51 protein-coding genes, 1 tRNA gene, 1 pseudogene and 1 riboswitch (1 of these 54 running past the window's edge) are annotated in these 57671 nt (G+C 50.9%); of the genes and pseudogenes, 41 read left to right on the top strand and 12 right to left on the bottom strand.

Annotated elements, in window-relative coordinates; genetic code table 11:
- Positions 1-1024, bottom strand: the 5' portion of a protein-coding gene (locus FPZ45_RS08290) for a virulence factor (RefSeq protein WP_144700185.1). The gene continues 119 nt to the left of window position 1, outside the view; 1024 of the gene's 1143 nt are visible here — the first part of the coding sequence; it begins with the start codon at positions 1022-1024; its stop codon lies off the left edge, out of view.
- Between the two features lie 199 nt (positions 1025-1223).
- Between FPZ45_RS08290 and FPZ45_RS08285 the strand changes: the two genes are divergently transcribed.
- The 4 genes from FPZ45_RS08285 to FPZ45_RS08270 all read left to right on the top strand — a co-directional run bounded on the left by FPZ45_RS08285 (position 1224) and on the right by FPZ45_RS08270 (position 6413).
- Positions 1224-2192, top strand: a complete 969-nt coding sequence (locus FPZ45_RS08285) for an MBL fold metallo-hydrolase (protein ID WP_144700182.1) — start codon at positions 1224-1226, stop codon at positions 2190-2192.
- Positions 2189-3820, top strand: a complete 1632-nt coding sequence (locus FPZ45_RS08280) for an ABC-F family ATP-binding cassette domain-containing protein (RefSeq protein WP_144700180.1) — start codon at positions 2189-2191, stop codon at positions 3818-3820. Before FPZ45_RS08285 ends, FPZ45_RS08280 begins: the two co-directional genes overlap by 4 nt.
- A gap of 340 nt (positions 3821-4160) precedes the next feature.
- On the top strand, positions 4161-5141 hold the full coding sequence (locus FPZ45_RS25260) for a hypothetical protein (protein ID WP_186438287.1): 981 nt from the start codon (positions 4161-4163) through the stop codon (positions 5139-5141).
- A 252-nt stretch (positions 5142-5393) separates the two neighbouring features.
- Positions 5394-6413 (top strand): C40 family peptidase, encoded by a 1020-nt coding sequence (locus FPZ45_RS08270; RefSeq protein WP_246120375.1) that lies wholly within the window; start codon positions 5394-5396, stop codon positions 6411-6413.
- Positions 6414-6503: 90 nt separating this feature from the next.
- Here FPZ45_RS08270 and FPZ45_RS08265 read toward each other — a convergent pair whose 3' ends face one another.
- Positions 6504-7619: an MGDG synthase family glycosyltransferase gene (locus FPZ45_RS08265; protein ID WP_144700178.1), complete on the bottom strand. Its 1116-nt coding sequence runs from the start codon at positions 7617-7619 to the stop codon at positions 6504-6506.
- Between the two features lie 103 nt (positions 7620-7722).
- On the opposite strand from FPZ45_RS08265, the gene kapB reads away from it, so the two are divergent.
- The gene (gene kapB, locus FPZ45_RS08260; protein WP_144700176.1) at positions 7723-8103 is read left to right on the top strand and encodes a sporulation phosphorelay system protein KapB; all 381 of its coding nucleotides are present in this window, start codon (positions 7723-7725) and stop codon (positions 8101-8103) included.
- 125 nt (positions 8104-8228) lie between these two features.
- A complete protein-coding gene (locus tag FPZ45_RS08255) occupies positions 8229-10493 on the top strand; it encodes an Ig-like domain-containing protein (protein ID WP_144700174.1) in 2265 nt (754 codons plus the stop codon).
- Between the two features lie 496 nt (positions 10494-10989).
- Here the strand turns inward: FPZ45_RS08255 and FPZ45_RS08250 are convergent, their stop codons facing one another.
- A complete protein-coding gene (locus tag FPZ45_RS08250; RefSeq protein ID WP_186438286.1) occupies positions 10990-12273 on the bottom strand; it encodes an SGNH/GDSL hydrolase family protein in 1284 nt (427 codons plus the stop codon).
- Between the two features lie 103 nt (positions 12274-12376).
- On the opposite strand from FPZ45_RS08250, the gene gltB reads away from it, so the two are divergent.
- Together gltB and FPZ45_RS25890 are read left to right on the top strand one after the other, a co-directional pair.
- Complete coding sequence (gene gltB, locus FPZ45_RS08245; RefSeq protein ID WP_144700170.1) at positions 12377-16981, top strand: glutamate synthase large subunit; 4605 nt, start codon at positions 12377-12379, stop codon at positions 16979-16981.
- Positions 16982-17228: 247 nt separating this feature from the next.
- A complete protein-coding gene (locus FPZ45_RS25890) occupies positions 17229-17360 on the top strand; it encodes a hypothetical protein (protein ID WP_281284889.1) in 132 nt (43 codons plus the stop codon).
- 84 nt (positions 17361-17444) lie between these two features.
- Here the strand turns inward: FPZ45_RS25890 and FPZ45_RS08240 are convergent, their stop codons facing one another.
- Positions 17445-17816: a helix-turn-helix domain-containing protein gene (locus tag FPZ45_RS08240; RefSeq protein WP_144700168.1), complete on the bottom strand. Its 372-nt coding sequence runs from the start codon at positions 17814-17816 to the stop codon at positions 17445-17447.
- A 241-nt stretch (positions 17817-18057) separates the two neighbouring features.
- Between FPZ45_RS08240 and FPZ45_RS08235 the strand changes: the two genes are divergently transcribed.
- From FPZ45_RS08235 to FPZ45_RS08130, 22 genes are all read left to right on the top strand, one after another.
- Positions 18058-18516, top strand: a complete 459-nt coding sequence (locus FPZ45_RS08235) for a PilZ domain-containing protein (protein WP_144700166.1) — start codon at positions 18058-18060, stop codon at positions 18514-18516.
- A 21-nt stretch (positions 18517-18537) separates the two neighbouring features.
- Positions 18538-19602 carry an LCP family glycopolymer transferase gene (locus tag FPZ45_RS08230; protein ID WP_144700164.1) on the top strand — a complete coding sequence of 355 codons (1065 nt, stop codon included), beginning with the start codon at positions 18538-18540 and terminating at the stop codon, positions 19600-19602.
- A gap of 299 nt (positions 19603-19901) precedes the next feature.
- Complete coding sequence (locus FPZ45_RS08225) at positions 19902-20825, top strand: ABC transporter ATP-binding protein (RefSeq protein WP_144700162.1); 924 nt, start codon at positions 19902-19904, stop codon at positions 20823-20825.
- Entirely contained in the window at positions 20818-21603 is a 786-nt protein-coding gene (locus tag FPZ45_RS08220; RefSeq protein ID WP_144700160.1) for an ABC transporter permease, read from the top strand. The genes FPZ45_RS08225 and FPZ45_RS08220 overlap by 8 nt, the downstream gene beginning before the upstream one ends.
- Before the next feature lie 602 nt (positions 21604-22205).
- On the top strand, positions 22206-22832 hold the full coding sequence (locus tag FPZ45_RS08215; RefSeq protein WP_246120374.1) for a CpsD/CapB family tyrosine-protein kinase: 627 nt from the start codon (positions 22206-22208) through the stop codon (positions 22830-22832).
- Positions 22833-22860: 28 nt separating this feature from the next.
- Positions 22861-23622 carry a YveK family protein gene (locus FPZ45_RS08210; RefSeq protein WP_144700156.1) on the top strand — a complete coding sequence of 254 codons (762 nt, stop codon included), beginning with the start codon at positions 22861-22863 and terminating at the stop codon, positions 23620-23622.
- Between the two features lie 22 nt (positions 23623-23644).
- A complete protein-coding gene (galU, locus tag FPZ45_RS08205) occupies positions 23645-24529 on the top strand; it encodes a UTP--glucose-1-phosphate uridylyltransferase GalU (protein ID WP_144700154.1) in 885 nt (294 codons plus the stop codon).
- A gap of 18 nt (positions 24530-24547) precedes the next feature.
- The gene (locus tag FPZ45_RS08200; protein ID WP_144700152.1) at positions 24548-25237 is read left to right on the top strand and encodes a sugar transferase; all 690 of its coding nucleotides are present in this window, start codon (positions 24548-24550) and stop codon (positions 25235-25237) included.
- Positions 25238-25267: 30 nt separating this feature from the next.
- Complete coding sequence (locus tag FPZ45_RS08195; RefSeq protein ID WP_144700150.1) at positions 25268-26527, top strand: hypothetical protein; 1260 nt, start codon at positions 25268-25270, stop codon at positions 26525-26527.
- Positions 26502-27620: a glycosyltransferase family 4 protein gene (locus FPZ45_RS08190; protein ID WP_144700148.1), complete on the top strand. Its 1119-nt coding sequence runs from the start codon at positions 26502-26504 to the stop codon at positions 27618-27620. The genes FPZ45_RS08195 and FPZ45_RS08190 overlap by 26 nt, the downstream gene beginning before the upstream one ends.
- Positions 27590-28735: a glycosyltransferase family 4 protein gene (locus FPZ45_RS08185; RefSeq protein WP_186438285.1), complete on the top strand. Its 1146-nt coding sequence runs from the start codon at positions 27590-27592 to the stop codon at positions 28733-28735. Before FPZ45_RS08190 ends, FPZ45_RS08185 begins: the two co-directional genes overlap by 31 nt.
- A 12-nt stretch (positions 28736-28747) precedes the next feature.
- Positions 28748-29743, top strand: a complete 996-nt coding sequence (gmd, locus tag FPZ45_RS08180; RefSeq protein ID WP_144700143.1) for a GDP-mannose 4,6-dehydratase — start codon at positions 28748-28750, stop codon at positions 29741-29743.
- Between the two features lie 27 nt (positions 29744-29770).
- Positions 29771-30706, top strand: a complete 936-nt coding sequence (locus tag FPZ45_RS08175) for a GDP-mannose 4,6-dehydratase (RefSeq protein WP_144700141.1) — start codon at positions 29771-29773, stop codon at positions 30704-30706.
- On the top strand, positions 30703-32163 hold the full coding sequence (locus tag FPZ45_RS08170) for an MOP flippase family protein (RefSeq protein WP_144700138.1): 1461 nt from the start codon (positions 30703-30705) through the stop codon (positions 32161-32163). Before FPZ45_RS08175 ends, FPZ45_RS08170 begins: the two co-directional genes overlap by 4 nt.
- 36 nt (positions 32164-32199) lie before the next feature.
- Entirely contained in the window at positions 32200-33552 is a 1353-nt protein-coding gene (locus FPZ45_RS08165) for a sugar phosphate nucleotidyltransferase (protein ID WP_144700136.1), read from the top strand.
- A 20-nt stretch (positions 33553-33572) separates the two neighbouring features.
- Positions 33573-34496: a glycosyltransferase family 8 protein gene (locus FPZ45_RS08160; RefSeq protein ID WP_144700134.1), complete on the top strand. Its 924-nt coding sequence runs from the start codon at positions 33573-33575 to the stop codon at positions 34494-34496.
- A 46-nt stretch (positions 34497-34542) separates the two neighbouring features.
- Positions 34543-35802 (top strand): glycosyltransferase, encoded by a 1260-nt coding sequence (locus FPZ45_RS08155; RefSeq protein WP_144700132.1) that lies wholly within the window; start codon positions 34543-34545, stop codon positions 35800-35802.
- Between the two features lie 83 nt (positions 35803-35885).
- Complete coding sequence (rffA, locus tag FPZ45_RS08150) at positions 35886-37019, top strand: dTDP-4-amino-4,6-dideoxygalactose transaminase (protein ID WP_144700130.1); 1134 nt, start codon at positions 35886-35888, stop codon at positions 37017-37019.
- Positions 37020-37045: 26 nt separating this feature from the next.
- Positions 37046-37963 carry a glucose-1-phosphate thymidylyltransferase RfbA gene (gene rfbA / locus FPZ45_RS08145; protein ID WP_144700128.1) on the top strand — a complete coding sequence of 306 codons (918 nt, stop codon included), beginning with the start codon at positions 37046-37048 and terminating at the stop codon, positions 37961-37963.
- Positions 37960-39249, top strand: a complete 1290-nt coding sequence (lhgO, locus tag FPZ45_RS08140; protein WP_144700126.1) for an L-2-hydroxyglutarate oxidase — start codon at positions 37960-37962, stop codon at positions 39247-39249. The genes rfbA and lhgO overlap by 4 nt, the downstream gene beginning before the upstream one ends.
- Positions 39249-40268 (top strand): NAD-dependent epimerase/dehydratase family protein, encoded by a 1020-nt coding sequence (locus FPZ45_RS08135; RefSeq protein WP_144700124.1) that lies wholly within the window; start codon positions 39249-39251, stop codon positions 40266-40268. The genes lhgO and FPZ45_RS08135 overlap by 1 nt, the downstream gene beginning before the upstream one ends.
- Positions 40269-40284: 16 nt before the next feature.
- Entirely contained in the window at positions 40285-41361 is a 1077-nt protein-coding gene (locus FPZ45_RS08130; RefSeq protein WP_144700122.1) for an acyltransferase family protein, read from the top strand.
- A gap of 20 nt (positions 41362-41381) precedes the next feature.
- On the opposite strand, the gene FPZ45_RS08125 is transcribed toward FPZ45_RS08130, so the two are convergent.
- The 3 genes from FPZ45_RS08125 to FPZ45_RS08115 form a co-directional block, all read right to left on the bottom strand.
- Complete coding sequence (locus tag FPZ45_RS08125) at positions 41382-42974, bottom strand: glycosyl hydrolase family 28-related protein (protein ID WP_144700120.1); 1593 nt, start codon at positions 42972-42974, stop codon at positions 41382-41384.
- A 230-nt stretch (positions 42975-43204) separates the two neighbouring features.
- Positions 43205-43672, bottom strand: coding sequence for a bactofilin family protein (locus tag FPZ45_RS08120; protein WP_144700119.1), 468 nt, complete (start codon positions 43670-43672; stop codon positions 43205-43207).
- Between the two features lie 5 nt (positions 43673-43677).
- Positions 43678-44664, bottom strand: coding sequence for a M23 family metallopeptidase (locus FPZ45_RS08115; RefSeq protein WP_144700118.1), 987 nt, complete (start codon positions 44662-44664; stop codon positions 43678-43680).
- A gap of 115 nt (positions 44665-44779) precedes the next feature.
- On the opposite strand from FPZ45_RS08115, the gene cls reads away from it, so the two are divergent.
- On the top strand, positions 44780-46213 hold the full coding sequence (cls, locus tag FPZ45_RS08110) for a cardiolipin synthase (RefSeq protein ID WP_144700117.1): 1434 nt from the start codon (positions 44780-44782) through the stop codon (positions 46211-46213).
- Here the strand turns inward: cls and ligD are convergent.
- The 3 genes from ligD to ku are packed head-to-tail and all read right to left on the bottom strand — an operon-like array spanning position 46210 to position 48974.
- Positions 46210-47100: a non-homologous end-joining DNA ligase gene (gene ligD, locus FPZ45_RS08105; protein WP_144700116.1), complete on the bottom strand. Its 891-nt coding sequence runs from the start codon at positions 47098-47100 to the stop codon at positions 46210-46212. The genes cls and ligD overlap by 4 nt on opposite strands.
- A 23-nt stretch (positions 47101-47123) precedes the next feature.
- The gene (locus FPZ45_RS08100; protein ID WP_144700115.1) at positions 47124-48080 is read right to left on the bottom strand and encodes an ATP-dependent DNA ligase; all 957 of its coding nucleotides are present in this window, start codon (positions 48078-48080) and stop codon (positions 47124-47126) included.
- 33 nt (positions 48081-48113) lie between these two features.
- Entirely contained in the window at positions 48114-48974 is an 861-nt protein-coding gene (gene ku / locus FPZ45_RS08095; protein WP_144700114.1) for a non-homologous end joining protein Ku, read from the bottom strand.
- A gap of 116 nt (positions 48975-49090) precedes the next feature.
- On the opposite strand from ku, the gene FPZ45_RS25255 reads away from it, so the two are divergent.
- The 3 genes from FPZ45_RS25255 (at position 49091) to FPZ45_RS08085 (ending at position 50112) form a co-directional block, all read left to right on the top strand.
- Complete coding sequence (locus tag FPZ45_RS25255; RefSeq protein WP_186438284.1) at positions 49091-49267, top strand: hypothetical protein; 177 nt, start codon at positions 49091-49093, stop codon at positions 49265-49267.
- Complete coding sequence (locus tag FPZ45_RS08090; RefSeq protein WP_144700113.1) at positions 49264-49452, top strand: H-type small acid-soluble spore protein; 189 nt, start codon at positions 49264-49266, stop codon at positions 49450-49452. Before FPZ45_RS25255 ends, FPZ45_RS08090 begins: the two co-directional genes overlap by 4 nt.
- 96 nt (positions 49453-49548) lie before the next feature.
- Positions 49549-50112, top strand: coding sequence for an FAD-dependent oxidoreductase (locus FPZ45_RS08085; RefSeq protein WP_144700112.1), 564 nt, complete (start codon positions 49549-49551; stop codon positions 50110-50112).
- 74 nt (positions 50113-50186) lie between these two features.
- Here FPZ45_RS08085 and FPZ45_RS08080 read toward each other — a convergent pair whose 3' ends face one another.
- Positions 50187-51008, bottom strand: a complete 822-nt coding sequence (locus tag FPZ45_RS08080) for a CAP domain-containing protein (RefSeq protein ID WP_144700111.1) — start codon at positions 51006-51008, stop codon at positions 50187-50189.
- Between the two features lie 6 nt (positions 51009-51014).
- Positions 51015-51146, bottom strand: a riboswitch (cyclic di-AMP (ydaO/yuaA leader).
- Between the two features lie 255 nt (positions 51147-51401).
- On the opposite strand from FPZ45_RS08080, the gene thiL reads away from it, so the two are divergent.
- The 7 genes from thiL (at position 51402) to gluQRS (ending at position 56718) form a co-directional block, all read left to right on the top strand.
- Entirely contained in the window at positions 51402-52448 is a 1047-nt protein-coding gene (gene thiL, locus FPZ45_RS08075; RefSeq protein ID WP_144700110.1) for a thiamine-phosphate kinase, read from the top strand.
- Positions 52449-52973 carry a tRNA (adenosine(37)-N6)-threonylcarbamoyltransferase complex ATPase subunit type 1 TsaE gene (tsaE, locus tag FPZ45_RS08070; protein WP_144700109.1) on the top strand — a complete coding sequence of 175 codons (525 nt, stop codon included), beginning with the start codon at positions 52449-52451 and terminating at the stop codon, positions 52971-52973.
- A complete protein-coding gene (gene tsaB, locus FPZ45_RS08065) occupies positions 52970-53767 on the top strand; it encodes a tRNA (adenosine(37)-N6)-threonylcarbamoyltransferase complex dimerization subunit type 1 TsaB (RefSeq protein WP_144700108.1) in 798 nt (265 codons plus the stop codon). The genes tsaE and tsaB overlap by 4 nt, the downstream gene beginning before the upstream one ends.
- Before the next feature lie 4 nt (positions 53768-53771).
- On the top strand, positions 53772-54266 hold the full coding sequence (gene rimI, locus FPZ45_RS08060) for a ribosomal protein S18-alanine N-acetyltransferase (protein WP_144700107.1): 495 nt from the start codon (positions 53772-53774) through the stop codon (positions 54264-54266).
- Positions 54263-55318 carry a tRNA (adenosine(37)-N6)-threonylcarbamoyltransferase complex transferase subunit TsaD gene (gene tsaD, locus FPZ45_RS08055; protein ID WP_186438283.1) on the top strand — a complete coding sequence of 352 codons (1056 nt, stop codon included), beginning with the start codon at positions 54263-54265 and terminating at the stop codon, positions 55316-55318. The genes rimI and tsaD overlap by 4 nt, the downstream gene beginning before the upstream one ends.
- Before the next feature lie 277 nt (positions 55319-55595).
- Positions 55596-55672: transfer RNA gene (locus FPZ45_RS08050), tRNA-Asp, on the top strand.
- An 80-nt stretch (positions 55673-55752) separates the two neighbouring features.
- The gene (gene gluQRS, locus FPZ45_RS08045; protein WP_144700106.1) at positions 55753-56718 is read left to right on the top strand and encodes a tRNA glutamyl-Q(34) synthetase GluQRS; all 966 of its coding nucleotides are present in this window, start codon (positions 55753-55755) and stop codon (positions 56716-56718) included.
- 755 nt (positions 56719-57473) lie between these two features.
- On the opposite strand, the pseudogene FPZ45_RS25520 reads toward gluQRS, so the two are convergent.
- Positions 57474-57671 (bottom strand): annotated as a pseudogene (locus FPZ45_RS25520) (IS4 family transposase); the annotation flags it as partial.

Here is a 57671-nt window from a genome sequence, read left to right as displayed (position 1 = left end):
ATTCCGTCTCGCTCGTAGTCGTTCGGCGCAGCGCCTCCAAAGCCGTCTCATCCCCGGCTTCATACAGGAACCGGGCAGCGCGCCAACGCACGAGCTTGTTGGAATCCTCCAACGCTTCGATCATCGGCGCGATCGCGATTGGATCTCCGATGTCCGACAGCGTGTCCCCCGCCGTACGGCGAACGGAGCCCGACGAATCCTTAAGCGCCTCGAACAAATAAGGGAAAGATTCCGCCGTCCTCAGGTCACCCAGATACACAACCGCCAGTCGCCGAACCGACATCTGGCTGTCCTTAATCGCACGGGCGACGACAGGCAAATCCTCCGGCGTCGGCTTCAGCCGCTCGAGCGCCGCGTAGCGCTCCCGCCAATCCTGCGACTCCAGCGCCTTCATTACTGTCGCGCCGTCTAACGGCGCTGGCGGTGCCGGAGGAGCCGCTTCGGGACCGGCCGCTTTGGCTTGCTCGATCAAATCGCGTATCCTCGCATCGGAATAAGCCGCGTCAAGCTCCCGGCTAATCTCGTCTAATACTTCTTGCGGATCGCCATAGCGTACGCCCAGATCCTCGAGCATGCGCTCGCGGATCATCGTCGCGCCCGCCGCCTCGGTGACGGCTTGTGAGAACCTTTCGGGCATTGCCGCTCTGAACTCCTGTCCGCCGCTGCGCACCCGAATCTGAATCGGAATTCCGCGATACATTTGCACGCGGACATGGGCTTCGCCGAAGCCCGCCGCATCAGACATGGAGGCGGATAGCGAGCCTTCGGCGGCGATCCCGAACACTTCCTTGATCCCGTCGAGGATCGCGGCCCAATCGGCATTGCCTCTACGGTCAAGCGCAAGAAAATCCGCTGTATGGAAAATGCCTTTAACCCCAGGAACTTCAAGCAGCTTCGCGATCAGAGAAGGCGCCGACTTCGAATCTTTGTCATAATTCAACTGAACGCCGGGATCGAGCCGTTCGTCCACGTTAAGCTTCATCGTATTCGGACTCGGGGTCGGCTCTATGGATAACAATTTCATGGAACAGCCCTCGCTTTCTTTTTCCTATCACCACAATACCGCAATCGCGTTCAAAATGCCAAAGATCCTGCTGTGTCTCGCTCAGAATCAAAGGGCTCATGCGGTTATTCGAACCCTGAGGGCTTTTTTTACGCCCAACCTTGGTACATTTCGATGTTTCCTGATATAGTATACATGAGCACATCATCGGAGGGATTTCATGCCTAGAAGACGCTTCGGCAACTTGGATTCCGTGGGTGCTGGCAAAGCATCCAAGGTTCAATTCGACCGTTGGCGTGAGAATCGGTTTCGTAAGCTGCGCAACAAGGGATATGAGGAGTGCGTTCCGAGCGTGTTGCCGGACTTGAAGTTTCTGCAGCACAACCGCAGCGAACCGTCCGTGACTTGGATCGGCCATTCCACTTTCCTCATTCAGATGGCGGGTTTGAATATCGTGACGGATCCCGTATGGGCAAGGCGTATGGCCTTCCAGAAAAGATTGGTCCCACCCGGCATCGAATTATCGGACATGCCGTCGGTCGACGTCGTTCTGGTCTCGCATGCGCATTACGATCATTTGCATCTAGCTTCGCTGCGTAGATTAAGAGGTCCGAAGAAGATGGTCGTACCGGCCGGGCTCAGCAGGAAACTGTTCCTGCGCGGTTTCCGTCAAACCCAGGAGCTTCACTGGTGGGAGCATACGGAATTGCATGGCGTAAAGTTCACATTCGTTCCCGCCCAGCACTGGACCCGGCGCAATCCCTGGGATATGAACAAGTCCCATTGGGGCGGATGGGTGCTGGAGATCGATCGCGGACCGACGATTTATTTTGCTGGGGACAGCGGATATTTCCGAGGCTTCAGCGAGATTGGGCGCAGGTTCGACATCGACGTCGCGCTTCTTCCGATCGGGGCGTACGATCCCGAATGGTTCATGTCATCTCAGCACGTGAGTCCTGAAGAAGCCTTGCAGGCTTATCTGGACGTCAAGGCGAAGTATTTCGTACCAATGCATTACGGAGCGTTCAAGCTTTCCGACGATACCCCGGCGGAAGCGTTGAGACGGCTCGAGGCGGAGCGGGTTCGCCTGGGGATTCCGCAGGAGAAGCTTCTTCTGCTGCAGCATGGCGAGACGATGCGCTTCGAGAACGTAAATAATATAGAAACAAAGGATGGATCAGACTCATGATTACCGTATCCGGCGTAAGCCTGCGTTTCGGCAAACGCCCCCTATTCGAAGACGTTAATATCAAATTTACGCCCGGCAACTGTTATGGTTTGATCGGTGCGAACGGAGCGGGTAAATCCACGTTCCTGAAAATTCTATCCGGCGAAGTAGAGTCTTCTACCGGAGAGGTTCACATCACTCCCGGCGAACGTCTTGCCGTCCTGAAGCAGAACCATTTCGAGTACGATGAATTCAATGTGTTGGAAACGGTCATTATGGGCCACGAGCGCTTGTATAAGGTCATGAAAGAGAAAGACGCGATTTATATGAAAGAAGATTTCTCCGACGAAGACGGTATGCGCGCCGGAGAACTCGAAGCCGAATTCGCGGAGATGAACGGTTGGGAAGCGGAGAGCGAAGCCGCCGGCATGCTGAATGGACTGGGCATCACGACCGACTTGCACGATAAGAAAATGGCGGAGCTTAGTGGTAACGAGAAAGTACGCGTGTTGCTCGCGCAAGCGTTGTTTGGCAATCCGAACATTCTGCTGCTCGACGAACCTACCAACCACTTGGACCTGGAGTCGATCAACTGGCTGGAAGAGTTCCTGTCCCGTTACGAGGGCACCGTTATCGTCGTATCCCATGACCGTCACTTCCTGAACCAGGTTTGTACGCATATCGCGGATATCGATTTCGGCAAAATCCAAATGTACGTCGGTAACTACGATTTCTGGTACGAGTCGAGTCAGTTGGCTCTGAAGCTCGTACGCGATCAGAACAAGAAGAAGGAAGACAAGATCAAGGAGCTGCAGGAGTTCATCCAGCGCTTCTCGGCGAACAAGTCCAAGGCGAAGCAAGCGACGAGCCGCCGCAAGCTACTCGACAAAATTTCACTGGATGACATTCGTCCGTCGAACCGCAAATATCCGTTCATCAACTTCAAGCCGGAGCGCGAAGTCGGCAAGCAGGTCGTCACGGTCGAGAACGTATCGGCGTCCATTGATGGAGAAAAGGTGTTGAACGGCGTCAATATCGTCGTCAACAAAGGCGACAAGATCGCGCTTGTCGGTCCTTACGGACATGCGAAGACGTTGCTGTTCCAGATTCTCGTAGGAGAGAAGGAGCCGGACGAAGGTGCTGTCACTTGGGGCGTTACGGCGACGAAAGCGTATTTCCCTAAGGAAAACTCGGATTACTTCGAAGGCGTAGATCTGAACTTGGTCGACTGGCTGCGGCAGTATACGAAGGATCCGGACGAATCGTTCATCCGCGGTTTCTTGGGCCGTATGCTGTTCTCGGGCGACGAAGCATTGAAAAAAGCATCGGTATTATCCGGGGGCGAAAAGGTGCGTTGCATGCTGTCCCGCATGATGCTGACGAACGGCAACGTGCTGCTGCTCGACGAGCCGACGAACCACTTGGACCTCGAATCCATTACGGCGCTGAACAACGGTTTGATCGACTTCGATGGCCCGATCATCTTTACTTCGCATGACCATCAGTTCATGCAGACGATCGCCAACCGGATCATCGAGATTACGCCGAATGGCGTCATCGACCGGTTGATGACTTTCGACGAGTACCTCGAGCACCCGGAAGTGCAGGAGCTTCGCGCGAAGCTGATTCCGGAAGAGGATCGTAAATAATAAGCTATGAGGCTGTCCCTTGGGGCAGCCTTTCGTTTTTGCGCCATTGTCGCAAAAAGCGGCAATGGCGCGTCTCAAATCGAGCCGCTCTCTCCCATTGTCGCAAATAGCAGCAATAGTGCGTCTCAAACCGAGCCGCCCCTTCCTATTGTCGCAAAAAGCGGCAATGGTGCGTCTCAAATCGAGCCGCTCTCTCCCATTGTCGCAAATAGCAGCAATAGTGCGTCTCAAACCGAGCCGCCTTCTCCCATTGTCGCAAAAAGCAGCAATGGTGCGTCTCAAATCGAGCTGCCCCTTCCCATTGTCGCAAAAAGCGGCAATGGCGGGACGTAAGGCGAGCATGCGTCGCTCTAACGGTCTGCGGGACCGTTACAGGCGGCAGATGAGCGGAATGGGGTGTTCTTACGGTCTGCGGGACCGTTACAGGCATTGGATGAGCAGAATGTGGTGCTCTATCGTTCTGCGGGACCGTTACAGGCGGCGGATGAGCGGAATGCGGTGCTCTAACGGTCTGCAAGACCGTTACAGGCGGCGAATGAGCAGAATGCGGTGCTCTAACGGTCTGCGGGACCGTTACAGGCGGCGAATGAGCGGAATGAGGCGTTCTAACGTTCTGCGGGACCGTTACAGGCGGCGAATGAGCGGGATGAGGTGTTCTAACGTTCTGCGGGACCGTTACAGGTGGCGGATGAGCGGAATGCGGTGCTCTAACGGTCTGCGGGACCGTTACAGGCGTTGGATGAGCGGAATGAGGTGCTCTAACGTTCTGCGGGACCGTTACAGGCAGCGGATGAGCAGGATAGGGTGTTCTTACGTTCTGCGGGACTGTTACAGGTGGCGAATGAGCGGGATGAGGTGTTCTTACGTTCTGCGGGACCGTTACAGGTGGCGAATGAGCAGGATAGGGTGTTCTTACGGTCTGCGGGACCGTTACAGGCGGCGAATGAACGGGATGAGGTGTTCTAACGTTCTGCGGGACCGTTACAGGCGTTGTATGAGCGGAATGAGGTGTTCTTACGGTCTGCGGGACCGTTACAGGTGGCGGATGAGCGGAATGCGGTGCTCTAACGGTCTGCGGGACCGTTACAGGCATTGGATGAGCGGAATGTGGTGCTCTAACGTTCTGCGGGACCGTTACAGGCGGCGGATGAGCGGAATGCGGTGCTCTAACGGTCTGCGGGACCGTTACAGGTGGCGGATGAGCGGAATGCGGTGCTCTAACGGTCTGCGGGACCGTTACAGGCAGCGGATGAGCGGAATGGGGTGTTCTTACGGTCTGCGGGACCGTTACAGGCAGCCACTGAGTGGTAGCGGCAAGTAAAGGAAGGATATGGTGGTGTTTTTACGCGGTCCGGTCCGATTGCGATTGGTAAGTTTGGGAAAATGGGTTCATTTTGATCTGCGTGTGGAGTGGGTTCTGATTATAAAGACCTATATATATCGGTTCTTTAATCCTATTACGGACTGAGGGCGGTGGGTTCCTGGTCCGATGGAAGGCTTACAGCGCGCCTCTATAATGGAGCAGGTGAGGGCAGGACGCTCTTAACGCCGAATCCAGAGGAGGACTGCGCAAGTGAAACGAACGTTGATGTGTCTTTTGGCTGCGGCAACCGTATGGGGAGCGTATCCGCACTCGCAAGCAAACGCGGCCCAAGTGTCGGGATCGATTCAATACGGGGTTAACTTCCGAATGGCTCCAAACACATCGTCAACAATTATCCGCATGATCGGCAAAGGCGAGGAAGTGGTTGTTCTCGACTCTTCCAATCGCAACTGGCTGCAAGTTCGGGATAGCAAAGGAAAAGTCGGATATATTTCATCGGATAGCCAATATATACAGATTAATGAATCCTCGTCTGGCTCCAACAATTCGCCAGCATTGAAAACGAACGCAACCATTGCGGCTAGCGTCTCCTTCCGAACCGGGCCGTCGACAGACGCCGCTCGCATTCGGTATATGCAGAAAGACGAGAAGGTGACGATTACCGGAAAGCCTAACTCATATTGGTATGCGGTAACCGATGCGAACGGCACTGCAGGTTACGTAAGCACGGACACCAAATATATAACGGTTACCGGACAGGTCGCGACTCCGCCGGCTACGGAGGAGAAACCCGCAGTGCCTGAAGCGAAACCGGAATCCGGAGCCGCATCTAAACAAGTAGAAGCGATTATCGCCGCCGGGATGAAGTATTTGGGCACACCGTACGAATACGGATCCAAACGTGACGATACGAGCACTTTCGACTGTTCGGATCTGATCCGTCAAATGTTCAAGGACGCGATCGGGGTGACGCTGCCGGCGGATTCCCGCGGGCAGGGAAATTACGTGCGGAGCAAAAACGCGGCCGTGACGGATTGGCATAAGCTCAAGCGCGGAGATCTCATGTTTTTCATGGATTACAAAGGGACAAGCGCATCGCTCTACTCGGGCAAAATACCGTTTAGCACGAAGATTAGCCACGCGGCGATTTACTTAGGAGACGGTAAAGTCCTTCACACGTATTCGAAAGCGTCTGGCGGCGTCCGGACTGACAGCATTGAAGGTAAGCATTGGGAATATCGTTTCCTCTACGGAGGCAGCGCATTGTAACTAATGAAGCGAAAACAAAGAAGCGTCGTCTCCACGTATGAGTGGTCGAAGGCGCTTCTTTGCGTTGTCGGAGTCTTCTCCGTATATGGGCTATTCCATTAATGCAAGCACGGCTTCGGAGCATTTTGCCGGGTGATACTCCGCATTGCGCAATGCAAGCAGTGTGTCACGATGCTGATAAGCCGCATACGGTTCTTGGATTAGCCGAAACCACCGGTCGATCGTCTCGTTGCTTGTCATGAGCTCTCCAAACCCGTGGGTGACGAAGTATTCCGCATTTTCCTCTTCCTGGCCCGGAATCGGCTCGTAGAACAGCATCGGAATACCTTTCGCCATGCCTTCGGTGCAGGTCATGCCTCCGGGTTTGGTGACGAGCAGGTCGGAGACGTCCATCAGTTTGCTGATTTCTCTCGTGAATCCGATGACGTGGACGTTCGGGTGCCGGAACCGGGGATCTTCGAGCAGCTTCTCCCTGGCTTTCTCGTTGTTGCCCATGCAGAGAATGATTTGCACCTTCTCGGCGTAGGTCGCCATGTATTCGACAAGCTCTTCTCCGTACAGAAGTCCCCATCCTCCGCCCATAATGAGGACAGTCGGCATATCTTTAAGCTGAAATTGATTCAGGATTTCCGCTCGATCGTGAGGGTACCAGAAATTCGGATGGACGGGGATGCCCGTCACTTCGATCGAAGCGAATGGCACTCCTCGCGCGATCAATTTGTCCCGTACGGCCGGCGTGCTGACCAAATAAGTATTGACCTCGGGATTAGTCCACGTCGCATGGGCGTCGTAGTCGGTAATGAGCGTATACAAAGGGACATCCAGTCCCAGCCTTTTCAGCCGACTCACGACGGCGTTGGGAATTGGATGCGTACAGACGATGGAATCCGGCTTCAGTTGCCGGACGACGTCCGATACTTGATTATAGAACAACCGGTGCAGCGCAAACTGCGTCATTCGGTTCAACGATTTATGATAGCCGCTGCGATACATCTTGCCGACCAGCTTAGGCTGTTTGCTTACAGTTTTGCGGTAAGCGGACAAGATTAACGGGCCAATGACCGGATTCAGGAATGTGCCAAGCTCGATGACCCGCGTTTGGATCCGCGGAGACAGCTGGCGCAATCCGACGGCGAGCGCATAGGCGGCTTGCGTATGACCGGTACCGAAACCTTCGGAAAGCAGCAGAACACGTTTTTTGCGCATAAGAAATAATCCTCCACTTTTCCTACTTCCATATTACGCTGAAGCGGGACTCGTAACAAGTGGTACAATAATAAGAAACAGGTTTTAAAGGGAGCTGATAACGATGAATGAAGCGGAAACAAAAAATGAAATCGTGAAAATCGTCAATAAAACGGGAAGTTACATAGGAAAAGCGATCGAACAGGACGAACGCCGCGTACTGGTGGAGGTTCTTGCCGTGCTGCAGCATCCTACCCAGGGCGATCTCCACAGTTCCTACGATCCGGACGCCGCGATGTTCCACGAAAGAAGAGCGCTTGCGTATCACGAGAAGGTATGGGCGCCGATTCAGTCCGTCCAGCGTTATACGGGAGCCGTGCCGGAGTACCGGGAGTCTCTTAAGACGGCTCTTGAGCTTGAAGCGGCACGAATGGATCGAATGAAGAGATGGGCGGAACGGTGCCTGGACAATCTGGAGACGCTGCGAAAGGATTACGGCATGTAATGTCGTTCTTTAGTCCTAATCACCAGGGAATTCTCATTTCCATCTTCAGGAATCAGTTTGCAATGCCGTTATACAAGTAGAGTGTTCAAAAAAAAGACTTCTGCTTATGGAGGATCCGCTTAAAAATGAAAATGTGGAGATCAGCAGCGAAACATCGGCAACCGTCGTTACGTCCCGGAACCATTTATAATCGTATTCTCTCGGCTTTTATGGCGATCGCCCTGATCGGCAGCTTGTTCGGCGGAGTGGCCAATGCGGCGGATGACGTCGTCAACAACGTTTATATTTCTACTAGCGCCAAAGAGCCCGGAAAATTGTATGTCGACGATAACTCGATTATTTTGAACGCATATGCAACCATGTCTATTACCGGCGATAAGCTCATCACGGATGACGCGACGTGGTCTTCGACTTCCAATTCGGTCAAAGTGTCCAAAGGCGTCGTGACCGCGACCGGCGTTGTGTCGTCGGCGACGATCACGGCCAGATACAAGGATAGGTCGGCATCGTTTCTCGTGACCGCCGAGCATTATTTCGACGAGCTTAAGCTGAAGATCAATTTGGCGAATGCACCCGAGAAGAAAGAAGTCGAACTGGGACAAGACTTGAATCTTTCTGTTTTCGGTACTCGCAGCAGCGGCGGCACGGAGGAGGAAATGACGACTACGGCGCAATGGACGACGTCCGATTCGAACGTCGCCACTGTCGAGAAGGGCAAAGTAAAGTTCCTCTCCGCCGGCGAAGTCAAAATTACCGCGAAGAGTAAAGGGAAGTCCGCTACGATCGAGTTGAAGGTGACTTCTCCTTATAAAGATATTAAGTTCCAAATCGTTGCGGGTAAGCCGATCGACGGCCCCGTCGAGATGGCTATCGGCGGATCGGATCAACAGCTAATCGCGATTGCTACGCTGCAATCGGGCGGCGCGCCGGATACGATTACGGAGAAGGCGACCTGGACGAGCAGCAACGAAACCGTCGTCAAAGTAGATGAGAAGGGCAAGCTGAAGGCCATAGGCAAAGGAACGGCGGTCATTACAGCAAAACATAACGGCCAATCGGGTAGCCTGACGATCATCGTGAAAACGACGTACGAAGCGCTTAAAGTGACGCCTCAAGACGCGATTTACATGACGCTGTACGGCTCTAGCGTACAATTGAAAGCCGAGGCCAATAACGGCAAGCTTGGAACGGAAAATGTCACAAGTCTGGCCGAATGGAAAATATCCGACAGCGACCAAGCCGTGGCGTTCATCGACAAAACCGGTGGTCCGGTATTGGTGCGGCCTAACGGAGTAGGCACTGCGACGATCAACGTTTCTTATTTGGGGTTGTCGAAGTCCATTAACGTAACGGTATTCCCGACGATCGAGTCCATCGACGTAGGGAAGGACGAGAAGGACGTATTCATAGAAGACACGGGCGCGCTTCCGAACGTTATGGGTAAAACATTTGACGGAGAGTCCAAAGACGTCAGCAAACTAGCGAATTGGACTTCGAATAACGAAGCCGTCGTGACGATCGAAGACGGTAAGTGGAAAGCGGTAAGCGATGGAACGGCAACGTTGACCGCAATCGTTGAAACCGCAGTGGGAAAACCGCATATCGAAGCATCCTTTAAGATCAACGTTCATAAAAAAATTCTGGCGTTGATCCCTTCCGAAGAATCGATCAGCGTCGTAATCGGCAAGGAAGTGGCTCTGCCGACCGTACAATTGATTTACGAAGACGGCAAAGAGATGCCGATCTCGGACAAGATCGTTTGGAAATCCTCAACCCCGAATCTTCTCGTGATGCAGTCCTCGGCGAAAGGGCTACTGGCTGCCAACGCGACGCTGACGGGGACATACTTGAACAAAACGGTGAAGATTAAAGTTGTTGTCGAAGAGGAATTCACTTCCTTCTCGATTACGCCGACGAAAGTCAGCCTCACGCTGAACAAGTCGCAATCGATCAAGGTCATCGGCACGACGAAGAGCGGCAAGAACGTCACGATCAGCTCCCGACTCGATTGGAAGCCTTCGAGCGAAGGACACGTCGCGGTGAAAGGCGCTTCCGTCAAAGGATTAACGGAAGGCAGCGGCAAACTGACGGCGACGATCCAAGGAAAAACACTGGAAGTTCCTTATGTCGTAACGGCAAAGCTGACCAAGCTGACGGCATCGGAGACATCCTTCAAGTCCGTAGTGGGTAATCAATTAAGCGTTCAGGTTACGGCGTTGTACGAGAACGGCAAAACCGAGAACGTGACGTCCCAAGCCGTATGGTCCACTTCCAAAGCTTCCGTGGCTACGGTAGCGGACGGCAAGATCTCGGTAAAGGGCAAAGGAAGCGCGACAATCAAAGGCGTGTTCGGCGGCAAGACGGTCTCGGTCCGCGTGACGGTGAAGTAAAAATGAAAAAGGTGGCGTTAGGGATACTATCCCTGCGCCACCATTTTTGTGTTAAATAATCGAACAACTCACATCGCACTAAGCCGAACTCTGGGAATAGCTCGATAATATCGAACTACGCGTGCCGCGCCGGGCCAAACTTTGGGAATAACTCGAAATAATCGAACTGCTCGAGCCCCGTCGCACCAACCCGGAGGAATAACTCGAAATTATCGAACAACTCACATCGCACTAAGCCGAACTCTGGGAATAGCTCGATAATATCCAACTACGCGTGCCGCGCCGGGCCAAACTTTGGGAATAACTCGAAATAATCGAACTGCTCGAGCCCCGTCGCACCAACCCGGAGGAATAACTCGAAATTTTCGAACAACTCACATCGATCCTATAAGCGTATTCGAATACGCAGCGTCAAGAAAAGAAGGGGCAGCCCCAAAGTCATTTATCACTTTGGGCTGCCCCTTTTGCTTGGAATGGGTATGCTATAAAAACAAGATTAGGAATTGATAAAGACGGTCAGCAGCTTCTTGCGGAACACGACTTGATAATCCAAGCCTTCGCTGATGACGGCTAACGGGACATAAGTTTTTTGGATTTGGCCGACTTGCTGGAAGTATGCCGGCGTGTTAAGCGGCTGGGTTTTACCGTTTACGATGACGGATTTGGCTCCGATCGTAATGACGACTTCCCGATCGTTCTTCTTAAATATCGCAGTTTTCGTTTTTTGATTCCACTTCAGGTCGGCTCCTACCGCGTCCGCAACATCCCGCAAGGCGAGGAAAGTCGTATTGTCGACGATAACCGGCTTGCTCGGCGGCTCCTTGCCGTTAATGACGACGGACAGCGGAACGTCGGCCGCTCTTGGAGCCGGCTTCAGGTACTTCTGCCAGATCACTTCGGCGAAGACTTGGGCCATCGCCTCGTAACCGTCTTGCTTGGGGTGGGTGTCGAACCCGTCAAAAGCATTAAAGTATGTATACGAGCTTTCCTTCCCCGCGAACTTCTCGGATACGTGGGCGATTTTCAGCGGAATGCCCTTCCCGTTAGCTTGTTCGGCGAATTTGTCCAAAGCGTCCGCAAGCTGTTTAACGGCTTTCTGCAAATCCTCGTACAACTCGTGGCTCTTGAATAACGGCAAATATTGATCGGCCAGGACGATCTGTGCACCCGGGGCCAATTCATGCAAACGAGTCATCATTTTATCCAAATCTTCTGTGTAATCCTTCATTGTTTTGTCGAAGCTGTCCTGTATAATTTTTCGTGCGGAGGCTGTAGGCTGACTCACAGCCGTTTTTATGAACGGGCCGAAATCATTCCCTCCGATCGTTAAGACGACTAGATCGGCTTTGGCCAGATCGTCGGCGAGCCCGGGCGTTTTCTTGGCGATCCCGTCGGCTTGAAGGGCGACTCTCGGATCGTAAGAGGAGAAATCCTGCAAGTCCGCCACGGAGAGCGGCTTCCGGTCTGCGGCGCCTTGAAGCAGGTTCGTAAGCCCAGGAACGGTCAGTCCCATGATCGCATAATTGGCAAGCTCCGAACGCTGGCGAAACAAGGACTGTTCGTAGACCCGGTCCACATATCCATATGGAGAGGCCGTTCCATCCATGATTTCTTTCGTAGGTTCAAAGCCGGCGCTTACGGAGTCGCCCAGGGCGACAATCCGATACAGACGATCGGACGCGGAGCTTGCATCAGCGGCCGATAGCGATGGAGGCGTAGACGACAGGACGACGGCAAGAGCGAGCATCATTCCAAACGATTTTCTCACAATATTTTTCATAGTTAGATCCATCCTTTCGATATCTATATTCTAGGGTAATTGGAACAGGATTTGAAGCCATTTCGCATCATTTCCTAGACTGCGCAGAGAAAGGTTGATATACATGGTAGAGATGCGTAGAGGTCTTCCCGTCAAACAGGGGATGTACGACCCGCAGTTCGAGAAAGACGCATGCGGAATGGGGTTCGTTGCCCATATCAAGGGTAAGAAATCCCATGAGATCGTCGAGCAGGCACTGACGCTGCTGTTCAATATGGAGCATCGCGGCGGCCAGGGGAGCGAGCCCAGCAGCGGAGACGGGGCGGGGATTCTGCTTCAGATTCCGCACCGGTACTTGTCTGCCGAGACGACGAAGCTTGGCTTCTCGCTGCCGGAAGAAGGGCGCTATGCGGTCGCAATGACGTTCTTGCCGCAAGAGGAAGCGGTTCGCCGTAAGCATGAGGAGATTTTCGCGGCGATCATCGCCGAAGAAGGGTTATCCCTGCTCGGTTGGCGAACCGTCCCGACGAACGACGAGTCGCTGGGCGAATCCTCGAGGAAGGTCAAGCCGTTCGTTCGCCAAGCGTTCATCGAACGCTCGGAAGCGCTGGCTGACGACATGGCGTTCGAGCGCAAGTTATACGTGATCCGCAAACGGGCGGAAAAAGCGATCCGCTATGCGGATATCGAAGGCGCGGACATGTTCTACTTCCCGAGCTTGTCGAGCAAGAAGATCGTATATAAAGGGATGCTGACGACCGAGCAAGTAGGGCTGTTCTATCCCGAGCTGCACGACCCCGAGCTGGAAACGGCCATGGCGCTCGTTCACTCCCGGTTCAGCACGAATACGTTCCCGAGCTGGGAACGGGCGCATCCGTTCAACTACTTGATTCACAACGGCGAGATTAACACGCTGCGCGGCAACATTAACTGGATGCATGCCCGCCAGACGCTGTTCGCCTCTGAAGCGTTCGGGGACGATCTTGAGAAAATCAAGCCGGTCATCGCTCCGGACGGCTCCGATACGGCTATGTTCGATAATACGTTCGAATTCATGTATTTGGCCGGCCGTTCGATGGCGCATGCCGCGATGATGATGGTTCCCGAGCCGTGGCAGAACGACGAGCATATGGACGAGGAAAAAAGAGCTTTCTACGAGTATCATGCCTGCCTGATGGAACCTTGGGACGGACCGGCTGCCGTCGGATTCACGGACGGCGTGCAGATCGGCGCGATTCTCGACCGCAATGGCTTGCGGCCCGCGCGTTACTGCGTAACGAAGGACGATCTGATCGTGCTGGCGTCCGAAGCCGGCGTCATTGATATTCCGCAAGAAGATATCGTGCTGAAGGATCGTCTGCGTCCCGGCCGTATTCTGCTCGTCGATACGAAAGAAGGGCGCATCATCTCGGACGAAGAAGTGAAACGCGCCATCGTAACGGAGCATCCTTATCGCCAGTGGCTGAACGATCACCTGGTCGACCTGATCGATCTGCCGGACGCGCCGGAATTGCCCGAGCCCGATCACAGTACGGTGCAACTGCGCCAGCAAGCGTTTGGTTACTCGTTCGAGGACGTCCGCAAGATCATCGAACCGATGGCGCTAACCGGCGTCGAACCGCTCGCTTCGATGGGTTATGATGCTCCTCTGGCCGTGCTGTCGGAGAAGCCGCAGCGCTTGTTCAACTATTTCAAGCAATTGTTCGCGCAAGTGACGAACCCGCCGATCGACGCGATCCGCGAGGAGATTGTGACTTCGACGTATACGACTGTTGGTCCCGAGCGGAATCTGCTCAACCCGGAACCGGAGAGCTGCCGCCATATCCGGTTATACACGCCGATTCTATCGAATGAGGAATTTGCCAAGCTGAGGCACGTGCATCGCCCGGGTTTCAAATCGAGCACGCTGCCGATCTTCTTCATCGCCCAAGACGGAGAGCAAGGCTTGCGCGACGCGCTGAAGCTGCTGTGCGAGGCAGCCGACCGCCTAATATCCAGAGGGCACAATATCCTGATCCTGTCTGACAAAGGCATCGACGCCGAGAACGCGGCGATTCCTTCGCTGCTTGCGGTAGGAGCATTGCATCACCATCTTATCCGCCAAGGCACGCGAACGAAGGTGAGCATTCTGCTCGAATCGGCGGAGCCGCGTGAAGTGCATCATTTCGCTCTGCTCGTCGGCTATGGCGTCAGCGCGGTTAACCCTTATCTGGCGTTCGAGACGCTTGACGACTTGATCCGCCAAGGGATGCTGAGCAATCTATCGCATGAGAAAGCGGTCAAGAATTTCATTAAAGCCGCAACCAAAGGCGTCGTTAAAGTACTGTCCAAGATGGGCATCTCCACGATCCAATCTTATCGCGGCGCGCAAATCTTCGAAGCGGTCGGACTGAATGCGGAAGTGGTCGAACGGTTTTTCAGCGGAACGGCGTCGCGCATCGAAGGGATCGGGCTGGACGTGATCACACGAGAAACGCTGGCCGCCCATACCCGCGCTTATTCCGAACAAGGAGGAGCAGAGAGCGAGCTGGACTCCGGCGGGGATTACCAATGGCGCAAAGGCGGGGAAGACCATCTCTTTAATCCGCAGACGATCCATACGCTGCAGATGGCAACCCGTACGGGAAATTACGAGACGTACAAAAAATACTCGGCGCTGGTCCAAGGGGAGTATGAGCAGGTTCGCATGCTGCGTTCGCTGCTGCAATTCAAATACGATCAGCCTCCTGTTCCGATCGAGGAGGTCGAGCCGGTCGAATCGATCTTCAAGCGCTTCAAGTCGGGCGCGATGTCGTTCGGATCGATCAGCAAGGAAGCGCATGAATCGCTTGCGATCGCGATGAACCGGATCGGAGGCAAGTCGAACTCCGGCGAGGGCGGTGAAGATCCGGCGCGTTACATTCCAGACGCGAACGGAGATTCCAGGCGCAGTGCGATCAAGCAAGTCGCATCCGGTCGCTTCGGGGTGACGAGCTATTATCTGTCCAACGCGGAAGAGATTCAGATCAAAATGGCGCAAGGCGCGAAGCCGGGCGAAGGCGGACAGCTCATGGGCCGCAAGGTGTATCCTTGGGTCGCGGAAGTTCGCGGAACGACACCGGGCGTAGGCCTTATCTCGCCGCCTCCGCATCACGATATTTATTCGATCGAGGATCTGGCCGAGCTGATTCACGACTTGAAGAACGCCAACCCGCGCGCGCGGATTAACGTGAAGCTCGTCTCCGAGGTGGGCGTAGGCACGATCGCCGCAGGCGTCGCCAAAGGACGCGCCGACGTGATCCTCGTTAGCGGATACGACGGAGGCACCGGGGCTTCCCCGATCGGCTCGATCCGGCATGCGGGCTTGCCGTGGGAGCTCGGTCTTGCCGAGACGCATCAGACGCTTATCCTGAACAACCTGCGCGATCGTGTCGTCGTTGAGACCGACGGCAAAATGATGACAGGGCGCGACATCGCGATCGCCGCGCTGCTCGGCGCGGAAGAATTCGGCTTCTCGACCGCTCCTCTCGTCGTGCTCGGCTGCATCATGATGCGCGTCTGCCAGCTCGATACGTGCCCGGTCGGCGTCGCAACGCAAAATCCGGAGCTTCGCAAGAAGTTCATGGGCGATCCCGAGCATGCCGTCAACTTCATGAAGTTCGTGGCTCAGGAATTGCGGGAAATCATGGCGGAGCTCGGCTTCCGTACCGTCGAAGAGATGGTGGGCCGCGTGGATCTGCTGGATACGAAAGGCGCGATTAAGCACTACAAAACGCAGGGCGTCGATCTTTCGCCGTTGCTTCATATGCCGGAATTGCCGGAAGGCTCCTATCGCCATAACGCGAAGGGGCAAAACCATCAGCTCGAGGAATCGTTGGATATGCGGACGCTGCTCTCCGCGGCTTCGCCTGCCCTTGAGCACGGACGGAGCGTGACCGGCACATTCCCGATCAAGAACACGAACCGCGTCGTCGGGACGATCGTAGGCGCGGAAGTAACGAATCGTTACGGAAAAGACGGGCTGCCGGAAGATACGATCAAGTTCCACTTTGTCGGCACGGCGGGGCAAAGCTTCGGGGCGTTCATCCCGCAAGGCATGACGCTGACGATCGAAGGTGACTCGAATGACTACGTGGGCAAAGGGTTATCGGGAGGAAAGCTTGCGGTATACCCATCGCCTAAAGCAACGTTCAAAGCCGAAGACAACGTCATTATCGGCAACACGGCGTTGTACGGCGCGACGAGCGGAGAAGCCTATATTCGTGGTGTTGCGGGCGAACGGTTCGCGGTGCGCAACAGCGGCGCGCACGTCGTTGTCGAAGGCGTCGGAGATCACGGCTGCGAATACATGACCGGAGGGCGCGTCGTTGTGCTCGGCAAGACCGGCCGCAACTTCGCCGCCGGCATGTCGGGCGGAATCGCCTACGTCGTCGATTGGGACGGCAAGTTCGTCGAGCGTTGCAATTTCGAGATGGTCGGGCTAGAGAGTCTGGAGGATGAAGACGAGATCGCGGAAGTGCGCGAGATGATCGGCAAGCACGTCCGGTACACGTCCAGCGAGATGGGCCGTCAAGTTCTCGAGGATTGGGACGGAATCGTACGCCGGATCGTGAAGGTGATTCCGAAGGATTATAAACGGATGATGGAGCAGATCGCCAAGGTCAAAGCCGAAGGGCTCAGCGGGGAGCAAGCGATGCTTGCCGCGTTCGAGGCCAACATGCGGGATCTATCCCGGGTCGGAGGCAACTAACACAAATGGAAACGTCTATGGAAGCGCGGCTAGTTAAAAGCGTGCTTTCATAGACGTTTTAGTATGTGGGAAGTGATTACATAAAATCCATTATCAGATCATTTCGCTAGTAAAATGGGGGTTTCGACAAAAGTTCCGAATAAAAAAAGCGGGAAGCGCTCCATCGCTCGACACCCTCCGCAATACCTATGTCCTATACTAGCGTTAGTGTTTCAAAACCGGAGCTGGAGAGGGTTTGGGGGCGGAGATGGAGAAGGAAATGCCGATCGGAAACCATGAAAATCAGCAGCCTTTGGAAGTTGACATCCGCAAGATTCTGGAGCAATTGGGCATTCATCGGGACAAGTGGCCGGAAGAGTACAAAGATCCGGTTCGTTGATCGAACTCGTATTTTACATAAGCAACGGCAAAACCTCGGTATCGAAGGATGCGTGACGCATTCCTCTTACCGAGGTTTTGTTTTTCATATTTTCATATCCCGCTCTGCGCGAACGAAAGCAATGAATCGGCGAGCTTCTTCGGGCGTCAGCTTACGCCCGTCAACTGTCAAGGTGAAATGCTCAAGCACCTGATCGTCGGAGAGCTCCAACCGATCGGCGAATTGACGCACCTCTGGATCCAGAACCGTGTTGGACTGTTCGGTTCTCCCTACCAAATAATCTATGGATACCTGGAAAAGGTCGGCAACCTTTCCTAATGTCTCGGTATCGGGCTCTCTGCGATTTTTCTCGTAGTGGGATAAAGCTGCGCGTGAGATGCCTAGGGAAGCAGCAAGTTCTTCTTGAGTCAAACCGCGTTGGTCTCTTAGAAAAGCGAGACGACTGCCGATATTCATCAAATCCCTCCCAGGATGGACGTTATTTTCATCATAATCGGTAACCTGAGCATTTGCATCAACTGCGACAAAATGTCGCAATCATCGCTATTTTATTTTAGTACGAGCCCATTTGAAATGCAAGCAACTTGCTAGATGAATAACAGATAAATAGTTTTCTCTTGACTTGATACAATATGTATCGTAAATTAAACTCGACTATATAGATACGATTTGTATCTAAAATGGAGTTTGATGAACGATGAATGAGGAGAACGGCGTCAATCGGCGCACGCATGTCCGCTTTCGATTCCAGACGCCATTCTTGGCGGAGCTATCCCTTTGGCGCGTTCGGGACAGAGGCCTTAGAAGCCGCGCTCAGAAAGTCATCGTTCGGGATATCAGCTTGGGGGGCTGCAGCTTTATTTCGAAATTGCAATTGCCGCTGCGAGAGGACGTCGAATGGCTGGTCCAGCTTGAACTCGGCCATTACACGGCAAAACCGAGGCTGATCCTTCTTCATCGAAGAGAGGAAGAAGGTTCGATCGTATACGGGGGCCGCTGGATCATGACCGCTCTGGAGCGGCAAGCGTTTCAGTTCAGATTCAATGATTACGTGAGGCTGATGCTTCTTGAAAGCCCGCATATTCATACGCTCTATAAGAAAATAGCGGATCGCAACGATGACGGTCAATTCAAGCATCTTGACGTGACATCGTAGGCTAGGAAGGGGAAATCGAAGTTGAAGCGGAAGCGCATCGTCAGATTGATCGTCTATTCATTTGTTTCGTTTCTTGCGCTCCTCATGATCGCCGGAGGGTATTTGTGGTATTCGGTGCATAAGACGATGGATGCGATGTACGAACCGCTTCCGTCCGTGAAATGGGAGCAGCCCCGTTTCGAGAACGATGCGGAAGGCGGTTTGGACAATTCGCCTGAACCTACGGAACGGCCGGGCGAGAATGAAACCGCAGCTGTGATCCCCTTGACGGTCTCGGATAAAGATCCGACCGAACCGGCGATCATAAGCGAGAAGGATGTCGAGAGGCTGAGAAATCCGAAGACCGGAAACGAAGATCCATTTAGCATGCTTCTGCTCGGAGTGGACGAGCGTCCGGGAGATCGCGGGCGCAGCGATACGATGATTCTTCTGACCTTGCAGCCGAGAACCGGCAAAGCCGTCGCCCTATCGATACCGCGCGACACAAGGGTGCTGATGCCGAACTCGGGGAAGTACGATAAGATCAATCACGCCTATGCGTTCGGGGGCATACCGTTGTCAGTCGAAGCGGTCGAGCATCTGTTTGGGGTGCCGATTGCTTACTATATAAAGACGAACATGGAAGGGTTAGTCCAAATCGTGGATACGATGGGCGGCGTGGACGTGGACAGTCTAAAAGCGTTCGAATTCGATGGGCAATCTTTTCCTATAGGCAAGCAGCACTTGAACGGAGTGGAAGCTCTGGCTTACAGCCGTATGCGCAAGGAGGATCCTCACGGCGATTTCGGACGGACCCAAAGACAAAGGGAAATTTTATCCGAGTTGATCGATCAGCTGACCGATGCGAACTCGATTGTTAAACTTCCTAAGATATTGTCGCATTTATCCGAATATGTACGGACGAATCTAAGCTCGGGAAATATGTACGATCTCGCTAGCAAGTATCGACCGGCAATCAGCGGTATCGAGACTTTGAATCTGCAAGGGAACGGGAAGATGATCAACGGCATTTATTACTATGCGATTACGCCGGAAGAACGTCGCAGAATCCAAGAGGAAATGCTGAAGTGCCTTAATGCGACTTAGACCGTAGCCAATCCAATAAACCGAGGAGGCCAGTCATGGAACATCCCCTTTTGTATTACTGCGTCAAATGCGAACAATTAAAGGCAATCGAACAAGCCGGCGTATTGTTCCGTACCGGGTTTTATCGAGCTCAGTATCCGCTCGGCTGTTGTGCCCGCTGCAAGCAGGCGGATCCCACCGTGTAGATTAATTTTACATAAATCCGCTTGAATTCGGAAAAGTATTGTTATAATCGACTGGTACCGGACAAGACGGCTTTGCCGTCTTGAATGATGATAAACAATGTCGGAGGAATGTTCATGTCACAGACTGCCGTCGCTCGTTTGCAGAACGTAACGAAAGTTATCGGCAAACGAACGATAATCGACCGCGTATCCTTTGAGGTGCGCCCGGGCGAAGTATTCGGTTTTCTCGGGCCGAACGGGTCCGGCAAAACGACGACGATCAGAATGATTGTCGGATTAATGGGATTAACCGACGGGGACATCTATATTGGGGAACACAGCATCCGCAAAGATTTCCCTAAAGCGATCGTTCAAGTGGGAGCGATCGTGGAAAATCCGGAAATGTACAAGTTTCTGACGGGATATCAGAATTTGCTTCATTATGCCCGCATGAATCCTTCCATCACGAAGGGAAGAATTCAAGAAGTCATTGAGTTGGTCGGCCTTCAAGGCCGCATTCACGATAAGGTGAAGAAGTACTCCTTGGGAATGAGACAACGTTTGGGCGTCGCCCAGGCGATTATGCACCGTCCGAAGCTGCTTGTGCTCGACGAGCCGACGAACGGATTGGATCCGGCGGGAATACGCGAGCTCAGGGATTACTTGCGCCGTCTGGCGCAGGACGAAGGAACGGCAGTGCTCGTGTCCTCGCATCTCTTGTCGGAGATGGAACTGATGTGCGATCGGGTCGCGATTCTCCAGAAGGGCCAGATTATCGACATTCGTTCGATTCGAGGGGAAGCCGAAAATCAAGGAACGGCTCTAGATGAAGTGTTATTCGAAGTTGACCATCCGGACGCGGCGCTCGGCATCCTTGCCGGTCAGGGAGAGGGGCGGATCGCGGACGGCTTCTTGACGTTGTCGGCCGACCGCAAAGGTATTGCCGACCTTAACCGCAAATTGGTGGAAGCCGGAATTAACGTATACGGAATTCGTGTGAAGACGAAATCGTTGGAAGACCAATTCCTCGAGATGACGGGAAGTGAAACGATTGGGTAACTTTATGAAGCTCATTCAGAACGAGAATATGAAAATTTATTTGCGGCTCCGCACATGGATCATGCTCGGCTTTATCGTACTCCTCCCGCCGTTCCTGTCGCTTGCGTTCTATTTGGCAGGCGGGGAGAATATGTCGGGTTGGAGCATGGTGCTGATCGAGTCGAGGATTTTATTTTTCCTCATCACCATCTTTACGGTGGTCGTCGCGGCGGACAGCGTAGCGGGCGAATTCACATGGGGAACGATCAAACTGCTTCTGATCCGGCCTTGGAGCCGTTCAACCATTCTATTGTCCAAATATTTGTCGACGATGCTGTTCGCCTTGTTCTTTACGGTCGTTGCTTTTATCATGACGCTGCTCGCCAACCTGGTTGTCTTTGGCTTCTCAACAGACGCGAATCTTGCGGCAGGCATGACGGACGTGGCGTACATCTGGAAATTTTATTTGATGGAGTTCGTGACGCTGATTATTATCGTTACGTTCGGATTCACGATGTCTTCGGCTTTCCGCAGCGGCGGATTGGCGATCGGTCTGTCGATCTTTTTCCTCTTCGCCGGTAATCTGATCACGGGGTTGTTCGCGCTCGCGAACAAAGCCTGGGTTAAATACGTGCTGTTCATGCACCTCGACCTGACGTCCTATATTAACGGCGGGAACGGGCCGATCCCGAACTATCCAACGACGCTGGGCTTCTCCCTGGCCGTTCTGGCCGTCTATTTCGTGATCTTTAACGTCGTTTCCTGGACGGTGTTCCGGAAGCGTGACGTGGCGGCGTGATGAATAGGTTCGAATAGGAAATAATATTAGTCAGCATTAAATGAAAAGGCTGCGTTTACCACTCGATACAAGAGGGGGAGGCGCAGTCTTTTTATGATGATCAACGCGAGGCAGCCGCACTTTGAAAAGAGTGAAAAAAACCAACTTGACTGTATACAGATTGTATCATATATTGGTTATGATACATTTTGTATATATGAGGTAATACCTACTACACCTTTATCATCGTAGGTACTCGAGCACACTGTGGGCTGTAAACAGCCTTAGACGTAAAGCGTCGGTGGTGTGTTGTGAGGGGGGGTTGAATGCCCCGTATCGTATCTATTTTCGTTAGTATCGATCGACGATTGTTTTATTTTGAAGAGACGCGCCTTTCGCTTTATTACAAATAACGCTTAATGTCTTGTGAATACGACTCGTCGCGGATTTAATCTTATTGTCTGCGATTCATATAAACGTTTACAACGAATCTGAAAATCATTTCGGATATGCCAGACGAATAATGAACGAAGCAGGTGATGTCCAAAATGTCGATTGGAGCCAAAAACCATAGAATTATCGCTCATGATAATCCTAGGTCGCCCATATCCGAATCCTATAGAATGCTAAGAACGAATATACAGTTTTCATCAATAGACAGCCCGGTGCGCAGCATTCTTGTCACATCCCCTGATCCGGGCGCGGGGAAGTCGACGACATGTGTCAATTTGGCAGTAACCTTCGCTCAAGAAGGCAGAAGCGTAGTCATCGTTGATGCCGATATGAGGAGCCCCACGCAGCATTACTACTTAATGAAATCGAATCGTGTGGGACTATCGAACACGCTGGCGGGTCAGGCACCGTTGCGGCAATGTTTGCTCGATACGTATATCGAACATTTGACGTTGCTTCCCGCTGGATCGAATCCTCCTAATCCGGCAGAAATGCTTTCTTCGAACCGCATGAGCCAGCTCTTGACGGAGTTGAAGGAACAGTTTGATATCGTCATCGTGGATTCGCCTCCGGTGCTCGCGGTAACGGATGCGCAAGTGTTGGCTACCAAATGCGATGGAGTATTAATCGTGTTGAGATCCGGAAAGGTGAAACGAAAAATGGCCCAAAAGGTAATTGAACGGTTGCAGTACGTAAATGCAAACATCATGGGCGTGTTATTAAATAAGATTCAACCGAAGAAGAGCGATGCCGTTTATTCCTATTATTATGCAGGTGAAAAAAGCAATCGAAATTAACCCATAACAATCGAGGCCGGAGGTAATAATGGAACTTGACATCAAAGGGTATTTGAGTATTATCGCCCAAAAATGGTGGGTCATCATTGTCATGGTCGTTCTCTGTTGCGGGTCGATAACAGCGTATGACTTCTTCGCGGCTCAACCGCTTTACGAGGCGAGTACGAAACTCATCGTGAACAGCTCGACCCGAGCGGTAGGTCCAGTTAGGTTAGACTCTAGCGAGATCAGCTCCAATATTATGCTTATTAATACGTATAAAGATATTATCAAAACTCCTGCAATTATGGAGAAAGTGGTTGTGAGCCATCCGGAATTCCATAGAACGACCAAGGAGCTTATTGACGATGTAAAGGTGGGAGCTTCTAAGGATTCGCAAGTCATGAGCATTACGATTCGGGACTATTCCCTAGATCAGGCGGTACAAATCGTAAATGCAATTTCGGAAGTATTTAAAGCAGAAATAACCGCAATCATGAATGTGGATAACGTGACGATATTAAGCGAGGCGAATGCATCGGATCACGCTGATTCGGTTTCCCCAAGTTTACTGATTAAAAATTTCATCGCTTTCGTCATCTCGTTAATCATCTCGCTCGGAATCATCTTCTTGCGGGAATATCTCGATGATACGATCAAATCCGAAGAGGATGTTACAGCCTATCTTGGAAAGCCGACTTTGGCATTGGTAGCAAAAGCAAGAGCTTCGGAATGGAAAGAGAACTCCGCGTATTCAAAGAAAAAAGTCGGGATTGAATCTGTTCAGCATGGAGTCAACCATCAGATCTAATCGAAAACGGGAGGAAATTCGAATGAAGAAAGTAAGAAAAGCAATCATCCCTGCTGCGGGATTGGGTACGCGATTCCTCCCTGCAACGAAAGCAATGCCCAAGGAAATGCTGCCTATTGTAGATAAACCCACGATTCAATATATCGTAGAAGAAGCAGTCGAATCAGGCATTGAGGACATTCTGATCGTTACCGGCAGAGGTAAACGGGCAATCGAGGATCACTTCGACAATGCATTCGAACTAGAGCAAGCATTGTTGGAAAGAAAGAAGTTGGAACTGTTAGAAGAAGTGAAGCGCTCCTCGAGAATCGTGGACATTCATTATATTCGTCAGAAGGAGCCGAAAGGATTAGGGCACGCAGTCTGGTGCGCCCGCAAGTTCGTCGGGCATGAACCGTTTGCCGTGTTGCTTGGTGACGATATTATTAAAGCGGACACTCCTTGTTTGTTGCAAATGATCAATAAATTCGAATTCATCCAAAATTCCATCGTTGCGGTACAACCCGTTTTGGAGGATGACGTAAGCCGTTATGGAATATTGGACCCTGTCGAACAATACGGCAGACTTTATAAGGCAAAACGGTTAATCGAAAAGCCGGCGAAGGAACAGGCTCCATCGAATTTGGCCATCATGGGAAGATATATTCTTACACCGAACATATTCGACTTTTTGGAAAGGGCCGAGACCGGAGCGAACGGCGAAATTCAGTTGACGGATGCGATTCAAAAGCTGGCAGAAGTCGAAGACGTATATGCCTATCAATACGAGGGCACCCGTTATGATGTCGGAGATAAGCTCGGATATATATTAACTTCGATTGAGTTTGCCTTAATGAATAAGGATCTTCGAATAACGCTATTAAATTCGTTAGAAGAAATGATAAAAAGAAGCCGTATTTCAGTATAGGAAGACAGGAGCGGAATCATGAGTATAAACGAGTATGACTTGGCAGTGGACATACAACGCTATAGCGCAAAGACACAAATCGGCAAGCGGAAGAAAGAGAGTACCTCGTATTTGATTGGCAAAAGAGCATTAGATATGGTTTGTTCATTCGCCGGAATTGTATTGTTGCTTCCCGTTTTTATACTTATTGGAATTTTGCTTAAACTAGAGGACCCGAAGGGTTCTATTTTTTTTGCTCAAATTAGAATCGGCAAAGACGGCAAAGCGTTCAGGATGTATAAATTTCGTTCTATGGTGCCCAACGCGGAGGAACTGCTGCAATCCTTAATAGAGAAAAACGATGTGAGCGGAGCCATGTTCAAGATGAAAAACGATCCCCGGATCACAAAAGTAGGAAAAATCATTCGGAGGACCAGTATAGATGAATTTCCGCAATTTTGGAACGTATTGAAAGGCGATATGAGCCTTGTGGGACCAAGACCACCTTTGCCAAGAGAAATAAGAGAGTATTCCGCTTATGATATGCAACGATTGCTCGTAAAACCGGGCTGCACCGGCTTATGGCAAATAAACGGCAGAAGCAGATTAGGTTTTAATGAGATGGTGGAGTTGGATCTAGAATATATATCGAATCGAAATTTAGCGGTGGACTTAAAGATTATGGCGAAGACATGCAGAGTTCTGCTCGGATCTAAAGACGCATTATAATAGCCAGGATAATAATAGGGGACATTCAAGATGACTTATTCCGTATTGATCCATAGATACTTTTATATCTGGGCTCTTTTCTTGCCGATTACATCGTTTTTAATTTTACCGTCCGTACAAGGAACGACGATCGCTTACGTATTTGCATTGTTTTCCATTCTAGTCGTATTGATTGGCTCCGTTTTTAGGGAAAGAACATATATGAATCATCTGATTATCTTTTTATCCCTGTACGTGTTGGTCTATTTCATGAGTCAATTTGGTCTGCTTTATAGTCGTTCGGTGAATTTGAGCGGAATTGTTCTCATCGATCCGGACAGTGACGGTTTATTTTTCAGGAGCAGCTCAATCACCCAATCGATTTATTTATTTTCGGGTGCTTTGACCTTTTTCTTCGCGAAGAGCTTTTATAAACAATCGTGGGACCGGTATATCTTTTTAGGGGCTTTAATCATTGCTTTTTACGGACTATACGAAGTGACTTATTTTCAACTGTTTCATACGAATGGCGATTTTATAAGCAATCGAATGTTCGGAGAGCATTCCGGCAGCTGGTTCCAAACGACTCAAGTCGGGGCACTAACGATCGAGAGGCTAAAAAGTCTGACGGGCGAACCGAGTATGGCGGCTTTTACTTTGCTCCCCTACTGGATTTACGCTTTGCATAAGCGCCGCACCAAAACGCAACTTGTCCTATTGTTATCCCTTCTATTAACGACATCAACGACCGCTTATATCGGAATTATTTTATATGGAGCTTGTGTTCTTTTCTTTTTTAGGTTTGAAGATAAGTTTAATGCCAGCCTGCCGATTTTTAGTTTGATTTTAGGTCTAATCCTATACAACCCGATAAGCAATTACGTGAAGCTGTTTGTTTTGGACAAATTTTTTACGAATAATGTGTCTGGTACAGAACGGCAAAATAGCTTAGACATCCATTTGGACTTCTATAATCATTTACCCTTTATCAATAAATTGTTCGGCATTGGATTCGGAGTCATCCGATCCACGGACATGTTCAGCACATTATTGGTGAATATCGGTTTAATTGGCGTTCTTTTATTTAGCCTTATTTTTCTGCTTCCGCTCTTAAAGTTGGAGAGAACATATGAAAATAAAGGGATCAAAATATTGTTGATTGTCCTTTATGTCACGATGATGATGGCCGTTTCCGAATTTGCATATTTGCCGACGTGGCTATTTCTAGGGATCGCCTACAATAAGTTATTAAACCAAAACAAAAACGTGGATGGGGTCCGGATAAATGGGAACGCAAAAAGTCTATATTAACGCCCGATTTTTGACGCAATCCGTTACAGGCGTTCAGCGATATGCCATAGAGTTGGTAAAATCGATCGACTGCCTGATTGATCGAGGGGAGCTCGGTACCGGTGAATTGACGTTTATTTTATTGACCCCTCCAAGTCAAATCCAGCAAATTAACCTCAAGCATATTCAAATCAGGAAAGTAGGGTTCTTAGAAGGGCACCTCTGGGAACAATTCGAATTGCCCTTTTACGCCAGGAATGGGCTTCTGATCAATTTGTGCAACACCGCTCCTATCCTGAAGATAAATCAAATCATAACGATTCACGACGTATCGGTATATGCCGTTCCGCAGACGTATTCTTTGGCGTTCAGAGCATGGTATAAATTGTTGTTTAGAATAGCGGGAACAACCTCGAAGCGAATCATCACGGATTCCCAGTTCTCGAAACAGGAAATCGTTCGATACTGCAAAATAAAGCCATCCAAAATACAATCGATTTATCTTGGCAAAGAACATATTCACGATCAGGACTTGGACTTGAATTACATAGCGAAAATAAAAGGCCAGAAATCCTTTATTCTTGCGGTTAGTTCTATGAGTCCGAATAAAAACTTCCGTTCGATTATACGGGCCATAGAGCTGATGGATGAGCCGGATTTTGATATCGTGATCGCGGGAGGAACGAATCCCAAAGTTTTTGGCTCGTCCGATCCGCTGGATCTAAGCGATTATCGTTATTTAGGATACGTAAATGACAGTGAGTTGCGCGCGCTTTATGAAAGCGCGGACTGTTTTATTTATCCTTCTTATTACGAGGGTTTCGGTCTCCCGCCACTTGAAGCGATGGCATCGGGTTGTCCTGTCATCGTTTCGGATGCGGCATCGTTGCCCGAAGTATGCGGCGATGCCGCGCTTTATTGCGACCCGCATAGCCCGAAGAACATCGCGGAGAAGATTCGGCAGTTGATGAATGATCCCGATTTAAGGGATAAGCTTCGAACTAAAGGTTTGAAGCGGGCCAAACAGTTTACATGGGAGAAATGCGCGAGCGAGACGATGACCGTGATCCGGGAGGTGCTGAAGTGCGAATTGCCATCATCCACGACTGGCTGACGGTTTATGGCGGAGCGGAAAGAGTATTGGAGCAACTGCTGCTGTTGTACCCGGAAGCGGATGTATTTAGCGTAGTAGACTTTATACCGCAAGATCAACGTGGCTTCCTTAACGGGAAAACGGTCAACACCTCTTTTATTCAGAATCTTCCGTTTGCGAAAGTAAAATATCGGCAATATCTTTCAATTATGCCGCTTGCGGTCGAGCAATTCGATTTATCCGGCTACGATCTGGTGATCTCGAATTCCTACGCTGTAGCAAAGGGCGTTATTACCGGACCCGATCAGTTGCATCTGAGCATGTGCCATTCTCCTATTCGATATGCTTGGGACTTACAGCATCAATATTTGAAGGAGTCCGGACTGGATAAGGGCTTTAAGGGTTTATTAGCCAAGTGGATGCTGCATAAAATTCGGCTGTGGGATTATCGAACAGCAGATGGTGTTAATCATTTTATTGCCAACTCAAAGTTCATTTCGCGTCGAATTTGGAAGGTATACCGCAGGGAATCCGCCGTGATTTACCCGCCCGTAGACGTAAATGCCTTTTCCTATTACGAAACGAAAGAAGAGTTTTATTTAACCGCCTCCCGGATGGTTCCGTACAAGCGGATGGATCTAATCGTCGAGGCTTTTTCGCTTATGCCCGATAAGAAATTAATCGTTATTGGTGACGGCCCGGAGTACAAGAAAATTCGATCGAAGGCGGGAAAGAACGTAACGATACTAGGATATCAGCCATTTCATGTATTGAAGGAATATATGCAACGCGCGCAAGCGTTTGTTTTCGCCGCGGAAGAGGACTTCGGCATCGCTCCGGTAGAAGCGCAAGCGTGCGGAACGCCGGTTATCGCTTTTGGAAAAGGAGGCGTGTTGGAGACGATTCGCGGCTTGGACAGACAAACGCCTACGGGCGTTTTTTTTTACGAACAAACGCTGCCTTCGTTAGTAGCGTCCGTTCAGCAATTTGAACAAGAAAAAAACAAGATGACTCCGCAAGCTTGCAGAGAAAACGCAATGCGATTCTCGTCCGAGAGATTTCGCCATGAGTTTCGTCAGTACGTACTCGAACAATATGAGCTTTATAAAGCGAAATGGGATAGGGAAATTAACTAAGGGGGAATTCCGGTGAAAGCAGCATTAATTACGGGAATAACAGGGCAAGACGGGGCATATTTGGCGAGGTTTTTGTTAGGAAAAGGATATCAAGTTTATGGACTTCTTGCCCGTCGAAGCACGGCTACGACTTGGAGATTGGATGAATTGGACATTGTAAACCAGGTGGAATTGCTGGAAGGCGATCTGACGGATCTCTCTTCGCTGATCAGAGCGATTCAAATCGCGAAGCCTGTCGAGGTTTATAATTTAGCGGCGCAAAGCTTTGTCGGCACCTCTTGGGAACAGCCGATTCTCACGGCCCAAATTACCGGTTTAGGGGTATTGAACGTGCTGGAGGCTATTCGCTTAACGGATCCGGGCATTCGATTCTATCAAGCCTCTACAAGCGAAATGTTCGGATTCATTCAAGAGCCGATGCAATCCGAGAAAACTCCTTTTTATCCGAGAAGCCCTTATGGCGTCGCCAAATTATACGGGCATTGGATCTCGGTAAACTACCGGGAAAGCTTCGGGATGTTCGCGTGCAGCGGAATTTTGTTTAATCATGAATCGCCGCTTCGGGGAATTGAGTTCGTTACGAGAAAAGTAACGGATGCGGTGGCGAGAATCAAATTGGGCAAGCAAACGCAACTTGCATTGGGGAACATCGACGCGAAGCGAGATTGGGGATTTGCCGGTGACTATGTGGAAGCGATGTGGCTGATGCTTCAACAGCAGGAAGCAGATGACTATGTGATCGCAACGGGTCACACGACAACGGTTAGAGAGATGTGCAGAATTGCTTTCGAGTATGTCGGGCTGCATTACGAGGATTATGTCGTCATTGATCCTAAGCTTTACCGGCCGGCCGAGGTTGATATTCTGCTCGGCAACCCTGAGAAGGCTTATAGAAAGCTCGGTTGGAGACCTAGGACATCTCTCGAGCAATTCATCCGGATGATGGTGGATGCGGATCTTAATCGGGTAAGAAATGAGGGGTTCTCGCCGATTCTTGCCAGTATTTAATAGAATCTATGAGCTAGGAGCAAACCAATGCGAATTCTAATTACTGGCGCTAACGGTTTTGTTGGGCAGCATGTGGTTGCGGAATTAGCGAATAGGGGCCATGAGGTATATGCCTGCATGCGTAATAAGGCCGGCGCATTTCAGACCCCCGTAAAAAACCTGATCTTTGACCTATCGGATAGATCCATGCTTTTCGATGTGATTGAAAGAAGCCGACCGGAAGGGATTATTCACTTGGCAGCCCAAAGCATTGTCAAAGAGGCATGGCATGACCCGATAACAACGCTCCATATCAATACCGAGTATACCCTTGCCTTGATCGAGGCCGCGATCCGATTTGTACCTAGGGCGAAAGTCATTACGGTGGGCTCTGGCGAGGAATATGGATTGACCGGTAAATTAGGCGAACCTTTATCGGAAGAACATGCATGCCAACCCCAGAATCCCTATGCAACGAGCAAGCTGGCTGCAGGACAACTGGCGATGCAAGTTGCACACCGCGAGCAATTGAATGTAATTCATGTCAGACCCTTTAACCATTTCGGTCCGGGACAATCGGAAGGCTTCGTTATCAGCGATTTTGCTTCTCAAATTGCTCGCATAGAGAACGAAAAGTCCTCCTCCGTCATTCGTGTCGGAGATTTATCGGCGAGAAGAGACTTTACGGATGTGCGCGATGTCGTGGACGCATACGTCAGACTTATGGAAGCGGAGGTTAGTTCAGGCGTTTACAATGTTTGCTCCGGCATTCCCGTAACGATTAGAGAAGTATTGGACTTCTTTATTTCGCATTCTAAAATTCCCGTTGAGATTCAAACAGACCCCTCAAGGCTTAGAAAATCGGAAGTGCCTTTGTTCGTCGGGGCTTCGCATAAGCTGAACCGGGCAACGGGATGGAAGCCAACTAGAAAATTCGAGGATAGTTTATTTGAAACTCTTGAGTGGTGGCGAAGAAAGATATGACATTAAGAAGTAAAGGCATTACGGCAATTAAGTGGTACAGCGCAGCTTCAATCTGCATTACGGTTTTTCAACTGCTTCAATTCATCATCGTTTCCCGCATATTAGAGCCTTCCGATTATGGGCTTATGGCGATGATTATGGCCATCGTGAATATATCTATGGGTTTTTGCGATATGGGATTTTCCAATGCGATCATTCAGCGCCAAGAAATCTCCAACAATCATCTGTCGAGCCTTTATATTCTAAATATCATGATTAGCAGCGCGGTTTGTTTGACGGTATGGTTGCTCGCCCCTCTCATCGCATGGTTTTATCAAGAACCCAGGTTAGTCGAATTGGTTCATTGGATGGCGTTTATTTGCGTGATACCGGCCATCGGTCAACAATTTCAAATTTTATATCAGAAGGAAATTACATTTGACGCTACGACAAAAGTCGAAATCTTATCCCAAATCGTCAGCGTACTAGTTGCGGTGGTCGGGGCTTATATGGGTTATGGTGTCTATGCGTTAGTCTGGTCCTTTCTGGTCAATGTTTCGGTAAAGTCCGCGGGTCTGGTTATAATCGGGCTGCGAATATGGAAGCCGACGCTGCATTTCAGTTGGACGGATGTAAAAGAGTACATGAGCTTCGGGATCTATCAGACGGGAACGAGCGTATTAAATACGGTGAATTCCAGACTCGACTACTTGATTCTAGGAAGCACTTTAGGCGCCGAGGCGCTTGGTTACTATATGTTCGCCTACCAATTATGCATGTTGCCGATGCAGAAATTAAATCCGATGATCTGGCAAGTCTCGCTTCCGATCTATGCCAAAATCCAAAACCAAATGGATCTGCTAAGGAAAGGGTACTTCCAAATGATGGGCATGATCAGTTACATTAGTCCACCTATTTTTTTCGGTCTAATGGTTACTGCCCATGTTTTCGTTCCGCTCGTCTTCGGCGCGCAATGGAAACCAAGCATAATGATCGTACAAGCGTTGTCGGGTGTGATGCTCATGCAATCCTTAACGACTTCTTCATCGTTGTTGGCGGCCAAAGGGCAGGTAAATATTACATTTAAGTTCACGCTGATTAGCTTGTTCATTCAACTGCCGGGACTGGCGATCGGCGCCTATATGGGAGATGTAATGGGCGTTGCGATTGCTTACCTCATCGTGCAAGCCTGTTTATTTGTAATTCATTATTTATTTATCATTAGACGGATATTAGGACCGTGTTTGCGGCAGTACCTAGGCTGTATGGCGCAAGGATTGCTTTGCAGTTCGATCATGGCCTTGTGCGTTTTGCTCATCAATCAATTTGTATCGTTCGACTCCGAATTTATCCGCTTATCGATTCAGGTGGGGGCCGGCGTTCTGTTGTATGTGGCTATCGTTTATTATTTCGAACGCGATTTGCTTCGCAGCTTGTTAAAAATGCGTGCAGGCAAAAAGAGCTTAACAAATCAATAGGTGTTTAACCATTTTGATTTAAAGGATGTGCAAGCGATGAAGCTGGTTTTATTGTCCGGCGGATCGGGAAAACGATTATGGCCATTATCGAACGACTCCAGATCCAAGCAATTTTTGAAAGTTCTCGTAAACGAAGATGGAGAAATGGAATCGATGGTTCAGAGGGTGTGGAGGCAATTAAACGCAGCGCGTTTAGGGAAATCGTCGTACTTGGTTACCGGTGCTGCGCAATTGGATATTCTTTATAGTCAACTGGAGGACAGAAGCCGCATCATCATTGAACCGGAACGGAGGGACACATTCCCCGCAATTGCCTTGGCGGCGGTCTATCTATACTCGGTTGAAGGAGTGGGCTTGGAGGAAGTGGTTGGCATATTGCCCGTTGATCCTTACGTTGATGTCGATTTTTTTGAAAAAGTAATCGAACTCGAGGATATGCTCCAAGAAACAGGCGCGGATTTAGCGCTTATCGGCGTAAAGCCTCTCCACCCTTCCGAAAAATACGGATATATCGTGCCCGAAGAACAACGGGAACACGCACAATCTCATATGAACGTCAATTTCTTTAAGGAAAAACCCTCCGAGCTCCAAGCGCATGAATTAATTCAACAAAATGCGTTATGGAATTGCGGGGTTTTTGCTTTTAAGTTAGGGTATCTCATTGATCGCCTTATTGGGAGCGGATATCCGATTCAATACGAAGAGATGATTAAGCAATATGGATTGCTTCCGAAAATCAGCTTCGATTACGAGATTGTAGAGAAAGCCAGTTATACGATCGTTACTCCTTATGACGGGCCTTGGAAAGATCTCGGTACCTGGAATACGCTCACGGAAGAAATGAAATCGAACTTATTGGGAAATGCCATTGTTACCGAGGATAGCCTCAATACGCATGTGATTAATGAATTCGAGATTCCTATAGCCGTCATTGGCTTGTCCGATATCGTTGTGGCCGCTAGCCCGGACGGAATTCTTGTTGCCGATAAATCGAAGAGTCCCCGGGTTAAAGATATCTTAAAAGACAACATTCAACGGCCTATGTATGAAGAGAGACAATGGGGCGATTATCGGGTCTTGGATTATAAGCCATGTTGGGAAGGGCATGAAGTACTCATTAAAAAAATTAGAATAACTGCAGGTAAAGGTCTAAATTACGAGAGGCATCTTCTGAGAGACGAAACCGTGATCGTCGTTTCGGGAACCGGCGAGTTTACGTTAAAGGGGATCACCAATATTGTTCGATCCGGGGACGTGATACAAATTCCGGCAGGATATGAGCACAGCCTTAAAGCCTCCACCGATCTGGAGTACATCGAAGTGCAAAAAGGAGATCAGCTTCTAGAGAACGATAGCGTTCCAATCGACATTCAGATGCTTAAACTTTGATTTAAAGGAAGGGAAATGGGATGAGCACAATCTTGCTCGATAATGACATTCATATCGTATCTCTTGCAGACAACCAATTTGCGCAACATCTTGGCGTTGCTTTTGCATCCCTGCTCGTGAATATGCCGTCCGATACCGGCGTTCGCCTATATGTCATAAGCACGGGATTTACAGAAGAAAATCAATTCAAACTGAAGAAGACGGTCGAACGTCCCGGCGTCCATATTCAGTTTATTGTAGTGGACGGAACGCCTTACGAAGGATTCGGTTCCATGGGTGGAAACAACAGAACAACGTACCTAAGACTAGCGATACCGGATGTAATCCCATCTTCAATCCCTAAAATACTTTGTTTGGACAGCGATATCGTCGTGACCGGCAATATCGTTGAACTATGGGAAACGGATTTGCAAGGGCGTGCCATTGCCGCAGTATCCGATCAATGGGCAGCCTCTCAATGCAAGATACTTCAGATTCCGGAAGGCATTTATTTTAACGCGGGAGTTATGGTCATGGATTTGACAAAATGGAGAAAAGAATCGATTAGTCTAACGGTTATGAATTACATCACCACAAATACGCACATTTTGAAATTTCACGAGCAGGATGCGCTAAATGCGCTGTTATATAAGGATTGGATACGATTGCCCGACAAATGGAATTCGCATACGACCATTGTTAACGAGTGGAACGACGCTATTCCTCCTGCCGTGATTCATTATACGGGATTAAGCAAGCCGTGGCATTTCGATAATATCCATCCCTTTAAGAACGAATACTATAAATACTTACGATTAACCGAATGGAAATCTTACAAACCGGAAATCAATTTGAGTCGAATTATGAAGCGAATTGCAAGACCGCTCCTCCCGGTATTGCAGAAAGTATTGCCGCAACCAGCGTTTACTCTGCTGCTAAAGTACAAATCGCGCCTTCTTAATTAATCGGTATTAAACGGCTCATGATATTAGCGGTGAGAGGGGATACGAGGTGATTTCGAAATCTATTCTATATTTTTGTCCGGAGAATCCCTTCCCGCCGGTCAGCGGGGATAAGATTCGTATTGTCAATTTAATTGGCATATTAGCGGAACATTTCGATATCGATGTGCTTGCATATGAACCAAATGATCGCGAGGGCAACCAGAAGCCGGCAATGATTCCGGACAATTGCCGACTGCATACCGTACCTAGCGTCAATTATAAATCTTGGCCGCTTCGCATAAGATCCATGCTCATGAGGAGAAACAATTCGCTATTAAGTCATGCGGATTTGCATCTGACGACTCGGATTAGACAGTTATCTTCGATGAGGCAATATGACTACGTTGTTGTCACCCATTGCTACCTCGGTCATCTGCTGCCTCAGCTTCGAAAGCTTCAGCCTAGCGCCGTTCTCATTACGGATGCGCACAACTTCGAAACCGATCTGTCCAGACAGTACGCCTTATCGCAATTCTCCCTTTTGAGGAAAGCCTATTTTTTATTAGCCAGTCATTGGAATAAAAAGCTGGAAGAGAGCATCTGCGAACGCACCGATTTGCTTTTTGCGACTTCCAAGCTAGATGCGGATTCGTTTCAAGCTTTATCTCCTGCGAACAAACATAAAGTTCATCCTATTCCGAACTTCATAGATGCAAGATCGTATGAATCGGCACGAATCGGCGAACACGGAAGTAAGCCGCCCATCCTTATTTTTACGGGTACGATGTCCTATTTTCCTAATGTTAACGGGGTTTTATATTTTTACCGGTCGATTTATCCTCTGATTAAAGCAGCGCTTCCCGATATCTCTTGGCACATTGTTGGACGGGATTGTCATCCCGATGTCGCCATTCTAGCCGATCAAGATCCAAGTATTGTCATAACGGGTTATGTCCCTGACGTTGGTGTCTACATGAGAAAAGCATCGGTCGTTATCGTTCCCTTGCTGGAAGGCGGAGGTACGCGTCTTAAAGTGTTGGAGGCATGGGCTTGCGGTATGCCCGTTGTTTCAACGGCGAAAGGCGCGGAAGGCATTGCGTGCGAGAACGATCACGATATTTGTCTTGCGGATGAGCCGCAGGCTTTCGCCGATGCGGTCGTGAAGCTCATTAGAGATCGCGATTTCTCCATCCGGATTGCCGATAACGCTCGCGTACAGCTTCTGAACCTCTATGAGCGAGAAGCTGTGAGACGGCGCCTTCTCTCGCATTTCGGAGTCGAAAGCGGCAATGACGTCTCGTCGAGAGAAAGAGTAAATAGTCGTTGACAAGATACATATCGTGTCATAATATCAATTTATGATACGAAATGTATACACCACATTTTCTTTTCCAAGGAGACTAAACGCACATGATCCCTTTTAATATAGCAGCAATTACCGGTCGAGAATTGTCCTATATCCAAGAGGTAATTGCCCGTGGGAGATTGTGCGGAGACGGTCCTTTTGCGAAGAGGTGCTCGGAATGGTTGGAAATGAACTGCCGCTCATTTAAGGCGCTGCTGACTCCATCATGTACGCATGCATTAGAGATGACGGCACTTCTAGCGGACATTCGGCCGGGAGACGAGGTCATCGTCCCTTCATTTACTTTTGTATCGACAGCGAACGCATTTGTCCTTCGCGGCGCCAAAATCGTGTTTGTAGATATCCGGCCGGACACGCTTAACATGGATGAGAATATTATCGAGTCGGCGATTACTCCAAAAACAAAAGCGATTATTCCCGTCCATTATGCAGGCGTCTCTTGTGAAATGGACAGGATCCTGGAATTGGCCAATCACCACGGGTTATGGGTCATCGAGGATGCCGCGCAAGGGGTAATGAGTACGTACAAAGGAAGAGCACTGGGTTCGATTGGGCACATGGGTTGTTATAGTTTCCATGAAACCAAAAATTACACGTGCGGCGAAGGCGGGGCCATCCTCGTGAACGACGAGAGGTTCGTTGCTCGCGCAGAGATTATCCGGGAAAAAGGGACGAATAGATCCCGCTTCTTCAGAGGGGAAACAGACAAATACACTTGGGTAGATATCGGTTCCTCCTATTTGCCTAACGAAATGAACGCCGCCTTTTTATTGGCGCAGCTAGAACATGCGCAGACCATCAATGAAGACAGATTAGCGAGTTGGCATGCGTATTATCGTCAGCTTCGGGATCTGGAAGAGTTAGGGAGAATCGTTCTTCCGACGATCCCGGCCCATTGCAAGCATAATGCGCATATCTTTTATATGAAAACGAGAGATTTGGACGAACGTACTGGATTGTTGCGTTACTTGAAAGAAAACGGAGTCGCCGCCGCTTTTCACTATGTGCCGCTTCACAGTACATCTGTAGGCAGGCAATTCGGGTCTTTTCATGGCGAGGATCGATTTACGACGAGCGAGAGCGAGAAGTTGATCAGATTGCCCTTGTATTACCAATTGCAGCAGAACGAGATTTCGAAAGTCGTTCAATGCATTCATTCTTACTATTCAACGCACTGATAATATGAGCAGGGAGGATTTGGAGGATGAAGGGGATTATTTTAGCCGGCGGAAGCGGAACGAGATTGTTCCCCCTTACAAGAGTCGTATCCAAACATCTGCTTCCGATCTATGACAAACCCATGATCTATTATCCGCTTTCCGTGCTCATGCTGGCGGGGATACGGGAAATCATGATCATATCGACCCCTGAAGAAAGCCCCCGATTTAAGAAGCTGCTGGGGGATGGAGCAGATATCGGATTAGAACTGCATTACGGCACGCAATCTTCTCCGGATGGCATCGCGCAAGCCTTTATCATCGCCGAATCGTTCATCGGAAACAGCGACGTTGCCCTTATTCTTGGAGATAATTTATTTTTTGGCCACGGGCTGCCCCCGATTCTACAAAGCGTGAAGGGCCGCATTCGCGGCGCGACCGTGTTCGGTTATTATGTGAACGATCCGGAGAGATTCGGCGTCGTGGATTTCGACATTGCGGGAAAAGTGATATCCATTGAAGAGAAGCCGGCGTATCCCAAATCGAACTATGCGATCACTGGACTATATTTCTATGACAATCAAGTTATTGATATCGCCAAAGGAATTCGGCCTTCCGCCCGCGGCGAATTGGAAATTACCGATGTGAACAAAGAGTATCTCGCACGCGGTGAGTTGCATGTAGAAGTATTGGGGAGAGAATTTACATGGTTGGATTCGGGTACGCACGAGTCGTTGCTTGAAGCTTCGCTGTTCGTTGAAACGATAGAGAAAAGGCAAAATTTGAAGATCGCCTGCCTAGAGGAAATCGCGTACGAGAAGGGATACATTTCTCGGGAACAGTTATTCAATCTTGCGGAAGCGATGATGAAGAACGACTATGGAAAGTACTTGCTTCGAGTTGCTAATCATCATGACAAGAAAAGAACGGTTTTTGTCAAAGAAACCGAACCGGTGATCCTATGAAAAAGGAAATCACGAATCTAATAAAACCGGTTGATTACTTTATCATTGGCGCAGGCATTATGGGTTTGACGATTGCCAGGGAGTTAAAAAAAAGGTATCCCCATAAAGCGGTTTGCGTCGCTGAAAAGGAAGCGGAAGTAGCCATGCATGCCAGCGGCAGAAACAGTGGGGTACTTCACGCCGGGTTTTATTATACATCGGACAGTTTAAAGGCCAGATTCACTCGGGAAGGCAACAAGGCGATGTCCCGTTATTGCGAAGAAAACGGGCTGAAGATCAATAAGTGCGGAAAGATCATCGTTGCGAACGATGAGGGCGAACTGGCAGGGTTAGAGGAGCTTAAACGCAGAGGCGATCGGAATGGAGTAGAGCTCATCTGGCTTAGCGCAGAAGAAGCGAGGAAAATGGATTCTAATGTAAGAACGCATATAAAAGCGCTCTATTCGCCAAACACATCGTCCGTTGATCCCATGCAAGTGTGCCGAAGAATGCAAGTCGAAAACGAGCAAAACGGGGTTGAATTTTTATTTCATACGATCTATTTACGTCACGACAACAACCGCATTTTTACGAACCGCGGGGTCTACGAATGTGAATTCGTGATCAATGCCGCAGGCCTTTATGCGGATAAAATCGCTCACGATTACGGATTCGGGAAGAAGTACACCATTATTCCTTTCAAAGGGATTTTTCTGAAATACAATAAAAACAAGTCGGATGTCGTTACGAATATTTACCCGGTGCCTAATTTGGAAAACCCTTTTCTGGGCGTTCATTTCACAAAAACGGTAGATAACAGCATTAAAATCGGACCGACCGCAATCCCGGTCTTTTGGCGTGAAAATTATTCGGGGTTCCACAGATTTAATGCGCGCGAGTTCATCCAAATTATTTATTACCAAGCCAAGCTATTTAGAAAAAACGCCTTTAATTTCAGGAGATTGGCATTTGAAGAAATGAAGAAATACAAAAAGAAGCATTTGATTGATTTATCCTTCAAAATGATTAACCAGTTGGATCCAAAAGGGTTTGATGGTTCTCTTAAGCCGGGTATAAGGGCCCAACTTCTGAATAAAGAGACGCTTGAATTAGTGCAGGATTTTGTCCTGGAAGGAGATCATCAATCCATTCACATCCTGAACGCGGTCTCTCCAGCCTTCACCTGCTCCATCCCGTTTGCGGAACATGTCGTGAATGAAATCGCGAAAAAACAAGAAGCAAATAGCCGGAATAGGTCAACTTATCAAGTTAAGGGATATCGATACTTAACAAGGAGCGGTCGATAATGAAAACCGTATTAGTCACGGGAGCAGGCGGATACATTGGAAGCGTACTAGTGCCTAAATTACTTAGCCGCGGATACAAAGTAAAAGCCCTCGACCGTTATTTCTTCGGAGAGGATAAATTACAAGCGAACGAGAATTTGACGTTGATCAAAGAGGATACGCGCAGAATGAAAGAAGAATATTTTGCCGGGGTCGATGCCGTTATCGACTTAGTTGCGATATCCAATGATCCAAGCGGCGAGCAGTTTGCCGAGGCGACGTATCAAATTAACCATATTTCGAGAGTGAATACAGCGATAATAGCCAAAAAATTGGGCGTTGAAAGGTACATATTGCCTTCATCTTGCAGCATATATGGATTTACCGATCGGATTGTGGACGAGACTTCCACTACTCATCCATTGTCGATCTACGCGAAAGCGAACGAGAAAGCGGAGCAAGGAATTATGCCCCTCGCCGACTCCAATTTCACGGTGGTCATCATGCGACAGGCGACAGTATATGGATATTCCCCTCGAATGAGGTTTGATTTGGCTATAAACGGAATGACGCTCGGTGCCTACAAAGAGGGGGTCATTCCGCTCATGAGAGACGGATCGCAATGGAGACCGATGGTACACGTGCAAGATACGACAGACGTGATGTGCTTGCTGCTTGAAGCGAATGCTCGGACGATCAATCGTCAAATATTCAATGTAGGATCCAATCGGAATAATTATCAACTCGGACCGTTATCTAAAGAAATTGCCTCATCTTTGCCTATAGATGTAAAAGTGAATTGGTACGGTGATCCCGATCAGCGTTCTTATCGGGTTAATTTCGATAAAATCAATTCCGTGTTGAATTGGGAAGCCAAGTGGACGGCAGCGGAAGGGGCAGTGGAAATCTATCAAGCGTTAGAAAGCGGAAAAATACCTCAGATGGAACAGTCGATTACGCTGGGCTGGTATAAAGAATTAATTAAGTGGCACAAAATTATTAAAAACGTTGAAATGTACGGCGCGATTATCGATCTCTAAAGCAGGAGCGTGCGCAATGGAAAACAAGTTGATCAAAGAGGTCAATTCGATTAGGGCTATTGCCTGCTTATGTGTCGTTTTCCTGCACGCGATCCAGGTTCGATTGTTTACTTGGGATACGAATGAAATGTTGCACACGGTTTTAGGACTCCTTGCCTTTGGTACGCCTACATTCGTTTTTCTGTCGGAGTTGATCCTGTCGCGATCTTATCCGAATCGTTTACCGAACAACTTTTTTAAGAAACGAGTTATCCCGATCCTGGTTCCATTTATCTGTATATCCTTCTTTTATGCCCTCGTCCAAGACATTAACGATATCCCGCATTTACTCAGGGATTTCACGTTTAACTTGCTAGGCAACTATCGTGGCCCTTGGTTCATTCTCGTCATATTCCAGTTTTATGTCCTTCACCGGATATTCGTAAAGTATCTAAGCCGCGTATCGCCAACGATCGTTTTGACGGGATCGTTCATCATTAACTTGGCCTATCTCGCCATCTTTAATCTCATACAACCGCCTAGCGAAACGGGATTTATAGCTTTCTTATGGGAATTCGGCTATTGGGTACCGTGCATCGGTTGGTTGTTCTACTTCTCGCTGGCGTACTATTGCGGCAAGAATTACGAACGATTCATCCGGAAGCTAAAGAAGCATCCATACCTTGTTCTGTCAGCACCCATAATCGGGTTAGCATTGATTCTATACGTGAACTCATTCCATATCATGCCTTACGGGTCTAAACGGATGGATATGGTCATCTTCACGACGACGATGATTCTGGCCTTGTTCCTTCTGATGTCGCAACTCAAGAAGCAGCCCGCTTTCCTGGAATTCGTGAGCAAATACACATTCGGTATTTTCCTGATTCACTTATTCTTTATCAGGGTTGCCAAGAAAATGATAGAACTGCTTGGATTCAACTTGGGTTACTTTGAAATCCCGATTCTATTTCTATCCGCGCTTACTTCCTCCATCATTGCCGTGCATGTGCTGAATAGATTCCCACAAGGTAAATATCTAATCGGCAGCATTAAGCACGCGAAGACGCCGGATTCTATCCGTTCATCCGACATAAGGTCCCCCGCCGTGTGAAACGATGGGGGACCGGCATACTATCCAATCGTATTAATCTCAACGTCATCGAAATAAATGGCTTGATTTCCGCCGCTATCCCAGACCGTCATATAGCAACGCACGAAGTAGTGTGTAGCCCAAGTGGGACTGCGTCGGAACGGTTCGCCGTCCCTGTAATTTATCCAACCGCTAGGGCTGCTCTTTAAGTTATAAGGCACGCTTCCTCTAATCTTTTCATAGGCAATAATGGGGACTGCACTTTCATTTAAAGACAAGATGGCCCATCCCGTCTCGATCGCAATATTCCCCGACCCGCCCGTCCCCGGCTTATTGAACCAAATACTCGCATTCATCATCGCTTGCGGCCTGGAAATAGGGACGGCAATGACGAACGCGCATCCGGAATACGGACCATATACTTTGTTTGCTTTCAACGAACCGGAACCTGATCGCTTAACGGACGTGCTGATCGATAGGGCAATGTTATTACCTGTGAAACGGTTGGTAATTTTGGCTGTATCTTCGGTGATGAAAATGTTGTCTTTGATTGTCGTACTCTCGAATCCTCCGTCAGCCAATAAATTTTGGCTTTGCGAAAGCAGCAAGGGGTTCTGCGTGATTTCGTACGAATGGATATTATCTAGAATAAGCTGTCCGGGTCCCGTCGCCCAATAATCGGTAGCGGTTTTGGTGTTGTTAACAAAACTGTTGGCGATACGACAAGAGCTATTTCCGCTAAGGAAATTAATCATATAGGGCACATGGTGGGGCAGTCCGTCTGTAATCAATATCCAACTTCCGTTTATATCCAAGTAGGCATCGCTATCCAGTTTGATCGGGGGCTCCGCGTAATCGTTGCCCTCGATATGGCAATTCGTCATAAAAATTCTGGATTGGTAAATATCGAATTGCTTTGCATTATAATCAAAAGAACACGCTTGAAAAATAAAACTGGATGCATCGCCTTTAATGCGAATAGCTTGCGTAGAATTGAAGAACACGCAGCCGTTAAAGTTTATTCTTTCCCCGCCATCTATGGCGTCGGCGTTATGGTTGACACAGATTCCGCAGGAGTATACGTCTAATCCATAGTGATTAATCAGATACGCGTGATTTCCATAATCGAGCCCGATACCGAAGTTGGAGATGTTGAGATTTCTCAACGTGATGTGCGAACTGCCTTCCCCGTTGCCATTCGGCGTGTGGAATCGAATACCCGTTACGTTTCCATTCTGGGAGTTGCCCACAAGCTTAAATCCTTCGAGAATTGTAGTCGATTGTTTATAAGGCAAGAAAACAGTGCCCGTGATATTAATGGCCGCTCCGCTTGTCATGGAACTTGCATCCAGCGTTGCGCCATGCGACAGGATACTTACATAGCTCGCATTAATCGTAATGGTCGACGTGATTTTATAAGTTCCGGGCGGGAACGTCAAAGCATCCCCTTTTCCCGCTTTGACGAGAGCATTGAGCGCGCTCTGAATCGCTGCCGTATCGTCCGTAGTGCCGTCGCCTTTTGCTCCATAGTCCGTAACGTTATTGCAGCATTTGGCGCTCGGTATGCTTGTCCCATTAAACCCAGCGGAAGAATCTCCTCCGCCGCTTCCTGCGGAAGGGTTAGTCGATGTCATAAGTCGTCACCTCTAGAAGTCGGATTTATTTTTAATGTATGCGCGAAGAACGTTAAGGTGACCAAGCCATATCACCAATTCTAGTTCATCGTGAATTCCCTCGTGTGCGGCGGATTTTCTTGTAAAGATAGACTGATTTCCGGCCTATCTCCTCGCCACCTAGGGGAACTGTTCCGCGCCGCAAAACAAAAAAGACTGTCGAAAAATTCTCGACAGTCTTTAGGCGGGGATCACCCCGCCTGCTTCGCTTTCTTATCCGCGTGCCCTCCGCCGAGAACGGCGCCCGAGCCGGGGAGATGGCCGACACTCGGAGCCGAATCCCCGGTAGCGACGTTCGCCGTCCGCGATTCTCCACGCTCCATTCGGCTGCTGCCGTTCAGGATGCCGCCTTCATGAACGCGAAGGATCGCCGCATGCGAATTGCCGTGCAACTGCCCCGTGGCGGTGATGATCAGCTTCCCGAATGTATGTACGTCCCCGTATACTTTGCCCGCGATCGTCACGTCGCGGGCGGTGATGTTGGATTTCGCCACGCCGCCTTCCCCGATCACAATGTCTCCTTTGCTCTCGATGTCCCCTTGGTATGCGCCCTCGATTCGGACTCCCGCTTCGGATTTCAGCAGCCCGTTCATCTCCGTGCCGGCGCCGATCAACGTGTCCGTCGTGCCGGATGTCCGTTTGTTCTTCTCCTTGAACATCGCAATCAATCCTCCTTGATCTGTCGCAAATAAGGGAGCGGATTCACCGGTTCCTCGCTGGCCACGACTTGAAAATGCAGATGAGGTCCCGTGCTTCGTCCGCTGTTGCCCATTTTTCCGATCTTATCGCCCCGTTTTAACTGTTGTCCGGCGTTGACTTCGATCTTGCTTAAATGCATATACCATGATTCCAAACCGTTGCGATGGGCAATGATGATATAATTACCTCGTGTAAGATTAAATTCCGCCACTTTCACCGTACCGTCACCGGCGGCGAAGATCGGGTCGCCGACATCGCCGGTAATATCCACGCCTGCGTGGAAGGTGGACTTGCCCGTAAACGGATCGCTGCGGTATCCGAATCCGGAGGTCAGCTTTCTGGATACGGTAGGCCATCCGGAAGGAAGCGCGTCAAACTCCGCGCGCCGCTGCTCCACCTTGCGGAGATTCGCTTCCATTGAGGCGGCCATCTCATCGAGCATCTGCGACAACTCCGAGAAATCGGCGATCGTTGACTCGACCGCGGTGGCGGACAGTTTATCGGACGAAGAACCCATTAAGGTTGAAGCGGCAACCTCGGAATCGGAGGAGCCGGATTTTCCAAACGCCGGTAAGATCGGGTCATCTCCGTATTTCTCGATAAACCGCCGGAGTTTCGTTTCCAATTCGGCTAAGGCGTTCATGCGTTCCTGCAGTTGTTGGGTCTCTCCGTTCAGTACGCGGAGCTCTTCCCTCAGGGTATGGATTTCTCCGTTTCTTCCCGCTAGCGCAGCGTCGTAACGGCCCGTGTTATCGGCAAGCAGAAACTCCAGATCGTGAATCCGATGCAGCGCCTGAAGCTCCGTGCCTGCGAAGCCGCCGGCAACCGTTAGCGCGGCCGCGACGGGGAGGAACGCGACCGTTCTCCCGGATACCCGAAATTGCTTCACCCGATGATCCGCGTCCCGGATCAGAATGAACGACCATTTCGCTTTCCGTCGATAGTGTGCCATCGGCTCTCCTTTCGGTTTCGAACGCTTATCGATTTGAACCTGGTTCTAATGCTATTTATTCTGGAAACCTTCCTTTCATTCCTATAATCAATAAGAGACGGCGAGGGTAAGGCGAATGATTGCGCTTGGAATTAGCATTCTGTTATTCATCTTTATCTTTCAGGCGGCGACCATATTGCTGCTTGAATTCCGCAGGCCCGCCCATGCGACGGCTTGGCTTTTTATCTTGTTTTTGTTCCCGCTCGTGGGTTTTATTCTGTATTACTTTCTGGCTACTGAGTACCGTAGAAGCAGAAAGGCTCGCCGCCGGGGGAGCCTTGACCAACGTCGCCGGGCTAAGCTGATCGCGATGAGCGACACAATAACGAGCGCTTCCGAGCTGCCGGTGCCGGAACTTTCTTCGCAGACGCGCTTATTTCGAACGTTGCTCAAGAGAGGCGAATTGCCGATAACGGGCAGAAACCGAAGCCGGATATTCAATAACGGCATGGATACTTACGAGGCGATGCTCGAAGCGATCCGCGGCGCGAAGTCGCATATCCATGTTTCGTCCTATATCGTCCGCGACGACGGGGTGGGAAGGGATTTTCAACAGGCGCTCATCGGGAAAGCGCGCGAAGGCGTTCAGGTAAAGCTGCTGTACGATGGGATCGGAAGCATAAAGCTGAGGGATTCATACATTCGCGATCTGAAGCAAGGCGGGGTGGAGTGCGCTTGTTTTTTCCCGCTTAGACCTTCCTTCCTGAAAAAGAGAATGAATTATCGCAACCATCGGAAAATTACGGTAGTGGATGGCAAAATCGGCTTTATCGGAGGCATTAACGTTGGGGACGAATACATCGGGAAGCACCCGAGGTTAGGTTATTGGCGAGATACCCACCTAATGCTCGAAGGGGATTCTGTCTATTGGCTGCAAGAAGTATTCCTGAAAGACTGGGAGATCGCGACGCGCGATAAGCCGGACGATCCGTCGTTCTTTCCGATTCACGGCATTCCGAAAGATGAGGCGGTGCAGATCGTTCCGGCGGGACCGAACCGGAAGGGGGACGCGATTCACGATTCGGTGTTCGCGTTGGTGAACGCAGCCAACGAACGCATATGGATTGCGACACCCTATTTTATTCCCAGCTCGAGCATCGCCATGGCTCTTCACGACGCGGCGGCGAGCGGGGTCGACGTACGGATCATCATTCCTCACGTTCCGGATACGTGGCTCGTGCATTTTGCGACGTTGTCATACGCGGAAGAAATGATGCGCTCCGGGGTCAGAATCTGGCAATACGAGAAAGGGTTTGTTCATGCCAAGACGCTGATCGTCGACAAGTTCGTCGCGGTCGTAGGATCGGCGAATATGGATCTGCGCAGCTTCTTCAGCAATTTCGAGATTAATGCCCATTTATTCGAGCCGAGGGCGATCTCCGAATTGGAACGGGATTTCCTGCAGGATCTGGAGGACAGCAGGGAGATCAATCTGCAGAAATTTCATCGGCGGTCCCGCGTTCAGAAGATCAAAGAAGCGATGGCGCGATTATTGTCGCCTTTGCTCTAGATCGTGGCGGGCAGACTTGAGATCACCGGGGCGAGCGATTGACGCGGAGCGGAGATCAGCAAGTCGCCTCGATCCCGGAGACGTTCCCGGATATTCAGCAGATGAAAGTCGGCAGGTATGACGTTCCGGCGCACTTCGTCCCAGGAGAGCGGAGTCGACACGGTCGCACCGGAGCGGGCACGCGGAGAGTAAGGGGCGGGAAGCGTCTTGCCTGCATAGTGCTGCAGATAGTCAAGGTAGATCAGATCGCCCCGATCCTTCTTCAAACGTTCTACGGTGAACAAACCGGGATGCCGCGCCACGAGATACTCCGAGACGAACTTGCCGAAGCGCCGGAGCTCGTCGAAGCTCGGGCCTCGCTCGATCGGCATGACCACTTGCACACCGGTCGCGCCCGAAGTTTTGGGAACCGCGCTTAGGCCAAGCGAATTCAGCAATTGTCCGACGAGGTCGGTCGCTTCCATCAAACGGGGTTCTACTTCGAGCGAAGGATCGATATCGAGCATCCAGGTATTCGGCAGAGGATTCGCGATTTCATCGGATGATACGTGATATTCCAGACTGTATAAGCTACCCATCCAGAGCAGCGTCTGCACGGAATCGAGGACGACATAACGGATTTTTCCGTCTTGGGCGGTGCGAACGTAATCCGGGATCGGCTCGGGACAATTTTTCTGGTAGAAGCTCACCCCGTGAATGCCTTCCGGGTAACGAATCGTCGTTAAATAGCGGCCCATAGTGTAAGGCAACAGGTAGGGGGAGAGTTCGGCAAGAATTTGTACGTACATGAGTTTGGTGATCCCTGCCTCCGGCCAAATTGGCTTATCCGGATGGGAGATGGCCAGTTCATGCTCGCCAAGCCGCACGATCGTTCTTTGCTTTTCCATTCCGGTCTCCTTTGCAGCGGCGGTTATCGTTCGTCAATCTGCTTCAGCGAACATTCCGACAACGACGTTGGGGGAAGCAAAGCTTGAATGCTCGGCTGCCGCATCGTTCCGCCCGGTGTCCATTCCAGGAAACTTACTTTGGCGACAATGGTCGGAATGACCCATACCGCGTCTTTATGCTTATCGGGTTTATGGGAGAACGGCATATCGACGGAGGCGATCGACGGGATACGATCGGTCAATCGGCGCCACTCTTCTTGCGACATTTTCCCCGTTCCGGCGTTTCCGATATAATGCCATTTTCCTTCTTCGTCATATAACCCTAACAGCAGAGAATTGACGAGTTTGCCGTTATACGTAACCCCTCCAACGGCCGCTATCAGATCGCGGGTGATCTTTATTTTCTGCCAGCGGTTGTCCTTCTTCCCGATCGAATAGGCGCTGTCCAGAGACTTGCAGACGATGCCTTCCATGCGGTGGGCTTTCATCAACTCGAACAGCTTCGGAGCGTCGGCGAAATTCTGGCAGACCTGAACTCGTTCGCAGGGAACGATCATGTCGCTAAGCCTCTTCTGCCTTTCACCGAGCGGCTCGTTAGTCAGCCATATTCCATCGGCGTACAAGACGTCGAAAATCATGTAGGTAACCGGAACTTGCGATATGGCAATCCTAATATTCGTTTCTTTGCGGACGCCATCTCTTCTCATGACTTCGTGAAAGGATGGCTTGTTCTCGTCGAAGGCGATCATCTCCCCGTCGAGAATAAACGAAGAGGAGGCGCAATAGGTCGAAGGATCCCCGAATTCAGGGTACTGCGCCGTCCGATCGTTTAACCTGCGATTGATCAGCCGCGTCTCGCGGCCATCGAAGTAGATGAGCATTCTTACGCCGTCCCATTTGATTTGGGCAATCCAGTTGTCGCCCTGAGGAAAGGACGGAACGGAGATGGGTTCGAAGGGTATCACCGGACTTAAATTCATAGGAAGGAGCCGGCGAGGATCGTTACCCGCATGTTACGGTACCGCCCCTTCTTTTTTGCGGCTGCGCGTTCCGCGGGTTTTCGCTTTGTTTCGCTCGCCGCCCGTATCGGCCTCGCCAGCCGGCTTGACCGCTTCCAGACTTGCCTGCAGCGCGGCCATCAAATCGATGACGTTCGTTCTTGCCACTTCGGGAGCGGTCACGATATCCGCACCTTCTCCGGAAATTTTGCGCTGAATGGCTTCTTGCAGCGCGATTCGGTAATCGTCGGTGTATTTCGTCGGGTCGAACGGAGTGGAGAGCTGATCGATGAGCATTCTCGCCATCGCCAGCTCCCTGTCGTTCACGTTGGCTTGCTCCGGTAAGTTCGGTACGAGCTGGAGCGAGCGGATTTCATCCGGATAATGCATGGTTTCCATACAGATGCAGTTGTCCACCGCTCGAATGGCTGCCAGGCTGCTTTTGCTTCGAATGGCGATCTTGGCGATGCCGATCTTGCCCGATTGGCGCATCGCTTCAAGCAATAAATTATACGCCCCCGAGCCGGCCTGATCGGGAGACAAGTAGTAAGCCTTCTGATAATAAAGCGGGTCGATTTCCGTCAGATCGACGAAATCGAGAATTTGGATCGTTTTCGTATTTTCCGGTTTAATGGCGTCTAATTCTTCCGGTTCGAATAGGACAAACCGTCCTTTTTCCTGCTCGTAGCCTTTCGCGATTTCCTCCCAAGCCACTTCCTTCTCGCAATGAGGGCAGGTGCGCACGTTCGCGATCGGCGTTCCGCAGTCCTTATGGATCATCCGCAGATGGATGTCTTTATCCTCGGTGGCTGTGAACATTTTCACGGGGACGTGCACCAATCCGAAGCTGATGGCGCCTTTCCAGACGGTATGCATGGGCAGCGGCTCCTTTGACGTTCAGTTTCCATTACGGTTCCCATTCCGCATGGAAATCAATCGCGCAGGGAATATTGGAAAGGCCGCAAGCCAATTGCGAAAGGAGACGAGAACCGATGGATTCGGAAGAAAACAGTCAAGCGCAGAGCGATTCGATCCATGAAGGAAGAGACTTGTACGACATGGACGTCGACCGCATGATCAACGAAGGACTCGGCGGAGGCCAAGTCACGATGCATAACGGATTAATCTCGGAAACGGCGACGGGAACGATGGAGGACGATAAGCCATGAAAGCGCAAAGGGCCAGGGAAATTTACGAATCATCCGACAATATCAAGGTACAGTTGGATAACGGCCAATCGGTCTGGATCGAGAACGTCGACGTCGAGAACGGCGTAGCCACCGTCCAAGTGGGCCAAAGCCCGACCGACACGCAAACCGTAGCGGTGGAACGGTTGCAGGAAACTTCCCGCTAACGCGAACAATCACGGAAATGGGACTTACTTTTTGAAAGTCGCATAATCGCGTGTTACAATAAGGGGGTCCCATAATATTCCTTAGGAGTGATTGTTATGTACGACATCGCGATAATCGGCGGGGGACCTGCGGGCGCCAGCGCAGCCATATTTACGGCAAAAGCGGGCAAGAAAACACTGGTGATCGACAGCGACCAAAGCGTAACCAAACGCGCATGGCTCGAAAATCACTATGGAGCCGAAGGAATCTCCGGTCCGGATCTTGTCGCACTGGGCAAGAAGCAGGCAGCCAAATTCGGAGCGGAATTCGTTTCGGCCAAAGCGACGAAGCTGACCGCGGGAGATAACTCCGTGACGATCGAAACCGAGGGACAAACTTACGAAGCGGGCCATGTCATCATCGCGACCGGAATGTTCGTGGACGTGGCGGAAGCCAGCGGTGTACGGACGAAACCGGGCACGGAGCCGCGGATCAAGACGATTGTCGATTGCACCCCGGAGGGCAAGACCAGCATCGCGAACGTGTGGGCTGCCGGTACAGTCGCCGGAGTCAGCATGCATACGATCATTACTGCGGGAGACGGGGCCAAGGTGGCGATTAACGTCATCAGCGAGATCAACGGAGAGCGTTACGTCGACCACGACGTGCTCAAGGCGTAATACCCAATCATAAATAAAGGCTTCACGAGAAGGGATCCCCTTCTTCGTGAAGCCTTTTTGTAATCTATCCGATATTAGGCAATGAATTCTTGAACCCAGACGCCGTTATAATAAGCGACGCCGATCGTCTTGTAATTCGGGTTGAGGATGTTGGCACGGTGGCCCGGGCTGTTCATCCAAGCAGTCATGACCTCTTGCGGCGTACGCTGGCCTTTGGCGATGTTCTCACCGGCATAGCTGTAGTTGATGCCGTATTGCTTCATCATATCGAACGGCGAGCCGTAAGTCGGCGAGTTGTGGTCGAAGTAGCCTTTGTTGTACATATCCTTCGCTTTATCCAAAGCCATTTTCGTTAAGGTAGCATTGGAAGTGTTCAGAGCGCCAAGACCGGCTTTTGCGCGTTCTTGGTTCACGAGCGTAACGACTTGAGCGGCAAATTCGGATTGGGAAGTGCCTGCGCTTGCGTTGTTTCCGGTGCTCGGTTTAGACGGCGTCGTCGGTTGGGAAGGCGTCGTCGGTTTGGATGGCTGAGCCGGTTTGGAAGGCGTCGTCGTTGGTGTGGACGGTTGAGCCGGTTTGGAAGGCGCCGGCGTCGGTGTAGACGGTTGAGCCGGTTTGCTCGGCACGGTCACGACGATTTGTCCCCATCCGCCGTTGCCGGTTCCTGTCGAAGGATTCGTTACGCCCGGATACTGATCTTGCGCGATTTGTTGAAGGATGCCATTGAGATCTATTCCGAAGCGGCTGGCGATTTGCGTCAATTGATCTTTCGTAACCGTGTTTCCTGCCGGAGTTGCTGCGGAAGCTGCTCCTACTCCAACGGGAACGGAGATCGCCAATGCCAACGTTCCTAACATAATCGTCTTTTTCAGACCTTTAGGATTAAACTTCTTCATGAACAAAATTCCTCCCTTTAATTGCCTGCGGAGTTAGCTGACGGGTTAGGGCCAAGGAGCCCCGCCGCCGCATGCGCTGCGGCTTCACCCCAAAGACATGGTTTCTCCGCGTCCAATGGACTTTGGCTTGGAATATCTCAAAGTCTATCAGCAACTTCGGGCGAAAACATGCTATAAAATCTTCCACCGGCCGCGCGGGGCGCGGTTTTTCGCAGGCATGCCAAGGGATGCGAATCTTAAATAATATTATTCTCATAAATGCGACAAGAAGGATTGCCCGGATCAAAAAGCGAATATACATTCGTACTCTGAACAGGAGCGGTCGAGCCCGTTCCGGCGTCGCCGGACGGGTCTTTGCATGTTCGGGCACACCCCGATATAATTAGGACAATAATGAAGAAATGGGGAGACGCCGTGCCGCCATTGGACGAATTCGGACGCATTCGCGCCTGGACGGAGGGCCGTCACAACGCCGAGTTCCTCGCTCGGACCGGAGTCGCGCTCGGGATCGGGGACGATGCGGCCGTCTTGTCCGAACGTCCGGGACAAGAATGGCTGGTCTCCGTGGACACGATGGTCGAGCAGGTTCACTTCCTAAACGAGACGATGGGAGAGTCCGATATCGGATATAAAGCGCTCGCATCCAATGTCAGCGATATCGCGGCGATGGGAGGCGTGCCAAGATTCGCGCTCGTCTCGGTTAGCGTACCTCCATCCTGGGATGCGGAACGAATGAAACGGCTCTATGACGGGCTTTACGAGTGCGCGGAGCGTTATCATGTCGCTGTAATCGGGGGAGATACGACCTCCGCCCCGCGGGATCTGGTCGTATCCGTCACGGTGATCGGAACGGTCGAGGCGGGCCGGGCGATCCGTCGAAGCGGCGCGAAGCCCGGCCAATTGGTGTTCTTGACCGGTCCGACGGGACTATCGGCGGCAGGACTTCATGGGTTAATGAGAGGCAGGGGGCAATTGGACAAGGTTCCGCCTCGGCTGGCGCAAGCGCATCGGCGTCCCACGCCGTCGGTCAAGGCGGGGCGTCTTCTATTGGAGAATGGGTGGGCGTCGTCGCTGAATGACGTCAGCGACGGCTTGGCTAGCGAAGCTTGGGAGATTGCCGAGGCTTCGTCGGTTAAGCTTCTTCTAAAGGAAGATTGGCTCCCCCTCTCCGGGGAATTGTCCGCCTACGCGCGAGATCACGGACTTAGCCCGATCGACCTCGTCTTGTTCGGCGGGGAGGATTACGTTCTTCTTGGCACCGTCGATAAGCGGTACGAATCCGAGCTGAAGGAACGATTCCGGCAGGAAGGTTTGCCATTGTTCTTCATCGGGGAAGTCGAAGAAGGGGCTCCGGGCGTCGAGATGGAGAACGCAAAGGGCGGGCTGCCCAAGCCGATCGCCAAGCGGGGATATAATCATTTTGCCGAAGGGACCATGTGAATGTTAATTCAGTCGAATCATAACGGCGGCACGCCGGCCGAGTACGCGTTGGAGGTCAAATCCGAGCAAGATACGGTTGCGTTCGCGAGAGCGATCGCCGAGCTTGCGTTCCCCGGTACGGTGCTGGCGGTCGACGGGGATTTGGGCGCCGGCAAGACGCGGTTCGCGCAAGCTTTCGCGGATGCGCTCGGCGTAAAGGATATCGTGAATAGTCCAACGTACACGATTATTAAAGAGTATGAGGGAGCGGATCTCCCTTTTTACCATATGGACGTTTACCGGCTATCGCTCGAAGAAGCCGATGAGCTCGGGCTGGACGAATATTTTCTGGGAGAAGGCGCGACCTTGGTGGAATGGGCTTCTTTGATCGAGCCGATCCTTCCCCCGGAGAGGATGCACATTCGCATCGAGACGACGGGCGCCGAATCCAGGATGGTCGTATGCCGTCCCGTCGGGGAAATCTATGAAAACTGGTGCGCGCAATTAAAGCTCCGGCCGATTCTGAAGGGGGAGGGCACAGCATGAGAATCGACGAGGAATTGATCGACGACAGCGGAACCGTTACGGTGCTGGCCTTCGATACGTCAACGGCAGCGTTCTCCGCTGCGATCGTCAGAAACGGGGAACGCGTCGACTCCGTCGTTTCCTTCGCGGAACGCAATCATTCGGCAAGGATTATTTCGGAGATTAAAGAACTTATAGAACGAAACGGACTGCAAGCGCAAGATCTTGACGCGATCGCGGTCGGGCAAGGACCGGGTTCCTATACAGGAGTCCGAATAGCCGTGACTGCCGCCAAGACGCTCGCATGGGCGTGGAACAAGCCGCTGATCGGCGTATCCAGCTTGGAAGCATTGGCTTTGGGCGCGTGGCATGAGTTGAGGCCGGAGAACGAAGATTTGGCGGACGATCTGGATGTTTGGATTATTCCCGTTATGGACGCCAGACGAGGACAAGTCTATACTTCCCGCCATGCCGCGAATCATTCGGGAGGTTGGCGGACGGTCGACGGTGACGGCATTCGCCTGATCGCGGATTGGGCGGCGCGAATTGAAGACGAGGGCACTCAAGAATCCCAGGTCGCGGCGATCTGGTTCGTCGGAGATATCGAACTTCATTGCGCCGCGATCGAGCAGGCGGAGCAATCGGGAACGCGATTGCGGACGTACGCATGCAACTTAAATGCGGGCGCGATCGGACTTCTTGCCGAATTGCGGTTCCGGCAAGGAGAGAAGGACGACGTGCATTCCTTCGTCCCCAACTATACGCAGCTCGCGGAAGCGGAAGCGAAGCTGCTCGCGGCTTCGCGGGGGGAGTGACGGGATGATCTATCGATTAATGAATCTCAACGATGTCCCGACGATCGTGGATATCGAACGCGAAGTTTTTACTGCTCCTTGGTCCGAGGAGGCGTTCCGCAACGAGCTGACTCACAATCTTTTTGCGAAGTATATGGTCATGGAACATGAAGAGGCCGTGATCGGGTACGGCGGGATGTGGCTGATTATCGACGAAGCGCATGTCACGAATATTGCGATTCGGGAGCCCTATCAGGGACGAGGATACGGAAGATCGCTCCTGCGGGAGATGATGAAGACCGCCCGGTTTCTTGGCGCGCGGAGAATGACGCTTGAGGTTCGCGTTACCAATGAAAGGGCGCAGTCGTTATATCGCAAAATGGGGTTCGCCCCTTCCGGCGTTCGTCCGAACTATTACTCGGACAACCTGGAGGATGCGTTGATTATGTGGGCTGAGCTTGGCCCTGAGTATACGGAAGAAACGGAAACGGCAAGCGCGGCAGAGGAGGGAGAAACTTGACGGCAGAACTACGCGAGACGACGATCCCTTCGGATAAAGATTATGTGCTTCTGGCGATCGAGACCAGTTGCGACGAAACGTCCGTTGCGGTCGTGCGCAATGGGCGCGAGGTGTTATCGAACGTCATCTCCAGCCAGATCGAAACGCACAAGAAATTTGGCGGGGTCGTGCCGGAGATCGCATCACGCAAACACGTCGAGACGATGACGATCATTATTGAGGAAGCAGTGCGGGAGGCAGGGGTTAATCTGGCCGAAGTTGACGCGATCGCAGTCACGCAAGGTCCGGGATTGATCGGTGCGCTGCTCGTGGGCGTCGTTGCGGCCAAAAGCCTGGCGATGGCGCTGGACGTGCCGCTGATCGGCACCCATCATATCGCGGGGCATATTTATGCGAACCATCTGATCGGCGATATTGTGTATCCGGCGATCGCCCTTGTTGTGTCCGGAGGGCATACGGAAATCGTGCTGCTCGAAGCGGAAGGGAAATTCCGCATTATCGGCAGGACCAGGGACGACGCGGTCGGAGAAGCTTACGACAAAGTCGCCCGGGCATTGAAGTTTCCGTATCCGGGCGGTCCGCATGTCGATAAGCTGGCTCAAGAGGCGACGGAGGAAGTCGTGCTCCCGCGCTCCTGGCTTGAGCCGGACTCTTACGATTTCAGCTTCAGCGGCTTGAAGTCGGCCGTCTTGGCGGAGATCAACCGGTCGCGCATGAAGGGCGAGACTCCCGACTTCTCTGCTTTGGCGCGGGGATTTCAACAGTCGGTGATCGACGTCGTGACCGGCAAAGCGATACGGGCGGCAAAAGAATTCGGCGCGCGCCAGATGCTGTTATGCGGCGGAGTTGCAGCCAATCGGGGGCTGCGTGAACGGCTAAGCTCGTTATGCGAAGAAGCCGGGGTGCCGCTGCTGATCCCGCCGAACAAGCTATGCACGGACAACGCCGCGATGATCGCCGCCGCAGCGGATTTGAAGTGGCGCCGCGGGCAATTTTCTTCGCTGGATATGAAAGCCGAGGCGATCATGTCGCTGGAAGAATGGTCGGTTTAGGGCCTTAGTGCGCGGTTGGTCCTTCGTTCGGCCAATTGTTTTACTTCGAACGAAGGCCAAAAAAGTACCTTGGCTAGACTAGGCTCGGGGCAACGTGCGGATGTGGGCCAAAAAAGTGCCTTGGTTAGACTAGACTCGGGGAAACGTGCGGATGAGGGCCAAAAAAGTGCCTGGCGCGGCAACGCTGAAGTGTGCTATGAGAACAAACTAAGCTTGCCATATCACCCCGTTCGTGATATGATTTTATTTGTGTCTTGCGACACAAACTTTAATGTGTGGAGCCGTGGTGTAGAGGCCTAACATGCCTGCCTGTCACGCAGGAGACCGCGGGTTCGAATCCCGTCGGCTCCGCCATGATTTACTTATTCATACGGATTAGAACCGAGCAGAGCATCCTCTGCTCTTTTTTGTATCTCCATAGGAGCGTGAGAGACATGACCCGTCGAGGAAGATTCGCGCCTACGCCCTCGGGGCTTCTGCATATCGGTAACGTGTTCGCCGCGACGGCGGCTTGGCTGCAAATGCGGCAAGCAGGGGGGGAGTTCGCGCTGCGAATCGAGGACATCGACAAACCCCGATCCCGGCCCGAGTATGTTGAACGGATCATCGAGGATTTAATTTGGCTCGGACTCGACTGGGACGAGGGGCCGCGCCGTGGAGGCTCACACGAACCGTACGTGCAAAGCCTTCGCGAGCCTCTCTACGAAGAAGCATTTGAGCGTTTGGGCGAAACGGGTTTTCTGTACCCTTGCTATTGCAGCCGCAGCGACTTGGCGTCGATCGGGAGCGCTCCACACGGTTTGGCATCCGAAGGCGCAGCCTATCCCGGCTTCTGCCGAACGTTATCTCCCGAAGAGCGAGAGGCAAGAGCAAAACGCAAAGAGCCGGCCATCCGGTTTATCATGCCGGAACGCGTCATCGAATTTCTTGATGGCTGGGCAGGTCCGCAAGCTTTCGACGCAGATACTCTCGGCGATTTCGTCGTCAAACGCGCTGACGGCATGTTCAGCTACCAACTGGCGGTCACCGTCGACGATGCCGCCATGGGGATCACGGACGTACTGCGCGGCGCTGATCTCCTTGACTCCACGCCGAGACAATTGGGACTCTACGAGGCACTTAACTTGGAGGCTCCTGTCTTCTCACATATTCCACTATTGGTCGACGACACCGGCATGCGCTTGTCCAAACGCGATAAGTCGCTGACGCTTGCATCGCTCCAGGCAGAGGGCATTCCCCCCGAGAGGCTGCTCGGATTTCTGGCATGCTTTGCAGGCTGGATTGAGCGTGCGGAGCCAGTAACATTAAGCGAGCTTATCCCGCTGTTTCGACCGGTTTATCCGGAAGGCGGCATCCTTCGAGTCGACGCTTCTCTGAGAAAATGGCTATGGGAAAAGTAACCTAATGAAAGCAACCGTATTTGGCGGTTGCTTTTTTTTGATTCGTCAGAAGTAGAAAGTAGGCTCGAGTCCGGCGAAACCTGGCTAAATCGTGCGGAATGGAGCTACGTGCGCCTGCAGTCCGGCGAAACCTAACTAATCGTACGAAATGGAGCTACGTGCGTCTGCAGTCCGGCGAAACCTGACTAAATCGTGCGAAACAGAGCTACGTGCGCCTGCAGTCCGGCGAAACCTGACTAAATCGTGCGAAATGGTGGCACGTGCGTCTGTAGCCAGGCGAAAACTAACTAAATCGTGCGAAATGGAGCTACGTGCGTCTGCAGTTCGGCGAAACCTATCTAAATTGTGCGAAACCAAGCTGCGTGCGTCTGTAGTCCGGCGAAACCTGGCTAAATCGTGCGAAACCAAGCTGCGTGCGTCTGCAGTCCGGCGAAACCTATCTAAATTGTGCGAAATGGAGCTGCGTGCGCCTGCAGTCCGGCAGAACCTAACTAAATCGTGCGAAACCAAGCTGCGTGCGTCTGCTGTCCGGCGAAACCTATCTAATATTGTGCGAAATGGAGCTGCGTGCGTCTGTAGTCCGGCGAAACCTAACTCAATCGTGCGAAACGGAGCTGAGTGCGTCTGTAGTCCGGCGAAACATGACTAATCGTACGAAATGGAGCTACGTGCGTCTGCAGTCCGGCGAAACCTGACTAAATCGTGCGAAACAGAGCTACGTGCGCCTGCAGTCCGGCGAAACCCAAGCCTGTTGATTAACCAGATGATGGGAGAGGGAACACCAGATGGTTAGCTACATAAATCACCCATTCCAAGGGTAATGTCTGTAAACTAAATAAGCGATCAAAATCGGCAAACGTCAACCGTGCGCTCCAATGGACGGTTGCGTTTCCTTGATCGAACACGTATTTTAGCAGGACATAAACGATTAACGCCGTATACAACTGACCATA

The sequence above is a fragment of the Cohnella terricola genome (assembly GCF_007786475.1).
Classification (GTDB): Bacteria; Bacillota; Bacilli; order Paenibacillales; family Paenibacillaceae; genus Cohnella; species Cohnella terricola.
This window is presented reverse-complemented; position numbering and strand designations above follow the sequence as displayed.

Bases quoted from the DNA above. Each gene is read 5' to 3' on its own strand.
- FPZ45_RS08285 (WP_144700182.1), top strand. From the start codon at position 1,224: ATGCCTAGAAGACGCTTCGGCAACTTGGATTCCGTGGGTGCTGGCAAA.
- FPZ45_RS08280 (WP_144700180.1), top strand. From the start codon at position 2,189: ATGATTACCGTATCCGGCGTAAGCCTGCGTTTCGGCAAACGCCCCCTA.
- FPZ45_RS25260 (WP_186438287.1), top strand. From the start codon at position 4,161: ATGCGTCGCTCTAACGGTCTGCGGGACCGTTACAGGCGGCAGATGAGC.
- FPZ45_RS08265 (WP_144700178.1), bottom strand. From the start codon at position 7,619: ATGCGCAAAAAACGTGTTCTGCTGCTTTCCGAAGGTTTCGGTACCGGT.
- kapB (WP_144700176.1), top strand. From the start codon at position 7,723: ATGAATGAAGCGGAAACAAAAAATGAAATCGTGAAAATCGTCAATAAA.
- FPZ45_RS08255 (WP_144700174.1), top strand. From the start codon at position 8,229: ATGAAAATGTGGAGATCAGCAGCGAAACATCGGCAACCGTCGTTACGT.
- FPZ45_RS08250 (WP_186438286.1), bottom strand. From the start codon at position 12,273: ATGAAAAATATTGTGAGAAAATCGTTTGGAATGATGCTCGCTCTTGCC.
- gltB (WP_144700170.1), top strand. From the start codon at position 12,377: ATGGTAGAGATGCGTAGAGGTCTTCCCGTCAAACAGGGGATGTACGAC.
- FPZ45_RS25890 (WP_281284889.1), top strand. From the start codon at position 17,229: ATGGAGAAGGAAATGCCGATCGGAAACCATGAAAATCAGCAGCCTTTG.
- FPZ45_RS08240 (WP_144700168.1), bottom strand. From the start codon at position 17,816: ATGAATATCGGCAGTCGTCTCGCTTTTCTAAGAGACCAACGCGGTTTG.
- FPZ45_RS08235 (WP_144700166.1), top strand. From the start codon at position 18,058: ATGAATGAGGAGAACGGCGTCAATCGGCGCACGCATGTCCGCTTTCGA.
- FPZ45_RS08225 (WP_144700162.1), top strand. From the start codon at position 19,902: ATGTCACAGACTGCCGTCGCTCGTTTGCAGAACGTAACGAAAGTTATC.
- FPZ45_RS08215 (WP_246120374.1), top strand. From the start codon at position 22,206: ATGCTAAGAACGAATATACAGTTTTCATCAATAGACAGCCCGGTGCGC.
- FPZ45_RS08210 (WP_144700156.1), top strand. From the start codon at position 22,861: ATGGAACTTGACATCAAAGGGTATTTGAGTATTATCGCCCAAAAATGG.
- galU (WP_144700154.1), top strand. From the start codon at position 23,645: ATGAAGAAAGTAAGAAAAGCAATCATCCCTGCTGCGGGATTGGGTACG.
- FPZ45_RS08200 (WP_144700152.1), top strand. From the start codon at position 24,548: ATGAGTATAAACGAGTATGACTTGGCAGTGGACATACAACGCTATAGC.
- FPZ45_RS08195 (WP_144700150.1), top strand. From the start codon at position 25,268: ATGACTTATTCCGTATTGATCCATAGATACTTTTATATCTGGGCTCTT.
- FPZ45_RS08190 (WP_144700148.1), top strand. From the start codon at position 26,502: ATGGGAACGCAAAAAGTCTATATTAACGCCCGATTTTTGACGCAATCC.
- FPZ45_RS08175 (WP_144700141.1), top strand. From the start codon at position 29,771: ATGCGAATTCTAATTACTGGCGCTAACGGTTTTGTTGGGCAGCATGTG.
- FPZ45_RS08170 (WP_144700138.1), top strand. From the start codon at position 30,703: ATGACATTAAGAAGTAAAGGCATTACGGCAATTAAGTGGTACAGCGCA.
- FPZ45_RS08165 (WP_144700136.1), top strand. From the start codon at position 32,200: ATGAAGCTGGTTTTATTGTCCGGCGGATCGGGAAAACGATTATGGCCA.
- FPZ45_RS08160 (WP_144700134.1), top strand. From the start codon at position 33,573: ATGAGCACAATCTTGCTCGATAATGACATTCATATCGTATCTCTTGCA.
- rffA (WP_144700130.1), top strand. From the start codon at position 35,886: ATGATCCCTTTTAATATAGCAGCAATTACCGGTCGAGAATTGTCCTAT.
- rfbA (WP_144700128.1), top strand. From the start codon at position 37,046: ATGAAGGGGATTATTTTAGCCGGCGGAAGCGGAACGAGATTGTTCCCC.
- lhgO (WP_144700126.1), top strand. From the start codon at position 37,960: ATGAAAAAGGAAATCACGAATCTAATAAAACCGGTTGATTACTTTATC.
- FPZ45_RS08135 (WP_144700124.1), top strand. From the start codon at position 39,249: ATGAAAACCGTATTAGTCACGGGAGCAGGCGGATACATTGGAAGCGTA.
- FPZ45_RS08130 (WP_144700122.1), top strand. From the start codon at position 40,285: ATGGAAAACAAGTTGATCAAAGAGGTCAATTCGATTAGGGCTATTGCC.
- FPZ45_RS08125 (WP_144700120.1), bottom strand. From the start codon at position 42,974: ATGACATCGACTAACCCTTCCGCAGGAAGCGGCGGAGGAGATTCTTCC.
- FPZ45_RS08120 (WP_144700119.1), bottom strand. From the start codon at position 43,672: ATGTTCAAGGAGAAGAACAAACGGACATCCGGCACGACGGACACGTTG.
- FPZ45_RS08115 (WP_144700118.1), bottom strand. From the start codon at position 44,664: ATGGCACACTATCGACGGAAAGCGAAATGGTCGTTCATTCTGATCCGG.
- cls (WP_144700117.1), top strand. From the start codon at position 44,780: ATGATTGCGCTTGGAATTAGCATTCTGTTATTCATCTTTATCTTTCAG.
- ligD (WP_144700116.1), bottom strand. From the start codon at position 47,100: ATGGAAAAGCAAAGAACGATCGTGCGGCTTGGCGAGCATGAACTGGCC.
- FPZ45_RS08100 (WP_144700115.1), bottom strand. From the start codon at position 48,080: ATGAATTTAAGTCCGGTGATACCCTTCGAACCCATCTCCGTTCCGTCC.
- ku (WP_144700114.1), bottom strand. From the start codon at position 48,974: ATGCATACCGTCTGGAAAGGCGCCATCAGCTTCGGATTGGTGCACGTC.
- FPZ45_RS25255 (WP_186438284.1), top strand. From the start codon at position 49,091: ATGGATTCGGAAGAAAACAGTCAAGCGCAGAGCGATTCGATCCATGAA.
- FPZ45_RS08090 (WP_144700113.1), top strand. From the start codon at position 49,264: ATGAAAGCGCAAAGGGCCAGGGAAATTTACGAATCATCCGACAATATC.
- FPZ45_RS08085 (WP_144700112.1), top strand. From the start codon at position 49,549: ATGTACGACATCGCGATAATCGGCGGGGGACCTGCGGGCGCCAGCGCA.
- FPZ45_RS08080 (WP_144700111.1), bottom strand. From the start codon at position 51,008: ATGAAGAAGTTTAATCCTAAAGGTCTGAAAAAGACGATTATGTTAGGA.
- thiL (WP_144700110.1), top strand. From the start codon at position 51,402: ATGAAGAAATGGGGAGACGCCGTGCCGCCATTGGACGAATTCGGACGC.
- tsaE (WP_144700109.1), top strand. From the start codon at position 52,449: ATGTTAATTCAGTCGAATCATAACGGCGGCACGCCGGCCGAGTACGCG.
- tsaB (WP_144700108.1), top strand. From the start codon at position 52,970: ATGAGAATCGACGAGGAATTGATCGACGACAGCGGAACCGTTACGGTG.
- rimI (WP_144700107.1), top strand. From the start codon at position 53,772: ATGATCTATCGATTAATGAATCTCAACGATGTCCCGACGATCGTGGAT.
- gluQRS (WP_144700106.1), top strand. From the start codon at position 55,753: ATGACCCGTCGAGGAAGATTCGCGCCTACGCCCTCGGGGCTTCTGCAT.